The organism is Coriobacteriaceae bacterium (genome assembly GCA_025992855.1).
Lineage (GTDB): Bacteria > Actinomycetota > Coriobacteriia > Coriobacteriales > Coriobacteriaceae > Collinsella.
Genome location: DAJPGB010000001.1, coordinates 1 through 57,671 on the forward strand (window position 1 = coordinate 1; position 57,671 = coordinate 57,671).

Below are 57,671 nucleotides of genomic sequence, written 5' to 3' on the forward strand. Positions count from 1 at the left end.
AAACGGTCGCGCTCGCAACCGGAAACTATCAGCAATTGAATACGCGTCTGACCTGGGAAATTCAAGCGAACAATTGGCCTAACCCGCAATAAATCCCAGATCAGACGCGTACTCAATCAAAGAGGCGGGCACTCCGAAGTGGAGGCAACGGAGTGCCCAAAGAAAAACCCAGCCGACCAAGACATCAAGTAGCAGCCCATCAATGCCCCGAGATGGTCACGGTGCGATTCACCGACTGTCCGATTGATCGGCTGGGTTTCTGAGGTGCGGCAGATTCCCGTGAAAGAGGAGCGCCGCGTACTTTGGTACGCAAGCGACGAATGAACGGGAAGGTGCCGTGCCTCGGGAAGACAGACAGTTACGCAGACGGCTCCTGCTGCGTAATGCAGTGGATGTTGCCGCCGCCGAAGACGACCTGCTCGGACTGAACGCCGACGCACTTGTAGACGCCCTCGCCCCAGACCTCGTCGTAGATCTTCTGGAGCGTGTCAACGGCCAGCTGGTCGTTCTCGTCGCCGTACTGCGGGACGATAACGCCGTGGTTGGTGACCAGGTAGTTCATGTAAGAGGCGATCAGCGGCTCGTCGGGGACGCGCGGCTCGGCGTTCTCGTCGGCGTCGATGGTGTCGCAGGAAGCCTGGTCCATGAACAGCGGGTTCACGGGCATGCAGAGCTTGTAGACCTTCATCTTGCGGCCCTTGGCGTCAACGGCGTTGGAGAGGGTCTCGTAGGCAGCGTGGCACTGCTCGTAGAACGGATACTCGGGATCGTCGGTCCAGATGCAGGCCATGACGCCCGGGGCGATGAACGTGGCGACGTCGTCGATGTGGCCGTTGGTCTCCTCGGGGTCGATGCCCTCCTTGACCCAGATGACCTTCTCGACACCCAGGTAATCCTTGAGGTGCTCGTCCATGTAGGCGCGAAGCTCCTCGCTCCAGGGCTCAAACTTCTTGTGGTACTTGGGCCAGATGGACTCGGGATCCTCTTCCTCCTCGAGCACCGCAGAGCAGGTGCGGCCCGGGGAAAGCAGGCACTGGTCGGTCACGATAAGGGTGCCCTCGCCGTCGACGGTGATGGAGCCGCCCTCGAGGATCATGTCATCGGGACGATAGCGGCGGCAGCCGGAGAGCTCAGCCATCTTGAGGGCGATCTGCTCGTCCTTGTCCCACGGGAAGTACAGGCCGTCGACGAGGCCGCCGTAGGCGTTGAAGTGCCAGTGGTTGGCGCGCTTCTCGCCCTTGCCGTTGATGACGTAGGTGGCGGCGGTGTCGCGGAACCAAGCGTCGTCGGTGGTCATCTCGATGACGGTGACGTTCTCGTCGTTCTCGAAGACGGCCTTGCAGTTGGCGTAGTCGACCTGGTTGGCGCACATATAGACCGGGGTGAACTCGGAGATGGCGCGGGCGATGGCGGCATACTGCTTCTGGGCCGGCTTGGCGCCGTGGGCCCAGGTGTCGGTGCGGTGGGGCCAGCCCATCCACACGCGATCCTGCGGGGCGAACTCGGCGGGCATGAAGAAGCCGTCGGCCTTGGGGGTGGACTCGGACTCGGTGATCGTACGCATAAGATTTCCTCCAAATCGAACGATCGCTTGCTGCGGGCGGGTTACCCGCAGCCTAAAACCAAGAGATGGTAGGCGCCCGTTCCCCGGCAAAGGTCGGGGCGCCCGGTGCCGGTTTTCACGGAATCGCACCGGCAAGCGACGACGTAACCAAGTGCGCGGAGACAAAACGCACGAAAGATACGGAAGAGAGATTGGGGTGGGCGGTGGTTACCGGAGCTATCGCTCACACCCACCCCGGGGGAATGGTTAGCAAACCTGTCGCTTGGACACGCCTCCGAAGAGGCTAGAGTGCCCGGAGTCGGGAGCGACAAGCCCGACGAAGCGCGCGTTGGTACACGAGGAGGGTTGGAGCCCCAGAACCGGGTGCTCTAGTTCTCCTCGGCCTCGGCGGCCTCCTCAGCGAGACGCTGGGCTGCGAGCTCAGGGGTCAGACCCTTGTACTCGGTCTCGCGGCCCTTAGCGCTGACGACGCGGACGACCTCGCCGATGAGCACGAGCACGATGAAGATGACGATCATCGGGACCTTGTCGCCAATTTCAGCAGCGGAGAACGGGATCAGCGTGGCAACGATGGCAAGAACCAGCTCGATGCAGGGGATGGCCAGCATGACCTTCATCATGGCGCCCTTAAACGGGAACGTGAAGATGCGCTCACGGTTGGGGTCGTTCTTACGAAGGTTGAGGAACGCCGGGAACATCGGGATGTAGGTCAACAGCAGGAAGACGACAGAGGTGCCAAAGAGCATCCAGAAGACACCGTTGGAGATGGCGTCGATGGGAACGAGCTGCAGGCACAGCACCAGGGAGGCAACGACAGCGTTGACCAGGTTGGCGCCGTTGGGCATGTCGTCATCCGAGATCATCGAGGCGAAGACCTTGGGCATGTTGCCGTGCTCGGCAGCGTAGCGAGCAACGGAGTTAACGCCGAAGGACCAAGCGGCCATGTTGGCGAACAGGGTGATCAGGAAGGCGATGCAGATGACCTTAAAGATCATGGAGTCGCCCACCATGGTCTGGACTGCGACGATCATGCCGTAGTCGGGATCGATGGAGTCGGCCGGCACGGCGGCGCCGATGCCAAAGCCAGCGAACAGGTAGATCACGGCGATGGACAGGCCACCGACGATGATAGCCTTGGGGATATCGCGAGCGGGATCGGCCATGTCGTCGGTCATGGTGCAGATGACCTCGAAGCCCATGAAGTTAAAGATGATGATCGACAGGTAGCCGAGAGCGTTGGTGTTGGTGAGCTCGGGCAGGAAGGTGGCAGCGGACATGTCGTTCGCAAAACCGTTCTCCATGGCATACCAAATGCCCAAAGCGCCAACGATAACGGCAACGACGACCTTGATGATGGCGCCACCGTTAAGGACCCACTCGGAGTCGGCCGCCTTGGAGCGGCCCATGAGGTAGACGATCCACACAAAGGCAAGATCGATACCCATCTTGGCGATCAAGTTGAACTCGACGCCAAAGACCATGCCCAAAATGTCGGGGAACATGGTAGCCAGCGAGGCGATCCACAGCGGGTAGTTGACCCAGTAGTAGTACGAGATGCGGGCGCCCCATTTGTCGCCCAGGCCATCGCGTACCCAGTCGTAAATGCCGCCCTCGCCGTCATAGGTGGTACCGAGCTCGGCGACAACCATGCCGTAGGGAAGCAGGAAGGTCAGGATCAGGAAGATCCACCAGAAGAACTGCTGGTTGCCAATGGCAGCAGCAGGAGCGGCGGCCTCGCAAACGAAGACGACGCAGATGATGGTCGAAATGACCGTCAAGAAGGAAAGCTTTTTCTTTCCGTCGCTCATGATGAGCTCCTTCGCTCAGTCTTGGACAGATCCGAGGCCCTAAGGTATTAAGGCAATTGCTTGGGCCTCGGTGAGCGGGCGACAGGAGACGAGCATCCGCCGCCCGCAAACGTGCTTTTAGAAGCCTTGAGGCTTAGAGCTGCTCGAGAGCCTCGAGAGCGGCGTGGAGCTCAGCCTTGGCGGAGTACTCGACACCCTCGTCGTTGAGCGGGGTGCGCTTGCCCAGGGCGGCAAGGAGAGCACGGATGGAGTGCTTGCGGTTCTCGGCCTCGACCCAGCACAGGGAGCGCTCGGGATCGTCCATGACTTCGTCGACGACCTCCTCGTTGCGGGTGGCCGGCAGGCAGTGCATGAACTTGGAGTTGGGGCCGGCAAAGTTCATCATGTCCATGGTGACCTGATACTTGGGATAGAACACGTCCATGTAGTTCTCGCCCGAGACCTCCTCGTCGTACAGGCCATACCACACGTCGGTGTAGATGAAGTCGGCGCCCTTGATGCACTCGATGTCGTCGGAGATGACGACAGAGCCGCCGGAGACCTTGCAGTTCTCCTCGGCGATGGCCATCATCTGCTTGCCGAACTCGGCGCGCTCCTCGACGGTGCCAACGTGCAGGCCGCCGTCGGGAATCTGGTGGCCCTTAGGTCCAAACTGGACAAACTTCATGCCGACCTTGGAGGCGATGAACATGAGGGAGACGCAGACCTGGGTGGCGTCGCCGATGAAGGCCAGGGTGCAGTCCTCGATCTTCTTGCCCTCGGGGAGGTTCTCGAGCATGGTCATGAGGTCGCCCATCTCCTGCGTGGGATGGTTGAACTCGGACATGCCGTTGATGACGGGCACAGCGGAGCCCTCGGCGAGGCCGACGACGTCCTTGTGACGGTCAACGCGAGCCATCATGATGTCGAGCAGCGAGCCCATAACGCGAGCGGTGTCGCCCAGGGACTCGTGACCGCCGAGCTGGATGGTGCCAGGGCCATAGAACTGAGCATGGCCGCCGAGGTCGGTCATAGCGGTCTCGAAGGAAAGACGAGTGCGGGTGGAGACCTGCTGGAAGATCATGCCAAGGCTCTTGTTGCGGAGCAGGTGCGGATAATAACCGTCAACCTTGATGGCCTTCTTCATTGCCAGACCAAGATCCTCGATAGCCAGGATCTGCTCTTTGGTGAAGTCGTTGGTGTCGATGAAATCCTTAGGCAGTGCCATGTCGATTTCCTTTCCGCCGGTCTTGCCGACTATTACTATGAGGCGCTCGAACATCACGCCTCGTGTTGACAAGACCATCATTCACCCGTATGCAATTTTTACCTAGTTTATTCGGGATTAAAGACCGTTCATGGAGTTACACCCCCTCTAAACCAATATAAACCCGCAGGTCAAGAGTTTACAGGGGGTTTACCATCTAGAACCGCGAACGGTATACGGCTATGCTGTATCTCGGCGCCTAATCCGCAATGAAACGAAGGGTTGAGACGTCTATATCCCACAAGGTATACAGAGCTCGGCCATAGAATAAATGAGATGGGACGGTGACAGATGAACACCCTGATGTTCTTCTATACCCTAGCGATACTCGTGATCTGTATTGTGACGGCGGTGCTCTCGCTTGCCGCCTATGCCTCGTCTCGTCGACGCTTCTTTATCTATGGCAGCGGCGTATTTATCTGCTATGCCATCGAGATGACCGAGATTTTCTTTTTTGAATACACGCTGCAAAACCAGAGTTTTCCAGCCAGCGACTATTACTCAATTACCATGCCTGTGTTGCGGACCTTTGTGGCGACCGCTTCGCAGGCTTTTATTTGGCTCATTGCCATGGATTTGCTCGACAAGCATTCAAAAAAGCAGTTTGTCATTCCCGTCGCAACGTTCTTGCTGAGCGAGCTGCTGATTATCGTCGCTGTCCCCTACGGCCCCATTCATCAATGACTCTACTACACGATGCGTCAGGTATTCCTTGTTTTCGTGGGGCTATATATCTTTTGGACGGCACGCAAGAGCACGCAAGTCGAGCTGAAGGCACGCGTTAACAACCAACGAAAGCACCTGATTATCGGCGCTATTCTGGTCGGTTGCATCGTTGCCGAGGATTTCTACAACATTCTGATTGTCCCCATGAGTCTGGCGCCCTCTTGGCTGCAACTATATCTGTCCGAGCGCAACTTTAGCGAAAACGTCTTTGCCTGCTACTTTGCGATTCTGCTGATCATTTACTCCTACCACGTGCTTTCAATCCGCATGCAGGAGGCGCCCGAGGAAAAGAACGTCAGCGATCTTGATCGACACATCGAAGAGCAGATGCCCTTCTATCGCAACGCCTACAAGCTCTCCAACCGTGAGACCGAAGTTATGCGTCTGGTCGTACTGGGCAAATCGAACCAAGAGATCGCTGACGAGCTATTCCTTGCCGTGGGCACCGTCAAGACCCACATCCACAACATCCTGGTCAAAACCGAACAGCAAAACCGCACGACGCTCATCCTCCACTTTTGGAAGCGATAACCTGCCAAAAAGGGACAGGTTTATTTTGGCAGGTTTTATCTGGGCAAACGCCAAAAACCGCCGCGAGGGAGCTACTTTCCCTCGCGGCGGTTTTCTAGCAGTAAAACCAAGTGAGTAGGCTTTTGGCGGGATGCCGAGCACACCTCAAAACGCCACAGCCCTGACCTGCGATTTTATTGAGCACTTGCCGCGATGTGCTCGGCAGATCCAAAAAAGCCTACTCACTTGCATCTGAGATGCTCTAGATACGCAAAATACCGCCGCGAAGGGAGCTGGACTCCCTTCGCGGCGGTTATTCGCTCTGATTTTGCGACGGTTTTGCCCGCTTGTTACTCGCTGTAGCGGGTGGCGATGGCGGCTTGTACCATGCCGGTGCTCATGAGGTAGGTCACCAGGAAGTAACCACCATAGGCTGCCAGGAAGATCGCGCAGGTGAGGCCCACGGTGCCGCCTATGCTCATATTTCCGAAAATGCTCACCAGCTCGATGATCACCTTGAGCGCCACAAAGGAGTGCGCCAAGCCCACTGCCAGCGGGAACAGGAAGAATACCGCTTGCTGCGCCATCACCGAATGGCGAATCTGGCGGTCGTCACAGCCGATCTGTGCCAGCACACGATAGCTGCGGCTGCCGTCGGCCACATTGGAGAGCTGCTGGATCGATAGGATTGCCGCGCACGCAACGACCAGTACAAAGCCAATGTAGATGGCCAGATAGCTAATCATGCCGTTCATCTGCGCTGCTTGCGTGTACATCTCGGAACGCGTGATGAAGACTCCCCATGACCCCGGCTCCTTGCCGTCAACGAGCAGATTGTCGAGCAAGGTGTATTTAATGCTCTCGTCTGCCTCGGTCGTATCCATACCCTGTTTGTAATTAACGAGCAGATTACTGGAATACGGTTGCAGTTTAAGCTGGGACAGCAGCTCATCGGCTACGACCACGGTACCGGGATTGCTGCCCATCGCCGAGTTGGCGATGGCCGCCGTGTCCTCGTCCGACTTATCGGTTGCGGGCTTGAGCGTATGCCCGCCCAAGGTTAGGGCATGGCCGCCAGCCATATACTTGGTGTACAGGTCGCCCAGCTCACCGCCCATATCACACGTGAGCAGATACTGGTCGCGGCCAATGCTCACCGGCTCCTCGCCCATCATCTGGCGCAGTTTGTTGTACTGGCTCGCCGGCGTCACATACAGACCCATCGCATCGGCGTTGCTTCCCTCGAGCGCCTTGGGAAGCTTTTCGCCCATGGCCTTGCACATCTCACCCGCCACCACCGAGGGGCCCGAGCCGCCAAGCGGATAACTCAGATACGAATCGATCTGCACATGCTCACCGGCAACATCGGCGATATTGACCTTCTTGCCGGTCTCGTCGTTGTTGTCCGCCGACTTGCCCTTAATACCGTCTGCAACGTTATCGGGATCTTTACGATCGCCATGCCATGCAGCGTACAAATCGACCGTTGCATCGGCCAGCACCATGCGATCGGCCTCAGACGGATTGACATACTCCTTGTAGTAGTCGAGCGTTTCGGGCGTGTAATAGACATACGTCTGAGACACGTCAACAGGGTTATAGCGCTCCAGATTCTCGTTCATCACATTGGCAATCGACATACCGCAGGTCACCGAGGTAATGGCCAAAAACAGAATCATCGCGATGACGCCCATCGAAAAGCACACCGTATTGACCTTGGCCGAAAGCTGACGCACGGTAAACATATTGAGGCCGCGCCAATACACGCTGCGCAGGCTCTGCAACAGCTTGATAAGCATGCCCGAGAGTCCCCAGAACAGGGCAAAGGTGCCCACTGTAACCATAGCGGTCGTAATGCCAAACTGGTTCATAGCCTCTTGCAGCTTGCTGTCCGTCGCGGTTAGCGGGAACCCATCACGTAGCAGACGGTAATAGGCCACGCCCACAAGCACCACGCCCACGGCAAAGATGGCAATCGCGATCCAGGGGTTGCGTGTCTTGATGCTCTCGTTGCGACGCTCGGCACCCATAAGCTCGATGAGTTTGGTACGGCGCACGGCACGAAGGTTCAGCAGTAGCGTAAGCACAAACATTACGAGCATGCAGGCAAGGGTCAGGTTGAACGCATGCACCGAGAAAAAGAAGTGGAAATTGGCGATCTGTGTCTTAAAGAGCGAGGCCGTAAAGAATGTCATGAGCTGGGAGAGTCCCACACCCAGCACAATGCCGACGACAAAGGCCACAACCGATACTATCACGGTCTCGAGCGCCATGATCGTGGCGACGCGCCCGCGCCCCATGCCGAGCACCTGGTACAGGCCAAACTCCTTCTTGCGGCGTTTCATGATGAAGTTATTGGCATACACCATCAAAAAGGCCATGACACCGGCCAAAAAGTACGTCAGGTAGCCGAGCATGCTGCCCATAACCTGTGCCAAGCCCTCTTCATCGATTCCGGCGATGTCGACCTGCATCGAGATGGTGTTAAAGGCATAGAAGACCGTGACGCCCAGGGTGAGCGTCAAAAGGTAGACGAGGTAGTCGCGGCCGGCGCGGCGGACGTTGCCCCAAGCGAGTTTACAGAGCATCGGAGCCCTCACCGCCCATCATGGCAACGACCTCCATAATGCGGTCGAAGAACTCTCGGCGGTCGGTGTCGCCGCGGCGCAACTCGGTGAAGATCTTGCCGTCGCGAATAAACAGTACACGGCTCGTGTAGCTGGCGGCAAAACTGTCGTGCGTAACCATGAGCACGGTGGCGCGCAGGCGGCGGTTGAGGGCCTCTAGGCTCTCGAGCAGCAGGCGGGCGCTTTTGGAGTCGAGGGCGCCGGTGGGCTCGTCGGCCATAATCATAGTGGGATCGGTGACGAGCGCGCGAGCCGCGGCAACGCGCTGCTGCTGGCCGCCAGACATCTGGTAGGGGTACTTGTCGAGCACCTGGCTAATAGACAGACGCGCGGCCACATCCTGCACGCGGGTCGAGATTTCGGCCGAGTTTGTGCGCGCGATGGTGAGCGGCAGGGCGATGTTCTCGCGTGCCGTGAGCGTATCGAGCAGGTTGGAATCCTGGAAGATAAAGCCGAGCTCCTCGCGGCGGAACTGCGAGAGCTTGGCCTGCTTCATGCGCGTAACGTCCTGCCCGTTGATGCGGATGGTGCCGCTCGTGGCGCTATCGATGGTCGAGACGCAGTTGAGCAACGTCGACTTGCCCGAGCCCGAGGCGCCCATGATGCCAACAAATTCGCCGCGGTTGACAGTAAAGCTGACGTCGTTGAGCGCGCGGGTCACGTTGCCCAGCGCTCCATATACCTTTTCGAGATGCGCGACCTCCAGTACCGGGGTCGCCATGTGCGTGGTTTGCATACCGAGTCCTTTCTTGCGATTAGTCTACGGCATCTATAGTCGCAAGAAGACGAGTCGGCTACCATCGATATGGCTTACGCTTGCCTTACCGTTGTGTAAGGTAGGGGTAGCTACCCTGCCACGTGTTGATGTTGAGAGAGGACTCCTGTTGAAGACTGTTCATGTTGCCGCTGGGATCATTCGCAAGGAAGGATCTGACGAGCTGCTTGCCGTGCAGCGCGGCTACGGCGACATGCAGGGGCTTTGGGAGTTCCCGGGCGGCAAGCTCATGCGCGGCGAGACGCCCGAGGATGCCGTGCGCCGCGAGCTTATGGAAGAGCTGCAGGTAAAGGTCACCAACCTGCGCGATTTCTATACCGTTGAGTACGACTACCCCGATTTCCATCTCTCCATGGAGTGCTATTACTGCTCGCTGGCCGATGAGTCCGGCGAGCCCCAGAAACACGACCGCCAGCTCGATATCCGCTGGATTCCACGCACCTCGCTTGCCACCGTTGAGTGGATGCCCGCCGACAAGGGGCTGATCGATGCCCTGATTGAGCTGAAGGAAGACCGGTTTGAGGCAAGCGCCGCCGATGACGCCGCGCCCAACACGACCGACGAGCCCACCACCAAGCCCAAGCGCAAAACCAAGCGCCGCTCCAAAAAGCGCACCAAACCCGGCTTGCTCGACGGCATCGACACCTCGGACCTCTCCGCCGACGAGCGTGAACTAGTGCGCCGTCGCGCCGCCATCAAAAAGTCCATGAAGGGCAACAAGCGCGCCAACACCAAGCCCGAGCTGCTCGTACGCCAGCGCCTGCGCGCCGCGGGCCTTACGGGCTATCGCTTGGAATGGAAGGTTCCCGGCAAGCCCGACATCGCCTTCCCCGGACGCAAGATCGCCATCTTCGTCAACGGCTGCTTTTGGCACCGCTGCCCCAAGTGCAATCCGAGTCAGCCCAAGCGCAATGTTGAGTTTTGGGAAGCAAAGTTCCGCCGCAACGTCGAGCGTGACCACGCCGCTGTGGCAGCGCTCACCGAAATGGGCTGGACACCCATAACCATCTGGGAATGCGAGCTCAAAAAGGACCGCATCGACGCCACGATGGAAAAGGTTATCGAGCAGGTGCGCGCCGCAGAGCCGCAGCGCTAAAACGAGCCATTCACAGGCCCCGCACGCCCGCGCCACATCCGCGCCACAAACCTTAGAAAGCCCTTAAGCTCAAAACCTTTCAAAGGTGTTATCTGATAGCTCTGACCTGCGGTTTCATCATAATTGCAAACCTCATTAAGCCTTTCTTTAGCGCTTCTTTGCAACGACCGCGGCATAATACTGCCAACGCACGGGACCTAGCAGCACACCCCGTGCGCACCCTTTTGGTGGACATCGAGGAGGCCGCATAAGCATGCATTCTTCCAATGACGCAGCACAGCAGCCATCCCTAAAACATGCAAACCTTTTCTCCTTCCCCCCGACACAGAGAGACGGCCTCCTCGACTCCCCCACCACAAAAGCCAAACGCTCAACTAATCAGAGCCTCAACTTGCGAGCATCGTTCGAAAAGCTCCAAGCATCCCTAGACAAGGCGTTCCCCGAACAGGCAAGGGCAATCTAAGCCCATCGCGCTTTATGCTGATGCCATGCGAAACATGGATCACATAGAATTGCACCGCGGAGGACGCGAGGAAGCGTTTCCCGAGACCGCCGAAGACTGGCCCTATATTGCCGAACGCGCAGAATTCGCTCGCTATCCGGGCAATTCCGTCCCCTGGCACTGGCATTCCGAAGTCGAGCTTTTCTACATGGAGCAGGGGACAATTGACTATCGCACGCGTGCAGCACATGAGCACATGCGCTTTGAGGAAGGGTCCGCCGGCTTTATCAACGGCGGCGTTTTGCACAGCACCCTGCAATCACCCAATTCGGCGCCAGCAATTCAACTGTTGCATATTTTTCAGCCGTCAATGCTTGGCGATCCCGCGGGACGCCTTCAAAAGCGCTACATCAATCCTTTACTACAATGTCGAGGCGTCGATGTACTCAAATGGTCGCCCACCAACCCCGACGATATGCCCTTTATCGATTTGCTGAAGAGCTCCTTTAACCACGATCTTCAACAGCCGCAGAACGAGATGGCGCTTCGAAATAGCCTGTCCGAACTCTGGATTCAGATCTATGCCAAAGCTGAACCGCTCTTTTCCTCCGACGACGCCTCTTGGATGACCAGCCGTGAACTTCGGTTCAGGGAAATTCTGGACTACATCCGCACACACTATGCAGACAGCATAGATGTTCCCCAAATTGCGTCCGCGGTCGGCATCAGCGAAAGAGATTGTTATCGCACCATCAAAGCTTGCGCGGGAACAACCCCGGCCGCGTATCTACGCGCATACCGCATCACCCGCGCTTGCACGCTCTTGACGCACACCACGCGAACGGTACAGACGATCGCTCACCAATGCGGCTTTGCAACGGCGAGCCACCTTGGGCAGGTATTCAAGGAACAAATTGGTTGCACCCCTTCTGAGTATCGAGCCATGAGGCAGAATTTCGATACTACAGGGCAGAAATAACGCTAGCGCTTCCACCTCACCTGTCCCACACTATCAGACAGATGAGAGAAAGGAATGCCATGAAACAATTCGACCATGTCGTGTTTGACGTTGATGGAACATTGGCAGATACAGAAGAAAGCGTTCTGTCATCGCTTGCCCAGATAGTCCAAGAAGAGACCGGCAAAACGCTCCCCCGAAACGAGCTTGAATTTGCCCTCGGCATACCCGGCAAGGATGCTCTTGAGAAACTTGGAATCTACTCGCAAGCAACGTTGGATCGCTGGTGCCACGTTGCCGCCAGCTTTAAAAGCACCATCAGCGTTTTTCCAGGTTTGCTTGAAGTCATCGCAAAACTCGCCGATAACGGTTGCAATCTTGGCATCGTCTCCTCACGTGCGCGCGACGAATACGCAGAAGAAATAGCACCCCTTGGTTTCGATACGTATTTTGAGCACATCATCCTTGTCGAAGACACAACCGAACACAAACCCGCACCCGCTCCCATGCTCGAATATCTCCGGCGTACGGGCGCGAATCCTGGCAACGTCGTCTACGTTGGCGACACCGTCTACGACGAACAATGCGCAACTTCAGCAGGGGTCAGTTTTGCCCGAGCAGCATGGGGATCACACCAAGACATCCCAAACGCCACCTACAACCTCAAAACCCCCAACGATCTACTAACCCTAACAACCAAGTAACCTCCGCGCCCGACCCTATCAGCCCCCAACGCCACAAGGGCGATTGAGCAGGACGGTTTGGGCGGGTCCCGTACTTAGTTTCCAAAATCATTCCGCAGCGCGAATACTTCTTATTATTTTCCGCCCTAACGCCACAAGGGCGACGGCCTCGAGAAGATCAACTTGGGAGGGACGAGGGCTTAGTTCCCCAATCTTTCCGCAGGGGGCAAAAAGCCTCGCCGCACGAAGTGCGCAGCGAGGCTTTTTGCATGCCCGAGGACGATTGGGGAACTAAGCCCTCGTCCCTCCCCGGGAAATGTAGCGAGTAGGAGTACCCTTGCTGTTACTCTGCTTTGCCCACAGAGTTGAGGTTGGTCATGCGAATCTTAACCAGCTCGGTGATCTCGCGCATGCCCTCCTTGGCCGGCTTCTTGGGATCGAAGCAGGCGGGGTTCTCAGCCATGTAGGCCATGAAGCCCTTGGTGTAGGCCTGACGCAGCTCGGTGGCATAGTTGACCTTGCAGATGCCGTTCTTCACGGCCTCGGCAACCTGCTCATCGGGCACACCGGAGGTGCCGTGCAGGACCAGCGGCACGTCGACGGCGTCGCGGATGGCCTTGACCACGGACTGCTCGATGTGCGGATCGCTCGTGTACACGCCGTGGCTGGTGCCAACGCCAATAGCGAGGGAGGTGCAGCCAGTGCGCTCGACGAACTCCTTGGCCTCGGCGGGGTCGGTGTAGGGGCTCTCGCCCTCAACCGCGGGACCGTCGTCCTCCTTGCCGCCAACCTTGCCGAGCTCGGCCTCGACGGGCACGCCCATGGCGCGGCCAGCGTCGGCGACGGACTTGGTCAGGGCGATGTTGTCCTCGAAGGACTCGTGCGAACCGTCGATCATGACGGAGGTGTAGCCAGTGCGGAAGGCCTGCATGCAGCGGTCATAGCCATCGCCGTGATCGAGGTGCAGGGCGACGGGCACGGAAGCGCGCTCGGCGGCAGCCTTGACCATGCCGTAGAAGTAATCCAGGCCAGCAGTCTTGATGGTGCCCGGGGTGGTCTGCATGATGACGGGGGACTTGGTCTCCTCGGCAGCGGCCAGAACAGCCATAACAAACTCGAGGTTCTCGACGTTGAACGCGCCGACGGCGTAGTGGCCGGCCTGAGCGTCCTTGAGCATCTTTTCGGTGGTAACAAGTGCCATGAGCGTTTGCTCCTCTCCCTCGCCCGCATCTGGACATCGGGCGTACGTGTCCGCAAGGCGTTTTACCTTGCGTTTTACTGCGCTCATTGTATGAAATTCGGCGGGTGTGAATGTGCGAGATACCGTCGCTCCGCAGGGCAAGACCCTAAATTTTGAAAAGCAAACGGAAGGGTTTGTGCCGGGCGCACGTGTTCGATATTGAGTTTTGAGCCTTGATTGCCTTTCTTTTATAGAAAAGATAAGTATTCGAAAGGCGTTTTCTTACTCAAAAAGAAAATGAACGAAAATGGACTCAACACAATTCCTGCAAATTTTGCTGAGAATGGAGCTACCATGGCCCAAGTTGCAACCCGAGCTTTTGCCGACGAACGCCGTGCCGCCATCATGGAAATGCTCGAGCATAATGCCTCGGTGCAGGTGGCAGAAATCGCCCAGACCTTTGGCGTGTCCTCTGTCACCGCTCGCGCTGATCTGGACGCCCTCGCTGAGTCCGGCAAACTGCGCCGCACGCACGGTGGCGCCGTGTCGCTCCACAAACGCCTGACCGTCTCCACGCAGGATCGGCGCATCAACGTCAACGTTGCCGCCAAGCAGGCCATCGCCCAAAGCGCCATAGAACTCGTCAACGACGGCGACACGCTCCTCGTCGACTCGGGCACCACCGCGCTCGAATTTGTCCGCCTGCTCGACCAACGCGACGGCATCACCGTCATCACGGCAGACATTACGATCGCTGATTACATCGACGAGAGCATGCCCTCGGTCGACGTCGTCATGCTGGGCGGCGCGCTGCGCAAAGGGCACCGTTATCTGTACGGTCCGCTCACCATGCAGGCGCTGCAGATGATTCACGCCGACCTCGCCATCATGTGCCCTGGCGCCTTTGTCCCGGGTTGCGGCTTTACCACCGACTTTCCGCAGATGGCCGAAACCAAAACGGCTATGATCGCCGCCGCACGCCGAGGCGTCGCTCTGATGGACGCAAGCAAGGTCAACGGACGCGGCATGTACCGCTTCGCCGAACTTGCCGATGTCGACACCATCGTGATGGACCGTGACCCCGAAGGCGCCGTTGCCACCTCAATCGCCGAGGCCACCGATGCCGACGTCCCAGCCCTCTTCCTCGCCCGCGCCTAAATGTAAAAACCACCACAAAGGGCACCTTTGTGGTGGTTTATGTTGCAACTACTGCAAACGCATGGCCTCCTGGACTGCGCCAACCAAGTTAGCATCGTTGCCGAGCTGCGCGGCCTTAATCCGCGGCTCGGGAATACCGGCGAGGCCGCCCTCGTACCCCGCAAGCGCGACGGGCATCTGCTTGCGCAGGGCGTCGATAAGCTCCGGATGGCAGGAAATACCGCCCGCAATAACAAATACCTCGGGATCAATCACAGCCTGAAGATTAACAAGCTGCGCATCGAAGGTGCGCGCATAGCGGTCAAGCGCACGCTGAGCATCAGCATCGCCGGACTCAATCCATTCGAACACTCGACGCCCATCTACGGGAGAGTCCTCCGGCAGCCCCTTTTCGGCAACCGCCGCGTCGCGAAGCGCACGCCATCCGCCCGTACCGGCAAAGGTACTTTCCATGCTCGCCGGACGCGCCACATCGTTGCGCAAGAAGCTAAATTCGCCCGCAAAGCAATGCGCGCCGCGAAGCACCTTTCCGTCGATGACGATGCCGCCGCCGATACCAGTGCCGATAGCGAGCACGACGCCAAACCGCGCGCCGCGCAGCGCTCCCGCCGCGTATTCACCCAGAGCGCAGCACTTGCCGTCATTATTAACGGCGACGGGTACGCCCAAGCGCTCGCGCATGATTTTTCCAAGGGGACATCCATCCATATAGGTGAGCGATCCGCCACGATGAATCGTGCCGTCAAGATCGCCCTCATAGATGCCGCCCGGAGCGCTCACGCCCACGGCCGAAACACGGTTGAGGTACGGTTCAACGAGCCCAATCAGAGATTCGACCGTCTCTTCGGCTGTGGTAAAACCAGTCGGCAGGCTTCCACGCGCGTGGATAGAAAAATCCTCGCCCAACACAGCCCATTTGACCGCCGTACCGCCCACGTCGATACCAAAGTACTCTTTCAAGTCCTACTCCTCTTATCTGCATCCTCAAATGCCGAATGCCGGAACGGAAACCGTCTCGGCATTGGCTAGTCTCGTCTGAGATTGTCTCTACCGCTCGGTCTTTGCCTCGCGAATACGCAGCATCATGTACTGACGGCTCGGCAGATCGATACGGAACTTACCCTCGAAAGTGCCCTCGAGCGTCTCGGCGGCCATGTTCCACGTGTCAATCACGTCGACGGTATAACGCTTGCCCTCAGCGCCCTCGAACTCTCGATACGCCGGGCGATTAAAGCCAAAGTACATAACAACATCGGCAGTCCCGCGGCCATGGTCGTTGGACATGCAGGTAACGTCCCAGGTAAACGTACCATCGAGGACGCCGATCTCGTCGGGCACCCAATCAAAATCATCCGGCAGTGCCTCCATAAAGCGGCGGCAGAAACCGATGCGGTCGGGCGACTCACCAAAGAGCTCGCCGCCATGTGCCCACCAAAGCTTGGGACCGCGGTCGACGTAGGTCTCGCCATGCGTGACATAACCGCCGCGCAGACTGCCCTCCCAAAAACGACGGACGAGCTCCTGGGCCGTAAGGTTGCCCCAGCCCCAGTTGATATTGCCCTCATAGCCGACCTCGTCGATCAGAACCGGCTTGCTATACTGCGCGCGCAGCATGGTGACGTCCTCTGCTGTGTTTTTGAGGTCGCACCTCTGGTAGCTCACGTGCGTAATCCACGGATGGCTGTGGTCAAAGATCTCGCGGCAATTGTGGATGCTGCGCAAGTGTCCATACGGGTCGTTCGCCATGATGATGCGGGCATAGCGGTCCCAGTCCTCAGCCGGCTTCCACGGCATAAGGTCCCACTCATTGGCGAGGCTCCACCAGATGTTCTTGTATGCCGAGAAACGGCGAGCCACATACGCCAGGTAGAAGACATCCTCCTCGCGCGTCATGCGAGAGAAACCCCAGTCCTCGGGCTTATCATACGGGTGCAAAACGATAAGGTCCGCCTGGATGCCCAGCTCGTCAAGTTGTTCAATGCGGTGCTCGAGGTTCTCCCAAAACGGCTCGTAGAAGCGGTAATGGTCAAAGCCGCCCTTCTCGCCCTCGTAAGCATACATCGCCGGATCCTCGACGTTATAGTCGTAAAACTTGGGGAAGACACACATGCGGATTTTGTTAAAGGGCGCTGTGGCGAGCGTCTGAAGCGTCTGCTCCTGCAGCTCGGCATCTTGATTGGTCCACGCATAGCAAGTGGTGCCGAAGGGCAGGTAGCGTGTGCCGTCCTCGTACGCAAAATTGAAATCTTCGTCGGTAATGAACGGAACATTGTGGGCAAGCACATCTTTTGCCAGCAGAACACGACCATGGTTGTCGCCCGTGGCAGGCGTGGCCTCAAAGGAGCCGGCGGCACCATCGAGCGCGGGGTCATTGGAACTCACCACGTAGTTCCAGACGCCGGCACTCTCAGGCATAAAGTTGATTCCATAGTTGCCGTCACCCTTGTAGAAGCCACGGACCTCAAAGCTGTCCATGCCGTCCGCGCGATCGAAGTGTGCCGACAGCTCGACCTCGACATAGGGATTGCCGGCCGCAGTGCCTGCGAGCTCGAGCTTAAACACCTTGTACTGCTCGACGGTGGTCATAATAACGCCTCCAAGTTAAGCGATTGAATAGTCGGAGTCCGTCGGGCAACGTGAACGCTGCCCGACGGAAGGAAAGAGAGTGGCGGATTACTTGGCGCTCTTGATGAGCATGATGAACACATAGCCCACGGCGATGAGCACGATGGAGATCGGGAACGCCATGAAGTAGGAACCGGTGGCGACAACAATTGCCGAAGTCACGATGGGGCCGAGAATCTGGCCGATGGTGTTGGCGATGTTGAGGATACCCAGGTCCTTGCCGGCATTCTCCTTATCGGGCAGGACGTCGACATTGAGCGCCTGGTCCACGGAAGAATAGATGCCGTAGCCAAGACCGGCCAGCAGAGCGAAGCCGTACATGCCAGCAACGGACTTAAGCAGCCAGGGCAGGGCGATACCAGTGCACATCATGATCGTTGCAACGAGGATGATGGGCTTGCGACGGCCGATCTTGTCGGAGATGGCGCCCGAGGTGAGCGAGGCGACAAGCGACACGACCATGATCACGACGGACATACTCGAAAGGACCGCGCCGGCTTCTGCCACTGGAAGACCGATGTACTTCTCGAGGATGTATAGCTGATAGCCGTTGATACAGAAGTAACCAAAGATGAGGAGAAGGCGGCCAAAGAGTGCCAGGTAGAAGTCGCGGCAGTTCTTGGTGGGCGGAACGAACATGAGCAGCAGCGACTTGAGGTTGAGCTTCTCGGACTGCTCGCCCTCGGCAAGCGTGGCAGACTTCTCGCGCGGCCAAATAATGGTGGCAAGGATGCCGGTCAGGAACCAAGAAACTGTACCGATAATAAAGCCGGGCACCGGGTTGGAGAGGAACTGCGTACCGATGATGGTGCCGATAGACTGACCAGCCGTTGCACCGCCGCCATAGAAAGCGGAGAGCGTACCGCGCTTGTTAAGCGGAATACGGTCGGAAAGCACGGCAACAGCGGGAGCAAGCATGCAGTTAAGACCAATCTGCAGCACACACCAGGAGGCGACGATCATAGGAAGCGTGGTGGCAACCGAAGTGCTCCAGAAGGCGCAGCCGCAGATAAAGCCGCCGACAACGATAAACGGCGTGCGCTTGCCAAAGCGGCTGTGGCAGTGGTCGGAAAGTGCGCCAAAAACAAGATTCGAGAACAGGGCGAAGATCGAGCCGACCGAGTTCATCGCCGCGAGAATCGCCTCGGGCTGGCCGATGTTAAGGCCGTTAAAGCGCTCGGGGAACAAGACGTTGGAGCCGATCGTGCCCGACATCATCCACATGATTCCGAAGATGATAAAGCCGATCATGAAGCGCCATGTCTCGGTTTTGGTCATGGGCCTACCGGTGTCGGGGGCAATGGCGTTGGGATCAATCGCCGTTGACGTTTGGGTTGCCATTTTGACAGTTCTCCCTTCAAAGATGTTGCCTGTACAGTTCACGGAATCAGGGTGGCGTAAAAGGGGTCGAAACGCCACCCCTAACGGACGCGATATGGGGTACGCCGCCGTGAACTGCTCGAAGTTTACTTACTGAATAGTAAGTAACTTCTTCGATTTGCATAATAGCCCTCCACAACGGTTACTTAGTGGTTAGTAAGTGGTAATTGGGATGAACGGTCGATTTTGCCGTTTAAACGGTGTTTACTTTTGTTGACAGCTTCATTGCACCGTCTTATTCGAGGCAAGTTGGTCTAGCATCGAGTGAAGCAAGAGCAGTACGGGGCCGACGGGCGCCGATACATGAGATATGGATTTTCATGAACAACGATCAAGAGAAGAAATCGGTCCGAACGGCCTCGAGGCGCAGCAATGCCGCGCAGGAGCGCCTTGAGCAGATTGTGCTCGCCGCCGTCAAGATTATTAACGCACGCGGCTACAACGGCATGTCGCTCCAGGCCGTCGCAAACGAGGTGGGAATCACCCAAGCAGGCGTGCTTCACTATGTGGGCAATAAACAGGGCCTTTTGCTCGAAGTTATCCAGCATTATTACAAGCAAAGTTCTGATATCGATGACTACCTCACGCTGTTTGCGCCCGGCGGTGCCTTTGAGGGGCAGAAGCCGAAAATACCCGAGTATCTGCGATTGATCGTCGCAGAGAACGCCAACCAGCCCGAGCTCGTCATGCTGTTTCAAACCCTCAACACCGAGGCGATGTCACCCGAAAGTCCGATGCACGAGTATTTCAACAACTATTCACGCGAGGCAACCCACCCATCTTGGGTCCCGGCATGGTCGGTACCCAACGGCGTCGATGCCGAAGAGACGCTCTCGTGTGCCCTTGCCGCCATGTACGGTCTCGAAGGTCGTTGGCTCGCCCGTCCAGACGAAATCGATTACAAAGCAGAATGGGCCAAATTCGAGGACGTCCTCTTCCCTCTGCCGATGTGGGAAAACTATCGCTAGCGTAAATAACTGGGTCCCGAAATCTCAAACCACCACAAAGGGCACCTTTGTGGTGGTTTGAGCGGCACGGCGGTTCGCTCCGCCAGTTTGTCTCAATCTGTAACAACTGGACCCCTAAAAGCCGGCTAACTGTTACAGATTGAGATAGTCCCGCTCGACCCCCGCCCTTAATCTAAATCTGTAACAGATAGAGTCGATTTAGCCACCCAGATGCTACAGGTTGAGACAGTTGGATACGAAACGGTCTTCGCAGAAGCGACCTTCTAACAAAGAGACGCTACATATTGACCGAAGCCCGGCAGCGCAAACTCAAAACGTCCCTGTAGGGGTTCTTCAATCACTCCTGCCTCAATCAGACGTTTTTTATACGTCGAAATCGAACCGGAGCTTTTCTTAAGCCTCGCAGCCAATTCTTGCCTGGTCGTTGTCCCCTCCGGATTCATTGCACGAAGGAAATCCAAGTCCCCCTGTGAAAGTTCCGCCGCAGTCGAGGCAAAAACGCGCGATTCGAGCTCCTCTTGCGCAAGCTTCGCGCCGCGTTCGACGTCTTCAAGGGAAACCTCAGCCGCCTGGCGCGAAGCGTTCCACGCCCGATATCCCACCAACTGGAACATAAATGGAAAACCATCAATTGCCTCGGCAGCACGGTCGACCGCCTCATCGGAAATCGATTTGCCACCGTCTTCAATCGTCAGCCGGAACGCTTCTTTTACCTCAGTCGGCGAAATAGATCCCAGCGAATGCTGGGCAGCGCGACGAAGAAACGATGTCGATTTTCCCGTCAGCAACGCCAGCACGCGAAACGGCAGCCCCGCCATAAGCAAAGCTACCTTTTTGTTCTCGCTCACAAAATGTTGGTAGGTGGTAACGAGCTCCGTCATTTGAGCAAACGATGCATCAACTTCGTCAACGGCGATAAGTACCCCGGTGCCAGTCGCTTCAAGCTGAGCAAACAGAGCGTTCATCTTAGTACGCCAGTTGGCGCCCTCAAATTCAATATCAACGTTTTCCCAGCTCATACTTCCTATGGAGGCAATCCCAACACTGTTCACACGCCTAGAAGCGGGCTTTTCGATCAGATGGGCGGCCGATTCGTTGAGGCGCTGCAGAATGTCTTCGAGCATCCCGTCCGAAGCCGTCACATTCGCCGTAATCCAGCCTTCTTGCTGGGCGCGGTATGACAGATATGCCAAAAGGGCCGTTTTGCCCGTCCCGCGCGCGCCGTAGAAAATCGAGCATAGGTTGGGGTCGGAATCGGCGCTTTCAAACGCCAGCACCATATCATCAATGATTTGCTCACGGCCGGCCATGTATGCCGGTACACGTCCAAACATCGGCGTGAACGGATTTGCCTGCCTGTACGCTGTCGCCGCCGCCATAAAACCTCCTTTGAACTCACGTAATTCCATTATGCCCTACAGCCCTTGATTTCTTTGAGCCTCCTTGATTTTTTTGAGCATCTTTGAGTTCCTTGAGCATGCTTGAGTTCTTTGAGCGAACGGCCGACAGCAGAACCAACCGTCCTCTTCGACTAAAAGCAAAAACCACCACAAAGGGGACAGGCACCTTTGTGGTGGTTTTGGCGGTAGAAGCGAGCGCGTTGTTACTTGGACAGCTCGTCGGCGAGAGCTTCGATCTGGGCGCGCGATGCGTCGTTGAGCGAACCCAGGACGGTCACCTTGTTCTGCGTCAGGGTGATGTCCTTCATGCCTTCGAGCTCCTTGGTCATAACCTTGGCAGCTGCGGGTGCCCAGGAGCCGGCCTCGACGAGCGCAACGGTGCGGTTCTGGTAGGCATGCTCGGCGAGCGTGTGGATGAAGGTGCTCATGAACGGGAAGATCTCGCCCTGATAAGTGATGGAGGCGAGCACTAGACGGTCGTAGCGGAACGCGTCCTCAACGGCCTCGGCCATGTCGTCGCGAGCCAGGTCGAAGACGGAGACCTTCTGGCCGCGAGCCTCGAGTGCCGCGGCGAGCTCCTCGACGGCAGCCTTCAGATGGCCGTAGACGCTCGCGTAGGCAATCGTGATGCCCTCGTCCTCGGGCTGATAGCTCGACCAGGTGTTGTAGGTGTCGAGGTAGTAGCCCAGGTTCTCGGCCAGCACGGGGCCGTGGAGCGGGCAGATGATCTGGATGTCCAGATTGGCAGCCTTCTTGAGCACGGCCTGCACAAACTTGCCGAACTTGCCGACGATACCAAAGTAGTAACGGCGCGCCTCGCAGGCCCACCCTTCCGGATCCTCGATGTCGTTGGCGCCGAACTTGCCAAAGCCGTCAGCGCTAAAGAGCACCTTGTCGGTGGCCTCGTAGGAAAAGAGTACCTCGGGCCAGTGCACATTGGGGGCGCCGACGAAGGTCAGGCTGTGACCGCCCAGGTCGAGCACGTCGCCCTCTTTGACGACCATCTTGCGCTCGGGATAATCGGTGCCAAAGTAGTTGACCATCATGCGGAAGGCGCCCATGCTGGCCACAATCTGGGCCTGGGGATAGCGCTCCATAAAGGCGGAGATGCCAGCGGAGTGATCGGGCTCCATGTGGTGAACGACCAGGTAATCGGGCGTGCGGCCATCGAGCACGGTCTCGATGTTGCCGAGCCACTCGTCGACAAAACCGCCGTCGACCGAATCGGCGACAGCGATCTTCTCGCCCAAGATAACGTAGCTGTTGTATGCCATACCGTTCTCGGACACGTCGTACTGGCCCTCGAACAGGTCGATGTCGTGATCGTCGACACCAACGTAGCGGATATCCTTGGTGATCTCCATCAGGCAAAGCCTCCTAGATAGACAAAAGAACCCGTCTATCATAGCACTCGGCTGCACCCCAACAGCTATCTGCCGGCATCCTTACCATTTGTTATTGAAGCGCAGCAACGTGCCGTTTACCTGCACAAACTATGCACGCGGAGCCGCCGCGCTATGTCGGACGATGAGCTGGCCCGGAATACGGATCGCAACGGTTTTGCCCGGCGTCCCCTCCTTGGGAACTGCATGCTCAAACACCTCGCGTCCGCGCTGATGCAGATCGAACCGCACGGTCGTGAGCTCGTTGTGCGCGACAAAATCATCGAGCGAATCGTCGACACCCACCACGCTCACGTCCTCGGGCACGCGTAGGCCGCTATCGCGCAGCGCAGCGATGGCACCATTTGCCATCTGATCGTTTGCCGCATAGATCGCCGTCATGGTGCGGTCGTGCTCTGCCAGATACCTGCCGGCCTCGTAGCCGCTGTTGGCAGACCAGTCGCCCTCGAGCGGTTCTGCCGGCTCGATATGTCTGCGCTCGAGCGCGTCTTGCCAACCGGCGCGGCGGAACTGCTCGTCCACCGAGAATGACGGGCCGCCGATATAGCGAATCTGCTCGTGGCCAAGCTCAAACAGGTGATCCATAAGCAGCAGCGAGCAACCGTAATGGTCGGAATCGACCGTGGTCACGCGCGGATGCGCGTACATGGTAACGATGACCGTGCCAATGCCCGGCAGTGGATCAAACGTCTCAAAATCGGGTGCCATGCGACTCATGCCGATAATGATGCCGTCCACGGGCAGCGCAGCCATACGACGCGTGGCCTCGGCAAGCGAAAACTCCTCGGTCTTGGACATCTCGACCAGCGTGATGGCGCAATTATGCTCGCGAGCAGCGCTGGCGATGCCGTCGATCATTGAGAGGTTACCAAACTTGGTGACATCGTTGACGCACAGGCCGACCGAATGGTAACGGCCGTCGCGCAGCGAGCGACCGGCATAACTCGGACGAAAGCCGAGCTCTTGCATAGCGGCCTGCACGCGCTGGCGCGTCTGCTCGTTGACGTTGGGCAAGCCGTTGGCGACGCGCGAAACCGTCTGCTGCGAAACGCCAGCAGCGCGGGCGACGTCGGCCATGGAGACCGGACGCGAACTGGTATCGTTGGACGGGCGCCTTGCCACAGGATCACCTTCACCCTTGCGAGATCTGAATAGCGTGCATGCCAACCCGGGCAGAAATACACCCCGCGCCGAGGCCCGCTATCGTCGGACGCATGTTAACGTACTCTACTTTTTCTATCTGCATCTCTTCTGCTTTATAAGTCCATACGGCAGTACCGTTCACGGCTGTATTTCTACCGATTACCAGATTCTCAAAAAGTGACAATCGATGTGTTATGAGTACGTTAACATAGCCCGTAACGTGCGGCATCGTGAACACTTAGTTCATGCCGCTTCAAGTTGTTAACGTACTCATATCGACGCAAAACTCATCCGCGCGCGCCAAGGAAAGGACTCCCATGACCACCCCCGACGAAAAGACATTCGCCACGCTCACCAAGCTGTTTGAGGAGGAGTTTGGCCCCATCGGCGATCGCCAGGTGCTCTACGTGCACGCACCCGGCCGCTCCGAGATCAGCGGCAACCACACCGACCACGAGGGTGGCCATGTTATCGCCGGCTCGCTCGATGTCGCTGTCGACGGCATAGCCGTGGCGACCGACACCAACAAGATTCGCGTCGCCGACGAGGGCTATCCTACGTTTGAGATCACGCTCGACACGCTAGACATTCAGGAGTCCGAGAAGGGCACGTCCGCGAGCCTCGTCCGCGGCATGGCCCATGAAATCGCTGCTCTGGGCGTTGAGCCCCACGGCTTCGACTTCGCCTTCACCTGCTCCGTCCCCTCGGGCGGTGGCCTTTCCAGCTCTGCTGCCGTCGAGGCCGCGTACGGCCGTGCCATGGAGACGCTCTGGGGCGCGCCCGCCATTGAACCCGTCGCACTCGCCCAGATGAGCCAGCGCACCGAGAACAACTACTACGGCAAGCCCTGCGGTCTAATGGACCAAGCTGCCGTGTGCCTGGGCGGCCTCGCCTACATGGACTTTGAGGACCAGGCTCAGCCTAAGACCCAGAAGCTCGAGCTCAACTTTGAGGATCACGGCTATGCGCTCGTGCTCGTTAAAGTTGGCGCCGACCATGTGGCAGCCACCGACGACTACGCCGCTGTTCCGCGCGAGATGCAGGACGTCGCCGCCGAGTTTGGCAAGGCACGCCTGTGCGAGGTAAACGTGGCGGACTTTGACGCCAAGCTCCCCGAGCTGCGCGCCAAGCTGGGCGACCGCGCCTGCCTGCGCGCCGTTCATTACTGGTACGAGAACGGCCTGGTCGATAAGCGCTGGGCGGCCCTGAACGCCGGCGACATTGACCAGTTCCTGGTCCTGACGCGTGAGTCCGGCGCCAGCTCCGCCATGTACCTGCAGAATGTTGTTGCCAAACTGGGTGCCGAGCAGCCTTCCATGTACGCGCTTGCTCTTGCCGAGCATGTGCTCGACGGCCGTGGCGCCGTTCGTATCCACGGCGGCGGCTTTGGCGGTACCATCCAGGCCTTCGTGCCGCTCGAGCTGGTCGACACCTTCATTGCCAAGATGAACGGCTGGCTTGGCGAGGGCTCTGCCCGCCACTACGCGATTTCTGACAAGGGGGCTTACGCGGCATGGCTGTAATGACTGATGTGCGCGAGGCCGCGCAGGGCCTCATCGAATATGCCATCCACCGATCGATGATCGGCCAGGACGATCGCATCTGGGCATACAACACCGTTCTCGAGTGCATCGGCGCCACGGGGCCGGCACTCGACATGGCCTGGGCACTCCAGGTTGAGAAACTCTCGCTCTTGCACCCCGATACCCTGCCCGACTTTGACCTTGAAGGCACGCTTGCCGCGCTTGCCGAGACTGCCGTTGCCAACGGTGCTGCCGAGGACACGGCGTCGGGCCGCGATCGCATCGCCATGCGCATCATGGGCGCGCTCATGCCGAGGCCTTCGGTTGTAAACGAGGAATTCAATGGGCGTATGGGCGTCAACGAGCCCCGTGCCGCGACCGACTGGTTCTACGGCCTGTGCTGCGACGCCGGCTACGTGCGCCGTGCCGCCATCGCGCGCAACATCAAATGGAGCACCCCCACCAACTGGGGCGATCTTGAGATCACCATCAACCTGTCCAAGCCCGAGAAGGACCCGCGCGATATCGCCGCGGCAGGTGCAGCTAAGAACACGGACGAGAAGTATCCCGCCTGCCAGCTCTGCATCGAAAACGAGGGCTATCCCGGACGCTCCGCCGCAGCCGACGGCGGAGCTCACCCCGCCCGCCAGAATCTGCGCGTTATCCCCATCCAGCTCGACGGCGAGCGCTGGGGCTTCCAGTACAGCCCGTACGCGTACTTTAACGAGCACTGCATTGCCATGAGCTCCGAGCATCGTCCGATGCACGTCGACCGCAAGGGCCTGACCTGCCTGCTCGACTTTGTGGACCTGTTCCCGCATTACTTCATCGGCTCCAACGCCGACCTGCCCATCGTGGGCGGCTCGATCTTGTCGCACGACCACTTCCAGGGCGGCGCACACGAGTTCCCCATGATGCACGCCGCCGAGGTCTCGCAGTTTAGCGTGCCCGGTTTTGACCAGGTCAGCGGTAGCGTGCTGCAGTGGCCGCTCTCGGTGCTGCGCCTGCGCTCGCATGACCGCGCTCAGCTGCTCGATGCCGCCGAGAAGATTATCCTCGCCTGGCGCGAGTGGAGCGATGAGTCTGTTGGCGTCATCGCGCACACAGCCGATGGCGTGGCGCACAATACCGTGACGCCCGTCATTCGCCGCGTAGACTCCCGCGGCAACGCCGGCGGCGAAATCTACGAGGCCTACCTGGCGCTTCGCTGCAACATCACGACCGACGAGCATCCGCTGGGCGTTTTCCACCCGCATGCCGAGTATCACCACATTAAGAAGGAGAACATCGGCCTGATCGAGGTCATGGGCCTGGCGATTTTGCCGCCGCGCTTGGTTCCCGAGCTCGGCGCTGTCCGCGAGCACCTGCTGGCGGCCAAGGCCGATGCCAGCTACGATCTCGCCGGTGCGCTCGAGGGCGACGACCTTTGCCGCAGCCATGCCGCATGGGCCGAGGACGTCTTTGCTCGTCGTGCCGATGAGCTTACGGCGGATAACGCTATCGACATCCTGCACGAGGAGGTCGGTGTGGTGTTTGGCCACGTGCTCGACAACGCCGGCGTCTTTAAATGGGACGAAGCCGGCCGTGCCGCCCAACAGCGCTTCATCAACTCGCTGTAGCATACGAGTTCGAGCCTCATCAGCGGCCACGACATAACCGCCCACACGACAACGGCGCCCGCCGGCAACATCGCCGACGGGCGCCGTTTTTGAATGTAGTCGTTGGGGACGTTCTTAAACGACTAGTCAAACAAGAACGTCCCCAACGATTAATGACTCGAGCGTGGAAAATCTCCCACTTTGAGCTCGTATGGGCACCAAAAGCGGGAGATTATCCACGCTCATTCTATTAGGAGTCGCAACCGCTACAACTCTACGACCTCAACGTTGTTGTAGATCTCGTCCCAGCGGTCCATGACCAGGTGGCCGGTCTTGGGATCCATGGCGTTGAGCTTGCCGCAGGTATTGGCGGTCTTGAGCACCGTGACGTCGTCGGCACCGGCAGCGATGGCATGCGCAAAGCCGGCGATGGTCGAGTCGCCGGAACCCGTCGCGTTCACAGCCGCAATCGCGGGCGTCTTGGCGTGGAACGCGCGACCCTCATGGAAGCCCACCGAACCGGCAGCGCCCATCGAAACGACAACCCAGGGGATACCGGCAAAGCGGCCATCGGCGGCAAGCGCCTCGCGTAGGGCATCGACATCATCGGTCGTAAAGGACGTACCCAGCAGGCCGTTAATCTCGGTCAGATTGGGCTTTACGAGCTCAGGCTTAGCGTCGGACTCCAGCGCGGCCTCCAGCGATGCACCCGAGGTGTCGAGCAACACCTTGGCACCCGCCTCCTCGGCGATCTTGACGAGCTCGGCATAGTAGCCGGCATCGACGCCACGCGGCAGCGAGCCCGAAAGCGTCACAACGTCCGCCTTCGCTGCAAGCTCGGCGAACTTGGCCGTAAAGGCCTCGAGCTCGGCCGGGGCAATCTGCGGGCCGCTCTCTAACAGCTCGGTCTGATTACCCTCGTGCAGAATATTCAGGCAGATGCGCGTCTCGCCGGCAATGGGCACAAAGTCGTTCTTGACGCCATCAACATCCATAAGCTCGGCCATATAGGCGCCCATGTGGCCGCCGAGCAGACCGGTCGCGAGCACGTCGTCGCCCAGCTGCAGCAGCACACGGCTCACGTTGAGGCCCTTGCCGCCAGCAGTCTTTTCGGGCGTCACACGGTTCACGTCGTCGATGATCAACTTGTCGAGCTGATAGCGCGTATCAATCGACGGGTTCATGGTAACGGTCAGAATCATATTGAACTCCTGTTTCCGGGGCACGACACGCGCGGCCCCAAACATACGATAGCTCGTTAAAGGATCTCGATCTCAAAGCCGCGGGTGACGGTCTCCCCCGGCTTGGCAACCAGGCAGCCACGCTTGTGCTCCAGAATATCGTCCTCGTCGGAGCAGGTGGACAGACCACCCCACGGTTCAACAGCCACAAAGTCGCCCTCGGGCTTGCTCCACACAATCAGGTACGGCATATCGGGGAACGTCAGGCGCACGCCCTTGTCCTCGGTTTTCTTGGTCAGCGTAACCACGTGGCTCTCGAGCACATCAAAGATGGTCTCGGCGAAGTCGAAGAGCTCATGGGTAAGCGGCAGATCGTGGCCGACCATCGGGTTCTTGCTACGGTGCTCGACATCGATCAGGCCTGTGGAGGGAACAGCGGTGCAAAGCTCGGTCGCCTCACGCTGATCGAAACGAAGTTCATAGTCGTCGTAGGACTCACCCTCGTCGAGCGGGCACTTAAAGCCGGGGTGACCACCCACAAAGAATGGCATATCCTCGATGCCCTCATTGGTCACCTCGTACGACACGGCCACCTTTTCCGAATCGATCGTGTAACGAGCAACGATCTTAAACGGATACGGGTACTGCTCGAGCAACTCGGCATGGTCGGCAGAGCTTAGGCTCAGCGCGACCATGTTGTCGCCCTGCTCCTCGAGCTTCCACTCCTGTTTGCGAGCAAAGCCGTGACGGGCAAGCTTGACCTCGTGGCCGCCCATAGTCATTGCGTGACCATCTCGAAGGCCGCCGCAGATCGGGAAGCAAATGGGTGCCTGGCCCGACCAGACCGAAGGATCACCCTGCCACAGGTACTCACGGCCGTTAGCCGCAATAGAAGTGAACGACCCGCCCGCCGTGCTCAGTGCTACGCGGATAGAACCGTTATCAAGAACAAACTCCATAGGAGCCTTCCCTTTCTTACGACAGCCCGCCAAGTCAATAGGGCCGATAGAAAACCGGCCCGCGCCCCCTCACAGAAACGCGAGCCGTCAACGGGCTAGTTAATTACGCCGGATACCCGCTAATCATGGTATTCGCCGCGGTCCCACTTCTCCAGGAACTCGTCAAAGAAGTGCGGGTCAGCCTGAGCCTCGGCGTCGGCCTTGTTGCAGGCATCGATCTTGGCGATCAGGGCATCGTGCTCGGGAGTCTTCTCGTAGGGCTCCTCCAGGAAGGCAAGCATGATATCGGCCATCAGGAACTCGCCGGTGATCTTGCCGCCAAAGCCCACGATGTTGGCGTTGAGCTCGCGGCGGGCATACAGGGCAGAGGTCATGTCGCGAACCAGGGCGCAGCGAGCGCCGGGAACCTTGTTGACGGCGTTGGTGATGCCGATGCCGGTGCCGCACAGGGCCACGCCAAAGTCGGCCTTGCCGCTGGCAACAGCCTCGCCCACGGCCTTGCCGTAGATGGGATAGTGCGTGCGGCTGTGGCTGTAGGTGCCGCAGTCGAGCACCTTGTAGCCAGCCTGCTCCAGGCGGTCGGCCAGATAGATCTTCTCGTCCGTAACGATATGGTCGCAACCGATTGCGATGGTCTTCTTCATCAGAACGTCCTTTCGTCTGAATTCACAAGTTGAGATAGAAGTTCGAGTTCTCGGTGGCTCTCGTTAGGCCATCTTGTTGAGCATGTCGACACGGATCTGGTGACGACCGCCGGCGTACTGAGCGCGCAGGAACTCGCGGGCGATCTTCTTGGCGACCTCGGCACCAACGACACCCGGGCCCATGGTGACCATGCGCGAACCGTTGTGCTCGCGGGTCATGTAAGCGGAGCGCTCGTCGGAAATGTTGGCGACGACCATGCCCTTCATCTTGACGGCGGCCATATAGGAGCCGACGCCGTACTTATCGAACGCAAAACCCTGGGAATCCTTGTGCTCCAGCAGGTCCTTGGCGACGGCGGTCGCGGAATCGACAAAGTCCACGGCAGGGGTCTCGGAATAGTCGACGACCTCGTGACCGTCGGCGATGAGCATCTCCTTGATGGACTCCTTCATCGACATACCGTCGGCATCGGAAGCGATTACAACCCTCATGACATCCTCCTTGAGAGATACGCAGGTGCGTAGTTTCTGTTTGGAAGTGTTGAATCGCGTTCAGGTCCGGGCATCTGAATGTGCGGTTCTTCACTGTTCATGTTTATTTGAACACATTCGAACAGTAACTGCAACAACTATTTGTTTATCTTTGTTCTTTTTTGAACAAATACCGTTCAAAGATGATTGCTGACCGTTTGGGCACGGCACGGACGTAGCGACCATGCGTTCAGTAAACAAAAAGGGCGGCCGAGAACGTGTCTCAGCCGCCCTTCGGCGGTATTCCCCGGTATATACAGCTGTTTTAGCTACTCAGACCGTCCGCTCTTCTTGGCATGTTTGGACGGAGCACTCAAGAAGCGACCCGTCAAATAGTTCGCCGGGCCGGAAATATCAACCCCCAGTAGCACGTGCCCCAGCCACAAAAACGCCGCGAGCACCAGAAGTGGAATCACGCACGAGGTCACGATCATCACGATGACACCTTCGATGAGGTCAGTCACCTGCTGCACGATCTCGTCGGTCATCTGTTTGGCACCACTGGTTACCGACGTGACGAGACCCGAGGCGCCGTCGGCAAGCTGCTCAAGCACATTCTTGGACTCTGTGGACTCGGTCTTTTTCTTGCTTACTTTGGAGCTGTCGCTATCTGCCGCACCCGCAGCGTCGGCCGCCTTTTGCTCGGCCGCCTCGATGCTCACTCGATACGTTTCGTCGACCTTTTGCGACACCCACACGCTCGCAGGCACCAACGCCATGCCGATCATGGCAACCACCAGCACGCGCGTTGCCACACGACGCAGGACAGCGCTGGTGCTCCAGCGTCCGTGAATGCCAAGCGACACCGCAAAGAGTACGAGCGAGAACGGGATTAGGATGCCCAAGCCCACCGACCATAAGATAGTGAGCAAATATTTCTCGAGGTAGAGCACGGCGAGCACAATGCCCAGGTTGCCCGAAAGCTGGGCGAGCTGCTCGGCCACCGGCGTTCCCGTGTCGCCCGGCAGCGCGGTGATGCCCGCAGACAACGCCACGCACGACGTCGTGAGCGCCAACACGTTGCCCTTCTTTTGGTCGATGACCTCGATAGTTGAGTCCCAGGTCTTGGTGTCGGCAAAATGCGGGCGCGCGACAAAACCCGACAGAAGCGCCAGTACCACGAGCGCAACGATGAACCCGATCTGCAACTTTTTGTTTGCACACACGACATCGGACAGGCTGGGTTGCAGCTCCGTCACCGTCGTATGCTCGGTTATTTGGACGGGGCGCCCATGGGCCATCTCGTGTGCGTCCTTCTTTTGAATCGATCCGTTGTCCGGCATTTGGACCCCTCATTCCGGCCTGTATTGCGGATGGAAGTATACCCACGAAACAAAATATCCAACAGCGCCGAATGAGCTGCGGTGAAATAGGGACTGTTTTTGCTGTTAGAAGGCCCAATCAGTCCCTATTTCACCGCAACTTAGGCTGAGGGACAGAAAAGCCCTGCTGCAGCGTGCAACAGGGCTTTTGGAAGGGGACTTGGTTGTGAGCGCGCGTTAGGCGAGCTTGGCCTCGAGCTCGGCGATGCGCTTGTAGGCATCGATGGTAAAGCGGGTCTGCTTCTCCAGGATCATGGTCGTCATGAGGGTGTCCTGAGCATGGGCCATGATGAAGGTCATCTCCATCTCGCCGCCGCCGGCCTCCTGCGAAAGCAGCTTGGTCTGCGTGTCATGGGCACCGATGAGCGCCTCGCTGGCATCCTTGTGCAGCTGCTCGGCCTTCTCAAAATCACCCTCGCGGGCAGCATCGAGTGCAGCGAGCAGGTCGGTCTGGGCGTCACCCGCGTATGCGACGATCTCGAATCCAACCATCGAGATTTCTTCTTTGGTTGCCATATTGCGTTCCTTTCACATATGAACCAATGGAGAGCATCGCGTCCGGGCATACGCGCTGCGTTGTGTATGCCAGAAACATTAACATTCAAACAAAAAAGAACAATGCAAAACGCATTTTTGAGCTATGAACGGTCGATTTTTGCCCGCGAACGGTTTCTAAACCATTTCAAACAATATCGAACATAACGAGCTGCAACCCAAACAGGTCCGCACCCTAGCGCAAATCGCACACCGTATCGCCCTCGACGAGCACGCCGGGGATCAGCATGTGCTCCACGCCCGGTGCGACGTCCTCGGCGCCGGCAATCTTGTCGACCGCCCACATGCCAACGCGTTTGTTATCAAAACGCACCGTAGTCAGGCGACGATCGGGCACGATATCGCCCAGGCTATCGTCAACGCCCACCACGCTCACATCCTCGGGCACGCGCTTCCCGCGCGACTCGAGCCCGCGGATGCAGCCATAGGCCATGGCGTCGTTGGAGGCATAGATGGCCGTGCAGTTCGGATCGTCTGCCAACGCCTGCCCTGCGGCATATCCGCTCTGCGCCGTCCAGTCGCCACGAACAAGCCGCGGCGGCTCAATGCCATGCGCACGTAGCGTCTCGCGCCAGCCCTCCTCGCGCTGCATGCCCGAAAGCGAGCGCTCGGGGCATGAGATAAAGTGCACGGTCTTGTGCCCCTGCTCCAACAAGTACTCGACCACCTGGCGCGAGCAATCGAACTGGTCGTTATCGACCGTTGAACAGAGCGGGTGCTCCAGCATGGTAACGAGCACCGTCTGCATACCGGGCAGCGGCTCGAAGGTGCCAAAGTCCGCCGGCATGCGATTCATGATCACAACCATGCCATCCACCGGAAGTACGCTCATGCGCGACGATGCGCTCTCGAGGGTATAGGGATGTCCATCTACTTTAGTAAGGGTGATGGCATAGCCGTGCTTGTCGGCGGCGGCGGCAAAGCCCTCCATGCGGTCGAGATTGCCGGTACCGGTAATGTTGAACATGGCGACGCCGACGGTCTTGAACTTGCCGCGACGCAGCGAACGGCCGGCAAAGTTTGGACGATACCCCAGCTCGCGCATGGCGGCACGCACGCGCTCCTTGGTCTCGGGACGCACGCTGGGCGAATCGTGCACGGTGCGCGAGACCGTCTGCTCCGAGACGCCCGCGAGACGCGCCACGTCCTTAACGGAAACCGATTTTTTAACAGCGGCCATAGGTCGATCTTTCTATGTCAACGATGCCATCGCGGACATCCCAACAGACAAAATGAACGCCTCCAAGTATATCCAACGCCTCCCCGCAATACGCTTACCACCCAAAACCTACCGTTCACCGACAATCCCGCTTCCCCGGACGGCTTTTGTCGTCCAAATGTTAACGTTGCCATTGCGCAAACACAGGGCCACCGGGCGGCTCAAACGTTCACGCGTAAGGAATCGATGGTTCGCAGGCACAGGAACCACCGGTTCGCGTCTTTTTTTGTGTCGCAAAATGGCAACGTCAACATTTTGGCAACCGAACGCCAAGAGCTACCATCGTTGCTAACCCACCGACTCTTAGGAGCATTGTATGGAGCAACTCATCGCCATCATCGAAAAGGGCCAGCCCTTTTTCAACGCGATCGCCCGCAACAAGTACCTCAAGGCGATCCGCGACGGCTTTATCTCCGTCATCCCCATCATCATCTTCTCGTCCATCTTCTGTCTGGTAGCCTCGGTCCCCAACATCTGGGGTTTCTACTGGCCCGATGACATCAACAACGCCCTGTGGAAGTGCTACAACTACTCCATGGGCATCCTGGCCATCGCCTGTGCCGCCACCACGGCCAAGCACTTCGCCGACGCGCAGAACCGCGACCTGCCCAAGAATAACCAGATCAACTTTATCTCGTGCATGTGCGCGGCCATCATCGGCTTCCTGCTCCTTTCGAGCGACACGATCGCCACGGACGCCGCCAGCGGCTTCAACACCACCTACCTTGGTTCCAAGGGCCTGCTGACCGCCTTCATCGCTGCGTTTGTGACCGGCATCATCTACAAGTTCTTCATTAAGCGCAACATCACCGTCAAGATGCCCGAGCAGGTTCCGCCCAACATCTCGCAGACCTTTAAGGACATCATCCCCTTCTCCGTCTGCATCACCGTCTTTTGGGTCTTTGACATCGTCTTCCGCGCTGCCTTTGGCTTCTGCTTTGCCCAGGGCGTCATCCAGGTGTTCCAGCCCCTGTTCACCGCTGCCGACGGCTACATCGGCCTCGCTGTGATCTACGGCGCTATGAGCCTGTTCTGGTTCGTCGGCGTCCACGGCCCCTCGATCGTCGAGCCCGCCATCGCCGCCGCCCTCGTTGCCAACATGACCGACAACCTAGCTGCGTTCCAGGCTGGTCAGCACGCTTCCGCTGTCCTGACCCAGGGTGCCCAGTACTTCGTCGTCTGCATGGGCGGCACCGGCGCCACGCTCGTCCTGGTCTTTATGTTCTGCTTCCTGGCCAAATCCCAGGAGATGCGTGCCGTCGGTAAGGCAGCCATCGTCCCCGTGTGCTTTGCCGTCAACGAGCCGCTGCTGTTCGCCGCACCCATCGTGCTCAACCCCGTCTTCTTTGTCCCGTTTGTCTTTGCCCCGATCGCCAACATCTGGATCCTCAAGATCTTTATCGACTTCTTGGGCATGAACGGCTTTATGTACACCCTGCCTTGGACCGTCCCCGGCCCCATCGGCACCATCATGGGTCTGGGCTTCCAGCCGCTCGCCTTTGTGATGCTCGCCCTTATCCTGGTCGTCGACTTTGTTCTGTACTACCCGTTCTTCCGTGCCTATGACGCACAGAAGTGCGCCGAGGAGGCCGAGATCTCCCAGGAGGAGCTCGCCGCCAAGAACGCCGAGAAGGCCGCCAAGCTCAACGATGCCTTCCAGGGCAAGGCTGACGCCAAGAGCGTTGCCGCCGGCGCTGCTGCCGAGGCCGTGAAGGCCGACTCCCCCGCCGCTTCTGCAGCACCCGCTGCCGAGGCAACGACCGCCAGCGACCTCAACGGCAAGCGCGTGCTCGTGCTCTGCCAGGGTGGCGGTACCTCGGGCCTGCTCGCTAACGCGCTGGCCAAGGCCGCCAAGGAGCGCGGCATCAATCTTGAGACCGCTGCCGAGGCATATGGCAACCACGTCGACATGCTCCCCGACTTTGACCTAGTCGTCCTGGCCCCGCAGGCTGCCAGCTACCTGGCCGACCTGCAGAAAGACTGCGAGCGCGTGGGCAACAAGTGCGTCGCCTGCCGCGGCAAGCAATACATCGAGCTCTCCCAGAACGGCGATAAGTCTCTCGCCTTCGTCTCCGAACAACTTTCGAAGTAAGTAACGCCCAGGGCCAGCCGACCATCCAAGACCGGCTGGCCCTTCGATTTAGACGATTGGATCATCATGTCCGTTAACCCTGTTAGCGTCACCAACCCGCCCGCGCAGTTTCCCGAGGACTTTGTCTTTGGCGGCGCCACTGCTGCCTACCAGGTAGAGGGCGAGACCCGTACCCACGGTAAGGGCAAGGTCGCCTGGGACGACTTCCTGGAGGCCCAGGGGCGCTTCTCCCCCGATCCCGCTTCGGACTTCTACAACCAGTACCCCGTCGACCTGGAGCTGTGCGAGGAGTTCGGCATCAACGGCATTCGCCTCTCCATCGCCTGGAGCCGCATCTTCCCCAACGGCACCGGCGAAATCAACCCCGAGGGCGTCCAGTTCTACCACGATCTCTTCGCCGAGTGCCACAAGCACCACGTTGAGCCGTTCGTCACGCTGCATCACTTCGATACGCCGCTTCCCCTCTTTGAGAAGGGCGACTTCCTCAACCGCGAGACCATCGACGCCTTTGTGGACTTTGCCACCTTCTGCTTTAAGGAGTACGCCGACCAGGTGACCTACTGGTTCACCTTTAACGAGATCTGGGCCGACGCCTCCAACACCTACATCGAGGGCACCTTCCCCGGTGGCGTCAAGGCGCATCTGGCCGAGGCCTTCCAGTGCGAGCACAACATGATGCTCGCCCACGCCAAGGCCGTGCTGGCCTTCCACAACGGCGGCTTTAAGGGCAAAATCGGCGTCATCCAGTCGCTGGAGTTTAAGTACCCGCTCAACGAGAACGACCCCGCCGACATCAAAGCCGCCAACAACGAGCACGTGCTGCAAAACCAGTTTTTGCTCGACGCCACCTTCCGCGGCGACTACGCGCCCGACACCCTCGAGTGCGCCAACCGCCTGGCTGCCGTCTCGGGCGGCACCATCGAGATCTTGGACGAGGACCTCGAGATTATGCGCGAGGCAGCGCTCTACAACGACTACCTGGGCGTTAACAACTATCAGTGCCGTTTTTTGAAGGCTTACGATGGCGAGAACGACCTGCACCACAACGGTACGGGCGAGAAGGGCACCGGTCGCTGGCGCGTCAAGGGCATTGGCGAGCATGTGAACAAGCCCGGCATCCCCACCACCGACTGGGACTGGATCATCTATCCCGAGGGTCTGTTCGATCTGCTCGTCTACATTAAGCAGCACTACCCCAACTACAAGCAGATCTTCATCACCGAGAACGGCATGGGCTACAAAGACCCCTACAAGGACGGTTTTGTGGACGACCAGCCGCGCATCGACTACATCGAGCAGCACCTGCGCTGGTTGCTCAAGGCCATGGAGGTGGGCGTCAACGTGGGCGGCTACTTCCTGTGGAGCCTGCAGGATCAGTTCTCCTGGACCAATGGCTACAACAAGCGTTACGGCTTCTTTTACGTTGACTTTGAAACCCAGAAGCGCACGCCCAAGGCAAGCGCCTACTGGTACAAGCACGTGGCGCAGACCCGTCGTCTGGACTAGTGGCTGGCGGGGTTGCCCGCTCACACAACCTGTCCCCATTTCTCAGCCGGGGGCGGCACGTCACACGGCGCGCCGCCCCCGGTCTTTTTGTTTTTGGGCTGGTCGGGAGCCGTTTGTCTCGATCTGTAACATCTAGCCGAGTTTTTTGGTCCTAGCTGTTACAGATTGAGACGAACAGGATTACTCTTTCCGAAGAATCTAAATCTGTAACACGTAGCCCGCTTTTGACCGTCTACCTGTTACAAATCGAGACAAACGGAGTAGGACCTAACCCCGTATGTCCCTAACAGTCGAGCGTTCGACCAGCGTACTCGGCACATGAATCGCCTCGATAGACGAGCTCTCTCCAATCGCCGCCTCAAACGCAAGCTTACCGACACCGCGCAAATCAAATCGCAGCGTCGTCAGCCGATTGTGAGGAACAAGTCCCTCGAGTGCGTCGTCGATACCAACCACGCTCACGTCGTCGGGCACGGACAGGCCCGCGTTCTCGAGCGCGGCGATAACGCCCAGCGCCATCTGGTCATTTGCCGCAAGCACGGCAGTCGGCGCCTGCGACCCGCCGGCAAGCACCTCGGCCGCAATCCGCTCGCCCATGGCGTACCCACTGTCCGCACTCCAATCGCCACGCAGCATCGGAGCGGCATCGACATGAGCACGACCCAGCGTATCGCGCCAACCGGCCTCACGAAAACGCGAGGAAATCGAGTTTTCCGGACCCGCCACAAACCGCATATTCGAGTGACCATGTTCCAGCAGATAATTGGTCAACAGCTCGCACGAACCATACTGGTCGGAGTCGATCGTCGTGCAGCGCGGATGCGCATACATGGACAGGATGACCGTTCGCACTCCCGGCTGGGGAACAAACTCCTCAAAATCGGGAGCCATGCGGTTCATGTTGAGAATCATGCCGTCGACGGGTCGCTCGACCATGCGGCGCGAGGCATCGGCAAGTGTATAGGGCTTGTCGCCGCCCATCTCGATCATAGTGACGGCAAAATCGTGCTCGCGCGCCGCTTGCATGATACCCTCGAGCGTCGCCAGGTTACCGACACGTGTGATGTTGTACATGCACAGGCCAATAGAACGATACGACCCGCCGCGCAACGCCGCTCCAGCAAAATTGGGACGAAAGCCCAGCTCTTCCATGGCGGCCAGCACACGCTTGCGCGTCTTTTCCGTCACGTTAGGCATACCGTTGACCACGCGAGACACAGTCTGGCGGCTCACGCCAGCGAGCGCCGCAACCTCTGCCGCGCTCGCCGAATGACCATTCCTTGTCTGCTGAGCCATGCCTTCCACGCTAACCTGCTTCCCAACTATTCCCCGCGCCCATGGCGCATCGTACATACATTGATAACGTGCTCATGATACCCGAGCCATATACCACAACATGAAAACTTCTGTCAATCAAAACCGCTTACCGAACAAATACAACCGTTCGCGGCTGTTTGAAGTTGTTTTGTTTCTATACATCCCAGCCGGATGTTAACGTGCTCATTGTCAAATGTTCACGTGCTCATTTTGGTTCTAATCATTTTAAGATAGTGTTTATCGGGCTTTTTCACCGCTGAACGCTAACCAGGGAGCCTCCTGAGCGCAAACGCACAATATCGAACAGCGAGACGAGAGGGTGTATGCATATGTCTTTGCTAAACCGCGTACAGCAGCTGCCGAAGGGCTTTGTTTGGGGCGCCGCAACCGCCGCGTACCAAACGGAAGGTTCCACGAAGGTGGCAGGCAAGGGTAAGACCATGTGGGACGATTACCTTGTCGCCCAGGGTCGCTTTTTGCCCGACCCGGCCAGTGATTTCTACAACCGCTACGAGGAGGATATCCGCCTTTCTGCCGAGCATGGACTCAACGCCATCCGTGTGTCCATCGCCTGGACCCGCATCTTCCCCAACGGCGACGATGCCGAGCCCCTCGCCGAGGGCGTTAAGCACTACCACGAGCTGTTCGCCTGCTGCAAAAAGTATGGCGTCGAGCCCTATGTGTCCCTGCATCACTTTGACTCCCCCGCCGCCCTGTTCAACCAGGGCGACTGGCTCAACCGCAAGACCGTCGACGCCTATGTGCGCTATGCCGAGTTCTGCTTCCGCGAGTTCCGCGAGGTCAAGAATTGGTTCACCATCAACGAGCTCATCAGCCTCTCGCACTCCCAATACATCCAAGGCAACTTCCCGCCCAACCATCACTTTGATGTGACGAGCGGCATCCAGAGCCAGCACAACGAGCTCGTTGCCCACGCCCGCGCCGTCAACCTGTATAAGGATCTTGACGAGACCGAGCACCTGGGCGGACGCATTGGCATGGTCAACGTCCTGACGCCGGCATATCCTGCCACAGACTCGCCCGCCGACCAGCACGCCGCCGACCTGTACAACGCCTTCTACACCGACTTCATCATGGACGGCGCCTTCCTGGGTCACTACTCCGCGCGCACCCTCTCACTCATCAACGAGATTCTGCGTGCCAACAACGCCACGCTTACGGTTGAGGACAGCGACATGGAGGAGCTCGCCAAGGCGGCGCCCCGCAACGATATGTTCGGCCTCAACTACTATCAGTCGGCGTTTATCGCCGCCTACGATGGCGAGTCCACCAACAGCTTTAACGGCACCGGAGACAAGGGCACCTCGTGCTTTAAGTTTAAGGGCGTCGGGCAGCAGGTCGATATGCCGGGTATCCCCACCACCGACTGGGATTGGCTCATCTACCCGCAAGGCCTCTACGACACGCTCAAGCACATCAGCGCCACCTATCCCAACCTCCCCGTCATCTATATCACCGAAAACGGCCTGGGCCACAAGGACCCCGAGCCCGACGCAAACGGCATCGTCGCCGATCCCGAGCGCATCGACTTTGTCGACCAGCACATGGAGAAGGTGCTCCAGGCGCGCGCCGAGGGCGTCGACGTCCAGGGCTACTTTATCTGGAGCCTGCAGGACCAGTTCTCGTGGGCCAATGGCTATAACAAGCGCTACGGCCTGTTCTACATCGACTTCGACACGCAAAAACGCTACATCAAGCAGTCGGCACTCTGGTACAAGGAGCTCGCCGACACTATGGCGGACGCGCAGTAGCGCATCGCCTCGCTTTCCCCCGAGAAGGGAGCGGCCCTATGCGATACAAACCCAGCCGCTCCCCTCTCTCCCCCTGGGACCGACCCCGCCTGCACCCGGGCTTTTAGCAAGCGGGAGACCATATAGGTTTTCAACGTCCATGCCATTAAGATTTCATGCAAAGAGGAGCGTGAACTATGGAATCGATCGTTAAGTTCTTGGAGAAAGGTCAGCCGTACTTCGACAAGGTCTCTAAGAACATCTACCTTCAGGCCATTAAAGACGGCTTTTTGGCAGCAATGCCCATCATCCTGTCTTCTTCTGTCTTCCTGCTTATTTCGACCCTGCCGGGCGTTGTCGCCACGGTCGGCGGCTTTACGCTGCCCGACTGGTGGAACGTCGACGTCGTGAACTTCTGCAACAAGGTTTACAACTTCACGATGGGCGTCGTGGGCATCATGGTCGCCGGCACCACCGCAAGCGCGCTGACCGGCTCCAAGAACCGCCGCATGCCTGCCGGCAAGGCCATCAACGCCACGAGCACCATGGTCGCCGCCATGTGCGCTATGCTCATCTTGGCCGTTACCCAGACGAGTGCCAAGATCGACGGCGCCGATGTCTCGGTGTTCTTTACCGACAACATGGGCACCAAGGGCCTGCTGAGCTCCTTTGTCGCCGCATTTGCCACGGTCAACATCTATGCCTTCTGCATTAAGCGAGACATCACCATCAAGCTGCCCAAAGAAGTCCCCGGCGCCATCGCCCAGAACTTCCGCGACATCTTCGCCTTCAGCTTCTCCATCCTGTTTGTCGCCGTCATCGACGTTATCTGCCGCACCTGCTTGGCCGTCCCGTTTGCCAACGTCATCTCCACGCTGGTGAGCCCGCTGTTCGCCGCTGCCGATTCCTACGCCGGCCTCGCCCTCATCTGGTTCATGATCCCGCTGTTCTGGTTCATGGGCATCCACGGCCCCTCGGTCGTTAAGCCTGCCCTCAACGCCGCGCTGTTTGGCAACATCACCACCAACCTCGCCACGCTGCAGGCCGGCGGTCACCCCGCCCTCGCCCTGACCGAGAACTTCGGTAACTACATCGGCGAACTCGGCGGCACCGGCGCCACGTTCATTGTCCCGATCATCTTCCTGCTCTTTATGCGCTCCAAGCAGCTCAAGGCCGTCGGCAAAGCCTCTGTCGTACCCGTGATGTTCGCCGTCAACGAGCCGCTGCTGTTCGCCGCGCCCATCATCCTCAACCCGTACTTCCTGATCCCGTTCCTGTTTGCCCCCGTGGCCAACGTCCTCATTGGTAAGTTCTTCATCGACTTTTTGGGCATGAACGGCTTTATCTATGCCATGCCGTGGGCACTCCCCGGACCGATCGGCACCTTCATCGACACCAACTTCCAGCCGATCTCTCTGGTCCTGGTTGTCGTCCTGCTGGTCGTTGACTTCTTGATCTACTACCCGTTCTGCAAGGCCTACGACAACGTCCTGTGCAAGCAGGAGGCCGAGACCCTGGCCGAAGAAGAGGCCGAGGAGACCAAGACCGTCAAGACCGCTGACGCCCCCGCCGTTGAGGCTCCTGTTGTCGAGACCGCTTCTGCCACTGAGGCCTCCGCAGCTCCGTCCGCCCTTAAGGGCAAGGATCTGAGGGTTCTGGTTCTGTGCGCTGGCGCCGGCACCTCTGCACTGCTCGCCAACGCGCTTAAGGAAGGCGCCGACGAGCTGGGCATCGACATTACCGCCAACGCCGGTGCCTACGGCAGTCACTACGCCATCATGGACCAGTACAACGTCATCGTCCTGGCTCCGCAGGTTCGCACCTATTACAACGAGATGAAGGCCGACACCGACCGCCTGGGCATCACGCTGCTGTCGCCCAAGGGCAAACAGTACATCGACCTCACTAAGGATCCCAAGGGTGCCGTCGCCTGGATCGAGGAAAACCTCGAGGCATAAGACGCTGACACCACCTGCCGCTCGCAGACAATAAATGGCCCGTGCATCGATGTGTGATGCGCGGGCCATTTTGTTTAGATCGCACCCGTCCTCCTGTTCATCTCAATCTGTAACATCTAGCCGAGTTATTCGGTCCTAGCTGTTACAGATCGAGATGAACGCACAGGCCAAGCCGAAAATCTCAATCTGTAACATGTAGACCACTTTTGACCGTCTAGTTGTTACAGATCGAGACAAACGGAATAAGCCGGGCCAAAAATCTCGATCCGTAACATCTAGCCGAGTTTTTGGGTCCTAGCTGTTACAGATTGAGACAAACGGAATAGGCCGAGCACGTCTACACCCGCAGGTCCTTTACGCTGGAACGCTCGACCAGCACGCCCGAAACGAGCGTACGGCTTCTGGAGCTCGGGGCTTCCAGACCTGCGACGACCTCGTTAAGCGCACGGATGCCCAGCTCGCGGTGGCGAAACTTCACAGACGTCAGAATCGAGTTGGGAATCGTCTTGTAGAGCTCATCGTCGAAGCCGATCACGGACACGTCGTCGGGCACACTGAGCCCTTTGTCACGTAGAGCCATCATCACGCCGTTTGCCATGCAGTCGTTAGCAGCGAGGACCGCCGTGCAATCGGGTTTATCGGCAAGCACAAGGCCCGCGGCATAGCCACTATCCGCATTCCAATCGCCCTGCAGAGGCTCGGGCGGCTCAATGCCACGCGCCTCGAGTGCCGCACGCCAACCTTTCATACGACACTGGCTCGACAGCGATTCTTCTTTACCGGCAACGAAGTACACGTTTTTGTGACCGTGATCCAAAAAGTACTCGCACGCCATGCGCGCGCCGCCTTCTTGATCGTCACTGACCGTTGAGCAGGAAGGATGCTCCATCGGCGTGATAATCACCGTCTTAAGGTCCTTTGGCGCCTCAAAGGTATCAAAGTCATCGACCATCTGACGCAGGTTGAAAATCATGCCATCGACGGGCAGCTGCGACATCCTGCGCGCCGCATCGGCAAGGGTCATCTTCTCCCCTGCCCGTTTCTTGATCATCGTGAGCGCAAAGCCTCGTTCTTCGGCGGCATCGGCGATACCGTCGATCATGTCCACGGCACCGCCCGACAAGTGAAACAGCACCACGCCGATGCACCCGTAGCGTCCCAACTTGAGCGAGCGCGCGGCAAAGTTAGTTCGAAACCCAAGCGCCTCCATGGCAGCATGGACTTTATCGCGCGTCGACTCGCGCACGCTATCGGGCTCGTTGATAACACGAGACACCGTCTTAAGAGAAACGCCTGCAGCAACCGCCACGTCGTTCATCGACACGTTTTTCTTGTCCAACGTTGCCACTATTTCTCCCATCGGCCTCATGTCGCATGTTTTCTGCGTTCTAGCATACACTACCTGCTCAATTCTCGAATCAACCGTTTACCGGACAATATCGACCACTCACCCGTAAATCCTTGTTGCGCTTTCTAAAATGTCTTACGTTGTCATTAACGAAATGACAACGTTGTCATTTCACACATGCCTTCCTTACGCAGGAAGGTTTCCGGGCAGTCCTGACCATCCATCGACGACCAGTTCCATCCACATGCATCGCGCATCAAGCAGCAAAGGAGCTCTATGGACGCCATCGTAAAGATGCTCGAGAAGCATCAACCGTTCTTTGAGAAGATCTCGAGGAACATCTACCTCCAGGCCATTAAGGACGGATTCCTTGGGTGCATGCCCATCGTCCTCACCTCTTCGATTTTCCTGCTCATCGCCACGCTCCCCGGCGTCGTTGGCGTCACGCTGCCCCAGCCGCTCATCGACTGGTGCAACAAGCTCTACAACTTCACCATGGGTGTCATGGGCATCATGGTTGCCGGCACCACCGCCAAGAACTTTACGGCATCCATGAACCGTCGCATGCCCGCCGGCAAGGTGCTCAACGACGGCTCCACCATGGTGGCCGCCCAGTGCAGCATGCTTTTGCTCGCTGTTACGCAGTTCACCACCAAGTTCGACGGCTCCGAGCTTTCGGTCTTCGATTGCACCAGCATGGGCACGCGCGGTCTGTTCTCGGCCTATATCGCCGCGTTCATTACCGTGTGGGTCTATAAGTTCTGCGTCTCGCGCGATCTGACCATTAAGCTGCCCAAGGAGGTCCCGGGCGCCATCGCTCAGAACTTCCGCGACATCATCCCCTTTGGCGGCGCTGTCATCATCTGCGGCATCATCGATGTGGTCGTGCGCAACCTCATGGGCGTTCCGTTCTCCGAGCTGCTCATCAAGCTGCTCTCCCCGCTCTTCACTGCGGCAGAAACCTATCCTGGCCTTATCCTTATCCAGGCAGCAACCGCGTTCTTCTGGTTCATCGGCGTCCACGGCCCCTCGATCGTCCAGCCGGGCATCGACCCCATCCGTCTTGCCAACCAGGCCGAGAACCTGCAGGTTCTGCTTGCCGGTGGCCACCCCGCCCACTCCCTCACCTTTAACATGTCGCTCGTGGGTGAGTTCGGCGGCACCGGCGCCACGTTCATCGTGCCGCTTCTGCTGATTCTCTTTATGAAGTCCAAGCAGCTCAAAGCCGTCGGTAAGGCCTCGATTGTTCCTGTTGCCTTTGCTGTCAACGAGCCGCTGCTCTTTGGCGCTCCCATGATCCTCAACCCCTACATGCTCATCCCCTTTGTTGCCGCCGGCTGCGTCAACGTGAGTGTTGCCAAGTTCTTTATCGATAACGTGGGCATGAACGGCTTCTCCTTCGTGGTGCCTTGGGCCACCCCCGCCCCCATCGGTATCTTCATCACCACGAACTTCCAGCTCATCGCCCTGGTATTTGTCGCGATCATCATCTTGCTGGACGCCGTCATCTACCTGCCGTTCTTGAAGGCATACGATAAGCTGCTCTGCGACCAAGAGGCCGAGCGCGCTGCCGAGCTGGGTCTCGAGTCCGATGGTGCTGCCACCATCGCTGCCAGCACCTCTGCGCCCGTCATCGAGCCGACCGCCGCTGCCGTCGACAGCGAGCCTGTCGCCGATCAGCCCAAGCCCGCCGCCGACGCATCCGCTAAGAAGGACGTCGATGGCCTGAAGGTCCTCGTCCTGTGCGCCGGCGCCGGCACCTCCGCCATGCTTGCCAATGCCATCAAGGAAGGCGCCGCGCAGACCGGCGAGAACATCGCTTCCTCCGCAGGCGCTTATGGCCAGCACACCGCCATCATGGATCAGTACGACGTCATCGTGCTTGCCCCGCAGGTCCGTAGCTACTACAACGACATGAAGGCCGACACCGATCGCCTGGGCATTAAGCTGCTCGCCCCGCGCGGCAAGGAATACATCGACCTTACCCGCGACCCCGCCGGTGCCATCAAGTGGCTCCGCGAGAACCTCGACTAGTTTCCTCCCGCTGTTGGTGCCCGGACCCCAGTTCGGGCACCTCTCCCTATTCGTATCCCACAGAAAGGATGACTCATGACCAACCCCATGCAGTTCCCCGACGGCTTTGTGTTTGGCGGCGCCACCGCTGCTTACCAGGTTGAAGGCGAGACCCGCACGCACGGCAAGGGCAAAGTGCCCTGGGACGATTTCCTGGCAGCCCAAGGTCGCTTCTCCCCCGATCCCGCAAGCGATTTCTACAACAAGTACCCGGTCGATATCGACCTGTGCCAGCGCTTCGGCATCAACGGCATCCGTGTCTCCATCGCCTGGAGCCGCATCTTCCCCAACGGCACTGGTGAGATTAACCCCGAGGGCATTGCCTTCTATCACGAGCTCTTTGCCACCTGCAACAAAGCCGGCGTTATCCCCTATGTCACGCTCGATCACTTTGACACTCCCGAGGTTTTCTACCAGGACGGTGGCGAGGGCTTCCTGACGCGCACGACCATCGATGCCTTTGTCGAGTACGCCAAGTTCTGCTTTGCCGAGTTCACCGAGGTCAAGCACTGGTTTACCTTTAACGAGATTCCCGCAACCGCCGAGGGCAGCTTTATCGTCGGCAACTGGCCGCACGGCGAGAAGTATCGCCTGGACAAAGCCTTCCAGCTTATGCACAACATGATGGTGGCCCACGCCAAGGCTGTCGTCGCCTTCCATGAGGGCGGCTTTGAGGGCGAGATCGGCATCGTCCAGAACCTGGAGCCCAAGTATCCCCTCGACCCCAACAGCGCTGCCGACTGCGAGGCAGCTCGCATGGCCGACGTCATCAACAACCGCTGGGTACTCGACGCCACCTTCCGCGGCCACTATGCAGCCGACACCATGGAGGCTGCGACCAAGCTGGCCCATATCGCCGGCGGCGAGCTCGACGTCCGCGACGAGGACATCGCTGCGCTGACCGCCGCGCTCCCCTACAACGATTGCCTGGGTGTCAACACCTACAAGTGCCAGTTCCTGCGTGCCGCCGAGGGCGAAAACGACATCAACCACAATGGCACCGGCGACAAGGGCTCCTCGCGCTGGTTCCTCAAGGGCGTGGGCGAGTCATGCGTGCGCGAAGGCGTACCCACCACCGATTGGGACTGGATTATCTATCCCGAGGGCCTCTACGACCTGCTGCTCCGCATTAAGAACGATTACCCCAACTACAAGAAGATCTACATCACCGAGAACGGCATGGGCTATAAGGACGACTTCGAGGACGGCTTTATCGACGACGCCCCTCGCATCGACTATATGCGCCAGCATCTCGCGTGGATCCTCAAGGCAATCGACGGCGGCGTAAACGTCGACGGCTACTTTGTGTGGTCGCTGCAGGACCAGTTCTCCTGGACCAACGGCTATAACAAGCGCTACGGCCTGTTCTACATCGACTTTGAGACCCAGAAGCGCTATCCCAAGGCGAGCGCGTACTGGTACAAGAACGTCGCGGAGACCGGCCTGCTCATGGCCTAGTTTCCGCCGCATACCCCCTGTCGGCCGCATACGAATCCCTCCACGGGTTCGTATGCGGCCTTTTTGTTTTGGCTCGGCCCGAGCAGGCCGTCTGTCTCGATCTGTAACATCTAGCAGGGATTTTCAATCCTAACTGTTATAGATTTAGACGAACGGGCGACCAGGGCTGAAAGATCTCAATCTGTAACACGTAGCCCACTTTTAACCGTCTAACTGTTACAGATCGAGACAATAAGATAGTCAAATCCGAACTTTCCAAGCAGTTATGAACCATGGTTTCCAGTTTTCGGTATCACGAACATACTTTCGGTATCATTTAATGGTATTATGATATCGAAAGTATGTTCGTGATACCGAAAGGAGCCGCATGCGCCAGTTCGATTACACCACAGTCCCAGCGGAACTCGAAGCAACTCCAATCACCAACCTCCTCCTCTCGATACGCGAGCATAAAGGCCGTCAGCTTGCTCTGAGTCAAGTCAAACCCGAGCTTCTATCGTCCCTAATGGAGGAGGCTAAGATCCAAAGCACCCGATCCTCCAACGGACTTGAAGGAATTGTTACCACCCAAAAAAGACTCAAAGCGATCATGGCGTATTCCGCCAAGCCAAGCTCCCGCGCAGAGGAAGAAATCGCTGGATACCGAGATGTGCTGTCGCTTATTCACGAGCAACACGATTCCATTCCCGTAACGCCATCGGTCATTCTGCAGTTGCATCGTGACCTCATGGCGCACACGGCAATCTCGTATGGAGGCCATTGGAAAGATGGCGATAACGAAATCGTCTCCATTGACGATCAAGGTAATCGATTTGTGCGCTTTAGGCCCCCTTCGGCTCTAGCAACCCCGGGACTTATTAAAGAAGCCTGCCAGTCCCTCAACGATGCTTTATCTCGCCAAGTTTGCGATCCCCTCCTTATATCGCTCCGCTTTATCTTCGATTTTGTTAGCATTCATCCCTTCAACGATGGCAATGGCAGGATGAGCCGGCTCCTTACAACGCTGCTGCTCGAAAAGACTGGATACGATGTTGCGCGTTACATCAGCATCGAACGACTTATTGAAGACAACAAAGCGCTTTACTACAACGCCCTCGCTGCAAGCTCCACTGGATGGAATGAAAATCAAAACACCGAAGTACCCTTTATCCGTTTCATGCTCGGAACAACCCTGGCCGCCTACCGACAGCTCGAGCAGCGTACCTTAATTGAATCAAGCACTCGTCCCATGTCGAAGCAAGCGCGCATCGCTGTTCTATTTCAACAGAGACCCGGCGTCATTAAGAAATCCGACATCCGGTCCAGCTGCCCCGATATCAGCGAGGTAACCGTTAAACGAACCCTCGGCCAGCTTGTTAGTTGCAGCGCAATCGAAAAAACAGGAGCGGGTCGTTCGACGGGCTACATACTCAAAGACGTCCATGCTCTAGAACTATTCTTGCAAGCCACAATACCCGATGGCGAGGCCGCAATAACAAAAGAGGCTTCAAAGGATAAGCTCCTTGAACGTGTAAACCACGCCGAGGATGAAAGCAGAGAAGGGCTCTATGAAGACTACGATTCATTCTCAAGGGACATAAAGACGAGATACGGAGTCTAGTCATATCTCAGAATAGCCTCATCCTTGTTGCCCAAAATTATTTGCGCGTCATTTTAAAGCGGTACCCCTGCGCCGGCTGGGGGGCAGAAGTATCGTCCGCCGATCCTGCTGGAATCGGCGATCAGATAGCGTGAGTCCGCTTTGCTAAAAGCGAGCTGCTGGATACGGCCCTCGTCCATGTTGGACGTGGACACGTCGCCGTCCAGAATGCCGTTGGCACCGATAAACGCCGTGTCAATCCCTAGTGCGCGCAGGGTATCCTCGGCCATGGGGCCCACAAAGGCGTCGGTGCGGCGACGGTACATGCCGCCCACCGGGCACAGCTCGCAATCCTCGCGCGCCTCGAGCAGGCTAAAGGCCGAAAGCGAATTGGTCACATAGATGGAAGACAGTTTGTCGGTGACTCGGAGAGCGCCAATGCGATCTCACGACGGTTGCGCGCATTGTCTCAATTAGATACTCAACGAAATACGGCCCCGCAGCTCAATAAGCTGCGGGGCCGTACCATACACCGACGAATCAACGACGAAGTGCATCCACTATTTGGCCAGCTCCTGAACGATCCAGTCAATTGCACCTTCGGGATCGTTGGTAAGGTCGATATACTCCTTGCCCCTTGTGGTGAGCAGTTTAATTCCAAGGCGATCGGTATCGGCCTTCATAGCGTCATAGTACATGCGTGCCTGGGGCGCCAGAACAATCACGTTGTACTGATCCATCGTCTCATAGTGGCTTCCGTACGCACCGGACTGAGATACCAGATCGATACCCTTAGCAGCGGCACCTTCGCGAAGAGCATTTGCCAAGAGAGTCGAAGTGCCGGCACCCTGGCAAAGCACAAGCACGCGGATCTGCTCCGCCTTGTCCTTTACCGCCTCGAGAGCTTTTGCGACATTTTCCTGTGCGGCAATAGCATCTGCATCCGAGGTTCCTGCAGTCTCCTTTGCAGACTCTTCCAAACAAAGCTGATGGTCATACGCCTTGCAGAACGGATAGTAAATCACAAAGTCGACGACCAACAGCACTGCCATCAATACGAGAGAACGCAGATCGAGACCCGTGGTGAGGAACGCACCAATTGGGCCGGGAAGCGCCCACGGCATGGTATACATGGGGGCGTTCATTCCAATGACGTCAATGAAAAATTTACCGATAATGGCGTTGACCATAGGAGCCACTAGGAAGGGCACGAACATATAGGGATTGAGAACAATCGGCATACCGAAGATAACGGGCTCGTTAACTCCAAAAATCACCGGGATAATCGATGCCTTGCCCATGGCTTTAAGCTGCTTGGAGCGCATAAGCATGATCAGGATAATAGGAACGATGAACGTGCAGCCAGAACCGCCCAGACCGCCGATGAAGCTTGTAAAGTCCTGCGTGAGAGCAATTGACGGGTGTCCACCTGCTTGGAAAACCTCAAGATTGGTAACGGTATTGCCGTAGAGCGCAGCATTGATCGGACTCATGACAACCGAAGCACCGTGGATACCCATAAATTGGAAAAGCGCGACCGCGCCTTCGATAAGCGCCATGCCAGGATAGGTGTCGACCGCGGAGAACAGCGGCGAGATGAGAGCGGATACCAAATTGGCGAACGGCACAGCAAGCAGCTTGCGGCTCGCAAGATCGATAAAAGCGCACGCAAGGATCGAAAACCCAAATGCAAAGATATCGCGAAAACTCTGCGCAATAGAGCCAGGGACCTCTTTGGGAAGCTTGATCGTCACATTATGGCTAATGCACACCTTATAGATATTAACGGTCAAGAATGCGGCTACGAACGCAGCGAGAAAACCCTTGGTTCCCATATAGCCGGTTTCAAAAACAGATGTATCTGCTCCGCCAATCGAGACAACATCGTTCGTCACCGATAGCAAGAGCATGCCGCACATGGCACAAACCATGCACGAGGTGGGGTTGAGAGATTTACCCGAAGGCATGCGACGGTTCATCGACATGGCAAGTGAGCTCGCCGTGGTGCCGGCCACCATAATGCCAAGAAGTCCCATGGTATATGCATAGATTTTATTGAAGAAATCCAGCACCTCAGACGGAAGCGTGATGCCTACATAGGCAGGGAGCGTCGAAAGAAGAAGGAACAGGCTCGAGAACAGCACAATTGGCATATTCGAGAGAAAGCCATCCTTAATCGCCACCAGATAAATGTTCCTCGAGATTTTGTCGAAGAGGGGCTGGTGTTTTTCAAGGAATTTGACGATAGCGTCCATAACACATCCTTTCATGATTCCCGGGCACACAACGATTTATCCGGACTCAACCGTCGTCGTCCCCGTTTGTATCCACTTATGTAAGTGAATACGCTCTTGTGCGAAATGTAATATCATTTGCGCGATTTGTCATAACCAATTCTTTTTCCGCTTTGTCGATATGTCAAGAATTCAAATACTTATTCGGTGAACGGCAGTTGCGTAATTTTAGATTTGTCCAGCTAAAGGCTATTTTTTCCGCGCAGTACAATAAGTTTGCAACCGTTCACCGATTGGATATAACATATTGAATATATTGTTGTAACAATATTAGAGACAATGTCACAAGCCTGTCGTTCTAGTCAAAGGAAGTAACAATGCCCAAACGATTACTGAACATGTCCGCATCCGATTTTGCCGCCACGTCACCCATGGATCTAAAACAGGCAATTCTGGCTTCCGAGGGACGTACCATCATGGCGGAAAACGTACCCTCTTCCCAATTTCTCGGCGGCGTTACTAATGCAGAAATCGAACGTGCCGCAGGTGCCGACCTGCTTCTGTTTAACGCGCTCGATGTGTTCGATCCAGTTATTGCCGGTATTCCAGATGATCTCAATGAAAACCCGGTCACTTGGGTGAAGCGAGCATGCGGAAGGCCCATTGGCGTCAATCTGGAGCCAGTTGATAACGAGGCAGAGATGTCTGAATCCCGTACGGAAATCCCCATGGGTCGTCGCGTCTCTCCCAAGACCTTAGAAAAGGCTAACGAACTCGGATTTGATTTTATCTGCCTGACGGGCAACCCTGGAACCGGCGTCTCCAACGATGCAATCGCCCATTCGATTAAACTCTCCAAAGAACATTTCAATGGCCTGGTCATAGCCGGAAAAATGCATGGAGCGGGCGTTGCGGAACCTGTCATGACACTCGAAATAGCGCGCAAGTTTGTTGATCTCGGCGTCGATATCCTTCTCGTGCCAGCCCCCTACACTGTCCCTTGCTTCCAAGAAGCAGACCTGCGCGCCATCGTAGACTTTGTACGATCCCACAATGTAGGCAAGTCAATTGAAGAAAAGGTTCTCGTCATGGCGGCGAACGGGACCAGTCAAGACTCCTGCGACAGCGAGACCATTAAGAAAATAGGCCTTGCAGCAAAAGCCGCTGGCGCTGACCTCCAACATATCGGGGACTCCATGAACGGTATTTGTCTGCCCCAGAATATCTTCACGCTTGGACAAGCCCTTCGTGGTTACAGGCATCAGATCGTCATGCTGAGCCGCTCTGTGATACGTTAAGGTTGTTGCACTCAAGCTATATCCCGACCACGGCAATCATCAGATACCACCAACATGCAAACTGAGGCTCCAATGCTCGATACACACGAAAAACGGCCACTCTATTTACAGCTCACCGACGCGCTGCTCAAGCAAATCGTCGATGTATATCAAGCAGACGATAAACTTCCAACAGAAATGGAACTTTGCGACGAATACGCCGTAAGCAGAACAACCGTCCGACTTGCCATGAGTGAGCTGGAGCGTCGTGGAAGTATCTATCGAATCCAAGGTAAGGGATCGTTTGTTGCACCGAAACGCGTCAGTGAGCTCAATTCACTTTTAGACTTTGACTTTGCAAGCCATTGCGATGGTGTTGATCCGGATACCATCACCAAACATTTCGGCGGCCGCACATCAGGTCGTCCAATTTCCGTAATGATGCTCCAACAATTTGGATGCCAAAGTCGCGATGAGATTCAGCGTCTTGAATTGACCTACGAACTTGAAGGCAGCTTCATAGGCGCTGATACGTTCTTCATTTCAAAGTCGCGCGTTCCGAATAATCAGTTAGATTTTCAGGCATTTAGCAAAATCATGGACGAGTTGTCCATGTCTATCCAATCTGCTCGAGAAAGCTATAGAGCACGTCAGCTTAGCGATTCCGAAGCCAGCAATTATGGTGTTGCAAAACTTCCGGTCATCGAACTGACTCATTATGCTTACGACTCCGGAGGCAAACTAATCTCAATTGTCTGCCGCACCGTCTTAACTGGGCGAATCCCTTATCAAAACTTTATTTTCAAGTCCTAATGTTCTTTTTCTTTTGTCTCGATCTGTAACACGTAGCCGAGTTTTTAAGTCCTAACCGTTACAGATCGAGACAAACAAGGTAGGCCCCGCCGAATTGTCTCAATCTGTAACATCTGGTTGGTGGTTTCACCCCTACCTGTTACAGGTTGAGACGATTTGATAGTGGAGTCCTTATTTGCGCGTCATATCGCGTAGCGCTGACGCGCTGGTTTCCACAATGACAGGAGGTAAAAGTCCTCCCGCATCACCCGTTGGCAATCCCGTAGCGATAACTAGCAAATAACCTGCGTGTGTTCCTCGATGGCGGCACGATCCTCGGCGGCGATGCCCGGCTCGCACACCACGGCGTCCAAATTGTCCAGGCGGCAGAAGGTGTAGAAGTCGCGCTTGCCGATCTTGCTGGAGTCGGCGATCAGATAGCGCGAGTCGGCCTTGCTAAAGGCGAGCTGCTGGATGCGGCCCTCTTCCATATTGGATGTAGACACGTCGCCGTCCAGAATGCCGTTGGCACCGATAAACGCCGCGTCGATGCCCAGCGCACGCAGGGTATCCTCGGCCGTTGGTCCCACAAAAGCGGCGGTGCGGCGACGGTACATGCCGCCCACCAGGCACAGGTCGCAGTCTTCGCGCGCCTCGAGCAGGTTAAACACCGAAAGCGAATTGGTCACAATGCGCAGGCGAAACGCCGGCAGCATCGAGGCCATCTGCTCAACCGTGGTGCCCGTGCCCAAAAAGATGGTCGAGCCTTCCTCGATAAGCTCCACAGAACGGCGCGCAATCTGCAACTTTTCCTCGGCATGCTTCGTGCGCTTTTCGCTGTGCGAATACTCATGGCGCAGCATAGCGTGTGGACGGCCCTGCGCACTGCGGGCTCCGCCGTGCACGCGCTCGATCTCGCCCAGGCTCGCAAGCTCCTCAAGGTCACGGCGGATCGTCATATCCGAGACACCTAACGCATCCGAAATCTCCTTGACCGAGACCGTTCCCTGTTCCTCGAGCAGCTGCCGAACCTTATCCTGTCGCTCCGCTTTAATCACGATGAGTCCTCGCTGTTCCACGCTCACGTCAATTCAAACAGTAACGAACAAATTGTATCAGACTCGTGCGCGTCAAAAATCAACGCCAGCACAGCTCCAATCATCACTTTTTTGAGAAAAATACCCCCTGCTTTAGTGGGGTGTAGTGATAATCCCGCCTGTTCGCGCTACAGTTTGTCGGAAATACCTCGATGTTAGGAACCAAATGATCACTTCCGAGCTTTTCGGCACCGCGCCGTGCGGTACCCCCGTTCATCGTTACACCCTCAACGGGCCCGAGATCTGCGTTCGCATTATGGACTATGGCGCCACCGTGCTGGGCATCGATGTGCCCGACATTCCCGGCAACGTGCGCGATGTGGTGCTGGGCTTCGATAAGCTCGAGGATTACTTTGACAACCCCGCCTGCTTTGGCGCGACCATCGGTCCCGTGGCCAACCGCACCGCGGGCGCCACGATCACTATCGACGGCACGGACTGGCATATGCCGGCCAACGAGGGCGTCAACAACCTGCACAGCGATCTTGAGCACGGCCTGCACAAGCGCGTGTGGGACGCCGAGCTCGACGAGGCCCACAATGCCGTGCGTATGACTACCTCACTCGAGGATGGCGAGCTGGGTCTTCCCGGCAATCGCACGTTTACAGCCGTTTTTACCGTAACGCCGACGGGCCGCTTCCGCATCGAGTACAGCTGCGAGAGCGACCGCGCCACCTACGTGTCCATGACCAACCACACGTACTTTAACCTTGCCGGCCACAACGCCGGCATGGACTGTGAGCACTTCTTTGTTGCCAACGCCGCCCACTACCTGCCCATTAACGAGCAGAACATTCCCACCGGCGAGATCGCTTCGGTCGAGGGCACGCCGTTTGACTTCCGTGAGTTGCGCCCCGTTGCCCCCGGTATGGAGGCCGACGATCCGCAGATTAAGCAGGCCCGTGGTTACGATCACTGCCTGTGCATCGGCGGCTACCAGTACGGCCGCAACCTGCGTCACGCCCTGCATGTTGAGGAGATGTGGACTGGCCGCGAGATGGATTACTACACCACCGCCCCGGGCGTGCAGCTCTACACCGGCAACTGGCTGGGCGACGAGCACGCCAAGGACGACGCCAACTATGGCTGGGGCGCCGGCTTTGCCCTCGAGGCCGAGATGTATCCCGACACGCCGCACCACGCGCTGTTCCCCCAGGGCATCGTGGGCCCGGGTCACCCCTACAGCAATGTGATCGAGTACCACTTCATGAGGCACTAAGTCCACAACGCGACATATCGCACAGCAGCGCCCGCCGGCACCACCGCCGACGGGCGCTTTTTCATCCCTAGGTCTCAATTTCGCTGTCACCGTATGAGGGATCAGTTGAACAGATTGTCGATGGGGTCGGGGCTGGAGCTGGGGAGGTAGCGGATTTCTAGCTCTATGCCGCGTTCTTGTAGCTCCTTGAAGGCAGCGACGTCTGCGTCGCCTACGGCAACTGCGGGCGTTACAGGACGCTTGCCCTCCCCTGCTTGCATGTGACCGATGCTGATCTTGGTGATGGGCACGCCGCCCTTAACCAGCGCGAGCGCATCGACGGGTGAGGCCACCATGATCAGAATCCATTGACGCGGCGTTGCGGTATGAATGATGTCGATGGTCCTTTGCACCGAGAAAAACCGTGTCCACACGCCTTCTGGCGCCGCGACCCTCATAGGCGCCCACTTGCGCGAATCCGCCGCAATCTCGTCGTTAACGATTAGGACGAGGTTGGAACCAACCTCCTCATTCCACAGCACAACGTCTTGCCCGTAAATGAAACGGTCGTCGATGCGTGTGAGAAGAATCTTGGGTTGAGCCATCGCTGCCCCATTCTGTTTGAGACCCGTAAGAGCAAGACATCGCGTCTCCAATATTAGTGCATTTAAGGTTGATTTCCGATCTCAGCCGAACACATTGAGCGGATAGGCCGTTCCCGCAGCTAGCCGAACGCCCCCGAGGCCCCTCACGGGCCCCGGGGGCGCCGTTTTCCCAGTTGAAGGAACGGTGGAGATGTGTTTCGATGGGTCCGGTGGCCATGCTCCGCCCTCCGCCCGGCACCTCTTCCCAGACTCAGCCGGACGGTCGGTCCGTCTATTCCGTTTTGCCTTCAGACTAGGCCAGCGGGGCATCGCCCCTCTCGGCGCGCGCCCTCTCGATGAGGCCCGGCGTCAGGTCGAGTTCGCCGATGGGCACCTCCTCCACGCCGCAGGCGTCCAGCAGCGCCGCCGCGTCGCCGCCGAGCATCGCCCTGAAGGCGCGGGCGGGCGTCGAGAAGCCGAGCGCGCCGCGGGGCTCGGAGTTCACGTGCGACATGGCCAGCGCCAGGTCCGCCGGGGCGAGCCGGTCGAACCTGAGGCACGCGCCCTTGGGAAGCAGCTTCCTTATCTCGACGTGGTTTCGCTCGCAGGCGCCCTTCTGGTCGCTGCGCCTGGGGTCGCAGTAGAACAGCCTCGTCTCGCCCGGCCCCTCGCCGAGGAGCGCCGCGATCGCGCCCTCGTCGGAGAACTCCGCGCCGTTGTCGGTGAGCACGGCGCGGAAGACCCTCCCCATGCCGTCGGCGCCCAGCACCGAGCGCACGCCCTCCAGCGCCGCCTCCACGCTCGCCGAGTCCTTCGCCTCGAGCAGGAGCGCCAGCTGGAGCCTGCTGGGGCGGTGGAGCAGCGTGAGCAGGCAGGCCGAGTCCTCCCTGGCGCCCTCGACGGTGTCCATCTCCCAGGCCGCGGCGCACGCGTCCTCCCCGAGGGCGAGGAACGCGGCGTGCGACCTGCGGGCGGAGTGGCGCGTGGCCGCCCGGCCGGCGGCGCGCTTGCGCGGCCTGTAGCCGACCTTGCGCCTGAGCTCCATGTTGGTCATGCCGTCGTAGCCCGCCGCGACCCAGCGGTAGATGGTCGACGGCGACAGGTCCACCGGCCCGCCGTTGCACGCCGCCATCTGCTCGGGGGACAGCCCCCGGCGCAGGCAGCCCCTTATGGCCTCCAGCCTGGCCGCCGCGGCCGGCTCGTCGGCATCGATCCCGCGCCTGGACGAGACGAGCACCGAGTCGGCGCACAGCTGCGCGGCGCGGGCCTCGTAGAAGACGTGCGGGCGGCGCTTGCAGCCCACCGCGCGGTAGCGGCCGCAGCCGTTGCAGCAGCGCGGCCACGCGGCCAGGCGCGGGCAGGCCGCCGACAGGTCGGCCGAGCCGTCCACGCGCTCGCCGCGCCTGGCCTTCGGCGCCGTCACGAACCTGTGCGACGCCACCTCGGCGCTCACCGTCGAGGGCGACCTGCCCAGCTCCCTCGCGATCTCCCTGCACGAGGCCCCGCGTTCCAGCATCCTCTGGACCGTGTCCCGCTCGTGCCTGGTGAGCCTGCCGTAGGCCCTCGGGGCCGCCTTCTCGGGACCCTTCTTCCTCTTTCCGGACATGCCGTCCTCCGATCTCCCGGGGCCGGCCGGTCCGGCCCTCAGGGTATCGGGTTCCCACATTCATCCGCACATGTACGGATGAATGTGGGAGGTGTTCGGATGAAGTTGATAATCAAGGTTAGTGCATTTAAAGTGAGAAAAGCCGTCAGAACACTTGCGCGGATGTGCGATGTCCCGTATCATAGACAGCCGTTGACGCCTCACTTGCGTCACCACATGGCCGCCAGCGTAGCTCAGTTGGTAGAGCACCGCTCTCGTAAAGCGGGGGTCACCGGTTCGAGCCCGGTCGCTGGCTCCATTGCACAAGATAGCCGCCTACGGGCGGCTTTTTTGTTGCCGATTTTGAGTGCGTGCGCGCCAATCCAAGCATCGCCACGTCAACAGCGGCCCACTCGGTGGACTTCGGGTTTAATGCTTAGGGGCGGGGATTTACCAAAGTGAAATTTTAATGAAAAGAAACCCAGCTGCAACAATTGCCATGGTGAGGGCTCGAATTGGCCATATAGATCTAAAATGGTCACAATATACAAATGTCGAGAGACATTGGGGATATAGATGAAAAGAACTAAGGGTTTTC

Annotated in this window: 46 protein-coding genes and 1 tRNA gene (1 of these 47 running past the window's edge); 21 read left to right on the forward strand and 26 right to left on the reverse strand. The window is 58.1% G+C overall.

The features are described 5' to 3' along the window. Positions 1-358 precede the first annotated feature (358 nt). The 3 genes from OIL88_00005 to ptcA all read right to left on the reverse strand — a co-directional run bounded on the left by OIL88_00005 (position 359) and on the right by ptcA (position 4,579). Positions 359-1,564, reverse strand: a complete 1,206-nt coding sequence (locus tag OIL88_00005) for an agmatine deiminase family protein (GenBank protein ID HJI70773.1) — start codon at positions 1,562-1,564, stop codon at positions 359-361. 368 nt (positions 1,565-1,932) lie between these two features. Continuing rightward, positions 1,933-3,372: an APC family permease gene (locus OIL88_00010; protein ID HJI70774.1), complete on the reverse strand. Its 1,440-nt coding sequence runs from the start codon at positions 3,370-3,372 to the stop codon at positions 1,933-1,935. A 133-nt stretch (positions 3,373-3,505) separates the two neighbouring features. Beyond that, a complete protein-coding gene (gene ptcA, locus OIL88_00015; protein HJI70775.1) occupies positions 3,506-4,579 on the reverse strand; it encodes a putrescine carbamoyltransferase in 1,074 nt (357 codons plus the stop codon). Between the two features lie 330 nt (positions 4,580-4,909). Between ptcA and OIL88_00020 the strand changes: the two genes are divergently transcribed. Together OIL88_00020 and OIL88_00025 are read left to right on the forward strand one after the other, a co-directional pair. Further along, positions 4,910-5,302, forward strand: a complete 393-nt coding sequence (locus OIL88_00020; protein ID HJI70776.1) for a hypothetical protein — start codon at positions 4,910-4,912, stop codon at positions 5,300-5,302. A gap of 12 nt (positions 5,303-5,314) precedes the next feature. Continuing rightward, positions 5,315-5,875, forward strand: coding sequence for a LuxR C-terminal-related transcriptional regulator (locus OIL88_00025; GenBank protein HJI70777.1), 561 nt, complete (start codon positions 5,315-5,317; stop codon positions 5,873-5,875). Between the two features lie 329 nt (positions 5,876-6,204). Here OIL88_00025 and OIL88_00030 read toward each other — a convergent pair whose 3' ends face one another. After that, positions 6,205-8,442, reverse strand: a complete 2,238-nt coding sequence (locus tag OIL88_00030; GenBank protein ID HJI70778.1) for an ABC transporter permease — start codon at positions 8,440-8,442, stop codon at positions 6,205-6,207. After that, positions 8,432-9,202 carry an ABC transporter ATP-binding protein gene (locus OIL88_00035; protein ID HJI70779.1) on the reverse strand — a complete coding sequence of 257 codons (771 nt, stop codon included), beginning with the start codon at positions 9,200-9,202 and terminating at the stop codon, positions 8,432-8,434. The genes OIL88_00030 and OIL88_00035 overlap by 11 nt, the downstream gene beginning before the upstream one ends. Before the next feature lie 163 nt (positions 9,203-9,365). On the opposite strand from OIL88_00035, the gene vsr reads away from it, so the two are divergent. The 3 genes from vsr to OIL88_00050 all read left to right on the forward strand — a co-directional run bounded on the left by vsr (position 9,366) and on the right by OIL88_00050 (position 12,456). Further along, positions 9,366-10,352: a DNA mismatch endonuclease Vsr gene (vsr, locus tag OIL88_00040; GenBank protein ID HJI70780.1), complete on the forward strand. Its 987-nt coding sequence runs from the start codon at positions 9,366-9,368 to the stop codon at positions 10,350-10,352. Between the two features lie 488 nt (positions 10,353-10,840). Continuing rightward, on the forward strand, positions 10,841-11,773 hold the full coding sequence (locus tag OIL88_00045) for a helix-turn-helix domain-containing protein (protein ID HJI70781.1): 933 nt from the start codon (positions 10,841-10,843) through the stop codon (positions 11,771-11,773). A gap of 59 nt (positions 11,774-11,832) precedes the next feature. Next, positions 11,833-12,456: an HAD family hydrolase gene (locus OIL88_00050; GenBank protein HJI70782.1), complete on the forward strand. Its 624-nt coding sequence runs from the start codon at positions 11,833-11,835 to the stop codon at positions 12,454-12,456. A gap of 322 nt (positions 12,457-12,778) precedes the next feature. Here OIL88_00050 and OIL88_00055 read toward each other — a convergent pair whose 3' ends face one another. After that, on the reverse strand, positions 12,779-13,636 hold the full coding sequence (locus tag OIL88_00055; protein ID HJI70783.1) for a class II fructose-bisphosphate aldolase: 858 nt from the start codon (positions 13,634-13,636) through the stop codon (positions 12,779-12,781). Positions 13,637-13,969: 333 nt separating this feature from the next. Between OIL88_00055 and OIL88_00060 the strand changes: the two genes are divergently transcribed. Then, positions 13,970-14,773, forward strand: coding sequence for a DeoR/GlpR family DNA-binding transcription regulator (locus OIL88_00060; GenBank protein ID HJI70784.1), 804 nt, complete (start codon positions 13,970-13,972; stop codon positions 14,771-14,773). Positions 14,774-14,821: 48 nt separating this feature from the next. Here the strand turns inward: OIL88_00060 and OIL88_00065 are convergent, their stop codons facing one another. The 3 genes from OIL88_00065 to OIL88_00075 form a co-directional block, all read right to left on the reverse strand. After that, positions 14,822-15,733 carry an ROK family protein gene (locus tag OIL88_00065; protein HJI70785.1) on the reverse strand — a complete coding sequence of 304 codons (912 nt, stop codon included), beginning with the start codon at positions 15,731-15,733 and terminating at the stop codon, positions 14,822-14,824. 87 nt (positions 15,734-15,820) lie between these two features. After that, positions 15,821-17,359 (reverse strand): DUF5605 domain-containing protein, encoded by a 1,539-nt coding sequence (locus OIL88_00070; protein ID HJI70786.1) that lies wholly within the window; start codon positions 17,357-17,359, stop codon positions 15,821-15,823. A gap of 87 nt (positions 17,360-17,446) precedes the next feature. Further along, positions 17,447-18,739: an MFS transporter gene (locus OIL88_00075; protein ID HJI70787.1), complete on the reverse strand. Its 1,293-nt coding sequence runs from the start codon at positions 18,737-18,739 to the stop codon at positions 17,447-17,449. Between the two features lie 359 nt (positions 18,740-19,098). Between OIL88_00075 and OIL88_00080 the strand changes: the two genes are divergently transcribed. Then, positions 19,099-19,746, forward strand: coding sequence for a TetR/AcrR family transcriptional regulator (locus tag OIL88_00080; GenBank protein HJI70788.1), 648 nt, complete (start codon positions 19,099-19,101; stop codon positions 19,744-19,746). Between the two features lie 263 nt (positions 19,747-20,009). Here OIL88_00080 and OIL88_00085 read toward each other — a convergent pair whose 3' ends face one another. The 3 genes from OIL88_00085 to OIL88_00095 all read right to left on the reverse strand — a co-directional run bounded on the left by OIL88_00085 (position 20,010) and on the right by OIL88_00095 (position 23,626). Continuing rightward, positions 20,010-21,155 carry an AAA family ATPase gene (locus OIL88_00085; protein ID HJI70789.1) on the reverse strand — a complete coding sequence of 382 codons (1,146 nt, stop codon included), beginning with the start codon at positions 21,153-21,155 and terminating at the stop codon, positions 20,010-20,012. Positions 21,156-21,349: 194 nt separating this feature from the next. After that, positions 21,350-22,510 carry an FprA family A-type flavoprotein gene (locus OIL88_00090; GenBank protein ID HJI70790.1) on the reverse strand — a complete coding sequence of 387 codons (1,161 nt, stop codon included), beginning with the start codon at positions 22,508-22,510 and terminating at the stop codon, positions 21,350-21,352. Positions 22,511-22,639: 129 nt separating this feature from the next. Beyond that, entirely contained in the window at positions 22,640-23,626 is a 987-nt protein-coding gene (locus tag OIL88_00095) for a LacI family DNA-binding transcriptional regulator (protein ID HJI70791.1), read from the reverse strand. A gap of 383 nt (positions 23,627-24,009) precedes the next feature. On the opposite strand from OIL88_00095, the gene OIL88_00100 reads away from it, so the two are divergent. Together OIL88_00100 and OIL88_00105 are read left to right on the forward strand one after the other, a co-directional pair. Continuing rightward, positions 24,010-25,215: a galactokinase gene (locus OIL88_00100; protein HJI70792.1), complete on the forward strand. Its 1,206-nt coding sequence runs from the start codon at positions 24,010-24,012 to the stop codon at positions 25,213-25,215. Further along, positions 25,206-26,834, forward strand: a complete 1,629-nt coding sequence (locus tag OIL88_00105) for a UDP-glucose--hexose-1-phosphate uridylyltransferase (protein HJI70793.1) — start codon at positions 25,206-25,208, stop codon at positions 26,832-26,834. Before OIL88_00100 ends, OIL88_00105 begins: the two co-directional genes overlap by 10 nt. Positions 26,835-27,079: 245 nt before the next feature. Here the strand turns inward: OIL88_00105 and OIL88_00110 are convergent, their stop codons facing one another. From OIL88_00110 to OIL88_00140, 7 genes are all read right to left on the reverse strand, one after another. After that, positions 27,080-28,015, reverse strand: coding sequence for a hexose kinase (locus tag OIL88_00110; GenBank protein ID HJI70794.1), 936 nt, complete (start codon positions 28,013-28,015; stop codon positions 27,080-27,082). A gap of 56 nt (positions 28,016-28,071) precedes the next feature. After that, entirely contained in the window at positions 28,072-28,953 is an 882-nt protein-coding gene (locus OIL88_00115) for an aldose 1-epimerase family protein (GenBank protein HJI70795.1), read from the reverse strand. Positions 28,954-29,072: 119 nt separating this feature from the next. After that, positions 29,073-29,597, reverse strand: a complete 525-nt coding sequence (gene lacB / locus OIL88_00120) for a galactose-6-phosphate isomerase subunit LacB (GenBank protein HJI70796.1) — start codon at positions 29,595-29,597, stop codon at positions 29,073-29,075. A 63-nt stretch (positions 29,598-29,660) separates the two neighbouring features. Further along, positions 29,661-30,089 carry a galactose-6-phosphate isomerase subunit LacA gene (gene lacA / locus OIL88_00125; GenBank protein HJI70797.1) on the reverse strand — a complete coding sequence of 143 codons (429 nt, stop codon included), beginning with the start codon at positions 30,087-30,089 and terminating at the stop codon, positions 29,661-29,663. 308 nt (positions 30,090-30,397) lie between these two features. After that, positions 30,398-31,411 (reverse strand): hypothetical protein, encoded by a 1,014-nt coding sequence (locus tag OIL88_00130; protein ID HJI70798.1) that lies wholly within the window; start codon positions 31,409-31,411, stop codon positions 30,398-30,400. Between the two features lie 216 nt (positions 31,412-31,627). Next, positions 31,628-31,966: a PTS lactose/cellobiose transporter subunit IIA gene (locus OIL88_00135; protein HJI70799.1), complete on the reverse strand. Its 339-nt coding sequence runs from the start codon at positions 31,964-31,966 to the stop codon at positions 31,628-31,630. Between the two features lie 214 nt (positions 31,967-32,180). After that, entirely contained in the window at positions 32,181-33,185 is a 1,005-nt protein-coding gene (locus OIL88_00140) for a LacI family DNA-binding transcriptional regulator (protein ID HJI70800.1), read from the reverse strand. Positions 33,186-33,540: 355 nt separating this feature from the next. Here OIL88_00140 and OIL88_00145 point away from each other — a divergent pair, with 355 nt between their 5' ends. Beyond that, positions 33,541-35,316, forward strand: coding sequence for a lactose/cellobiose PTS transporter subunit IIB (locus OIL88_00145; protein ID HJI70801.1), 1,776 nt, complete (start codon positions 33,541-33,543; stop codon positions 35,314-35,316). A 66-nt stretch (positions 35,317-35,382) separates the two neighbouring features. Beyond that, entirely contained in the window at positions 35,383-36,822 is a 1,440-nt protein-coding gene (lacG, locus tag OIL88_00150) for a 6-phospho-beta-galactosidase (protein ID HJI70802.1), read from the forward strand. Between the two features lie 267 nt (positions 36,823-37,089). On the opposite strand, the gene OIL88_00155 is transcribed toward lacG (OIL88_00150), so the two are convergent. Next, positions 37,090-38,118, reverse strand: coding sequence for a substrate-binding domain-containing protein (locus OIL88_00155; GenBank protein HJI70803.1), 1,029 nt, complete (start codon positions 38,116-38,118; stop codon positions 37,090-37,092). 350 nt (positions 38,119-38,468) lie between these two features. Between OIL88_00155 and lacG (OIL88_00160) the strand changes: the two genes are divergently transcribed. Continuing rightward, complete coding sequence (lacG, locus tag OIL88_00160) at positions 38,469-39,911, forward strand: 6-phospho-beta-galactosidase (GenBank protein HJI70804.1); 1,443 nt, start codon at positions 38,469-38,471, stop codon at positions 39,909-39,911. Between the two features lie 176 nt (positions 39,912-40,087). Then, positions 40,088-41,848: a PTS lactose transporter subunit IIBC gene (locus OIL88_00165; GenBank protein HJI70805.1), complete on the forward strand. Its 1,761-nt coding sequence runs from the start codon at positions 40,088-40,090 to the stop codon at positions 41,846-41,848. Between the two features lie 337 nt (positions 41,849-42,185). Here OIL88_00165 and OIL88_00170 read toward each other — a convergent pair whose 3' ends face one another. Next, on the reverse strand, positions 42,186-43,196 hold the full coding sequence (locus OIL88_00170; GenBank protein HJI70806.1) for a LacI family DNA-binding transcriptional regulator: 1,011 nt from the start codon (positions 43,194-43,196) through the stop codon (positions 42,186-42,188). 276 nt (positions 43,197-43,472) lie between these two features. Between OIL88_00170 and OIL88_00175 the strand changes: the two genes are divergently transcribed. From OIL88_00175 to OIL88_00185, 3 genes are all read left to right on the forward strand, one after another. Then, positions 43,473-45,230, forward strand: a complete 1,758-nt coding sequence (locus OIL88_00175) for a PTS lactose transporter subunit IIBC (protein ID HJI70807.1) — start codon at positions 43,473-43,475, stop codon at positions 45,228-45,230. Positions 45,231-45,305: 75 nt separating this feature from the next. Next, a complete protein-coding gene (lacG, locus tag OIL88_00180) occupies positions 45,306-46,727 on the forward strand; it encodes a 6-phospho-beta-galactosidase (GenBank protein ID HJI70808.1) in 1,422 nt (473 codons plus the stop codon). Positions 46,728-47,094: 367 nt separating this feature from the next. Beyond that, a complete protein-coding gene (locus tag OIL88_00185) occupies positions 47,095-48,327 on the forward strand; it encodes a Fic family protein (GenBank protein HJI70809.1) in 1,233 nt (410 codons plus the stop codon). A 53-nt stretch (positions 48,328-48,380) separates the two neighbouring features. On the opposite strand, the gene OIL88_00190 is transcribed toward OIL88_00185, so the two are convergent. Then, the gene (locus OIL88_00190) at positions 48,381-48,704 is read right to left on the reverse strand and encodes a hypothetical protein (GenBank protein ID HJI70810.1); all 324 of its coding nucleotides are present in this window, start codon (positions 48,702-48,704) and stop codon (positions 48,381-48,383) included. Positions 48,705-48,866: 162 nt separating this feature from the next. After that, complete coding sequence (locus tag OIL88_00195) at positions 48,867-50,561, reverse strand: PTS lactose transporter subunit IIBC (GenBank protein ID HJI70811.1); 1,695 nt, start codon at positions 50,559-50,561, stop codon at positions 48,867-48,869. Positions 50,562-50,917: 356 nt separating this feature from the next. Here OIL88_00195 and OIL88_00200 point away from each other — a divergent pair, with 356 nt between their 5' ends. After that, complete coding sequence (locus OIL88_00200; protein ID HJI70812.1) at positions 50,918-51,838, forward strand: haloacid dehalogenase-like hydrolase; 921 nt, start codon at positions 50,918-50,920, stop codon at positions 51,836-51,838. Positions 51,839-51,910: 72 nt separating this feature from the next. Further along, positions 51,911-52,630 (forward strand): GntR family transcriptional regulator, encoded by a 720-nt coding sequence (locus OIL88_00205; GenBank protein ID HJI70813.1) that lies wholly within the window; start codon positions 51,911-51,913, stop codon positions 52,628-52,630. Between the two features lie 272 nt (positions 52,631-52,902). Here the strand turns inward: OIL88_00205 and OIL88_00210 are convergent, their stop codons facing one another. After that, complete coding sequence (locus OIL88_00210; protein HJI70814.1) at positions 52,903-53,667, reverse strand: DeoR/GlpR family DNA-binding transcription regulator; 765 nt, start codon at positions 53,665-53,667, stop codon at positions 52,903-52,905. A 205-nt stretch (positions 53,668-53,872) separates the two neighbouring features. On the opposite strand from OIL88_00210, the gene OIL88_00215 reads away from it, so the two are divergent. Further along, positions 53,873-54,925 (forward strand): galactose mutarotase, encoded by a 1,053-nt coding sequence (locus OIL88_00215; protein ID HJI70815.1) that lies wholly within the window; start codon positions 53,873-53,875, stop codon positions 54,923-54,925. 101 nt (positions 54,926-55,026) lie between these two features. Here the strand turns inward: OIL88_00215 and OIL88_00220 are convergent, their stop codons facing one another. Together OIL88_00220 and OIL88_00225 are read right to left on the reverse strand one after the other, a co-directional pair. Further along, positions 55,027-55,509, reverse strand: coding sequence for a PTS sugar transporter subunit IIB (locus tag OIL88_00220; GenBank protein HJI70816.1), 483 nt, complete (start codon positions 55,507-55,509; stop codon positions 55,027-55,029). Positions 55,510-55,801: 292 nt separating this feature from the next. After that, entirely contained in the window at positions 55,802-57,094 is a 1,293-nt protein-coding gene (locus tag OIL88_00225) for an IS30 family transposase (GenBank protein ID HJI70817.1), read from the reverse strand. Between the two features lie 222 nt (positions 57,095-57,316). Between OIL88_00225 and OIL88_00230 the strand changes: the two genes are divergently transcribed. Further along, positions 57,317-57,392 (forward strand) — tRNA-Thr (locus tag OIL88_00230). 257 nt (positions 57,393-57,649) lie between these two features. Further along, on the forward strand, positions 57,650-57,671 hold the beginning of the coding sequence (locus OIL88_00235) for a hypothetical protein (protein ID HJI70818.1). It continues 488 nt past the right edge of the window; only the first 22 of its 510 coding nucleotides appear in the window; its start codon is at positions 57,650-57,652; the stop codon falls past the right edge of the window.

What these genes read in the sequence shown, in the direction of transcription:
- OIL88_00055 (HJI70783.1), bottom strand. Translation starts at nt 13,636, where the DNA reads ATGGCACTTGTTACCACCGAAAAGATGCTCAAGGACGCTCAGGCCGGC.
- OIL88_00115 (HJI70795.1), bottom strand. Translation starts at nt 28,953, where the DNA reads ATGGAGTTTGTTCTTGATAACGGTTCTATCCGCGTAGCACTGAGCACG.
- OIL88_00205 (HJI70813.1), top strand. Translation starts at nt 51,911, where the DNA reads ATGCTCGATACACACGAAAAACGGCCACTCTATTTACAGCTCACCGAC.
- OIL88_00090 (HJI70790.1), bottom strand. Translation starts at nt 22,510, where the DNA reads ATGGAGATCACCAAGGATATCCGCTACGTTGGTGTCGACGATCACGAC.
- OIL88_00100 (HJI70792.1), top strand. Translation starts at nt 24,010, where the DNA reads ATGACCACCCCCGACGAAAAGACATTCGCCACGCTCACCAAGCTGTTT.
- OIL88_00060 (HJI70784.1), top strand. Translation starts at nt 13,970, where the DNA reads ATGGCCCAAGTTGCAACCCGAGCTTTTGCCGACGAACGCCGTGCCGCC.
- OIL88_00085 (HJI70789.1), bottom strand. Translation starts at nt 21,155, where the DNA reads ATGGAATTACGTGAGTTCAAAGGAGGTTTTATGGCGGCGGCGACAGCG.
- lacG (HJI70808.1), top strand. Translation starts at nt 45,306, where the DNA reads ATGACCAACCCCATGCAGTTCCCCGACGGCTTTGTGTTTGGCGGCGCC.
- ptcA (HJI70775.1), bottom strand. Translation starts at nt 4,579, where the DNA reads ATGGCACTGCCTAAGGATTTCATCGACACCAACGACTTCACCAAAGAG.
- OIL88_00070 (HJI70786.1), bottom strand. Translation starts at nt 17,359, where the DNA reads ATGACCACCGTCGAGCAGTACAAGGTGTTTAAGCTCGAGCTCGCAGGC.
- lacB (HJI70796.1), bottom strand. Translation starts at nt 29,597, where the DNA reads ATGAAGAAGACCATCGCAATCGGTTGCGACCATATCGTTACGGACGAG.
- OIL88_00110 (HJI70794.1), bottom strand. Translation starts at nt 28,015, where the DNA reads ATGATTCTGACCGTTACCATGAACCCGTCGATTGATACGCGCTATCAG.
- OIL88_00045 (HJI70781.1), top strand. Translation starts at nt 10,841, where the DNA reads ATGCGAAACATGGATCACATAGAATTGCACCGCGGAGGACGCGAGGAA.
- OIL88_00140 (HJI70800.1), bottom strand. Translation starts at nt 33,185, where the DNA reads ATGGCCGCTGTTAAAAAATCGGTTTCCGTTAAGGACGTGGCGCGTCTC.
- OIL88_00105 (HJI70793.1), top strand. Translation starts at nt 25,206, where the DNA reads ATGGCTGTAATGACTGATGTGCGCGAGGCCGCGCAGGGCCTCATCGAA.
- OIL88_00130 (HJI70798.1), bottom strand. Translation starts at nt 31,411, where the DNA reads ATGCCGGACAACGGATCGATTCAAAAGAAGGACGCACACGAGATGGCC.
- OIL88_00030 (HJI70778.1), bottom strand. Translation starts at nt 8,442, where the DNA reads ATGCTCTGTAAACTCGCTTGGGGCAACGTCCGCCGCGCCGGCCGCGAC.
- OIL88_00025 (HJI70777.1), top strand. Translation starts at nt 5,315, where the DNA reads ATGCGTCAGGTATTCCTTGTTTTCGTGGGGCTATATATCTTTTGGACG.
- OIL88_00010 (HJI70774.1), bottom strand. Translation starts at nt 3,372, where the DNA reads ATGAGCGACGGAAAGAAAAAGCTTTCCTTCTTGACGGTCATTTCGACC.
- OIL88_00080 (HJI70788.1), top strand. Translation starts at nt 19,099, where the DNA reads ATGAACAACGATCAAGAGAAGAAATCGGTCCGAACGGCCTCGAGGCGC.
- OIL88_00155 (HJI70803.1), bottom strand. Translation starts at nt 38,118, where the DNA reads ATGGCTCAGCAGACAAGGAATGGTCATTCGGCGAGCGCGGCAGAGGTT.
- OIL88_00215 (HJI70815.1), top strand. Translation starts at nt 53,873, where the DNA reads ATGATCACTTCCGAGCTTTTCGGCACCGCGCCGTGCGGTACCCCCGTT.
- OIL88_00050 (HJI70782.1), top strand. Translation starts at nt 11,833, where the DNA reads ATGAAACAATTCGACCATGTCGTGTTTGACGTTGATGGAACATTGGCA.
- OIL88_00095 (HJI70791.1), bottom strand. Translation starts at nt 23,626, where the DNA reads ATGGCCGACGTCGCCCGCGCTGCTGGCGTTTCGCAGCAGACGGTTTCG.
- OIL88_00035 (HJI70779.1), bottom strand. Translation starts at nt 9,202, where the DNA reads ATGGCGACCCCGGTACTGGAGGTCGCGCATCTCGAAAAGGTATATGGA.
- OIL88_00075 (HJI70787.1), bottom strand. Translation starts at nt 18,739, where the DNA reads ATGGCAACCCAAACGTCAACGGCGATTGATCCCAACGCCATTGCCCCC.
- OIL88_00005 (HJI70773.1), bottom strand. Translation starts at nt 1,564, where the DNA reads ATGCGTACGATCACCGAGTCCGAGTCCACCCCCAAGGCCGACGGCTTC.
- OIL88_00185 (HJI70809.1), top strand. Translation starts at nt 47,095, where the DNA reads ATGCGCCAGTTCGATTACACCACAGTCCCAGCGGAACTCGAAGCAACT.
- OIL88_00165 (HJI70805.1), top strand. Translation starts at nt 40,088, where the DNA reads ATGGAATCGATCGTTAAGTTCTTGGAGAAAGGTCAGCCGTACTTCGAC.
- OIL88_00175 (HJI70807.1), top strand. Translation starts at nt 43,473, where the DNA reads ATGGACGCCATCGTAAAGATGCTCGAGAAGCATCAACCGTTCTTTGAG.
- OIL88_00145 (HJI70801.1), top strand. Translation starts at nt 33,541, where the DNA reads ATGGAGCAACTCATCGCCATCATCGAAAAGGGCCAGCCCTTTTTCAAC.
- OIL88_00200 (HJI70812.1), top strand. Translation starts at nt 50,918, where the DNA reads ATGCCCAAACGATTACTGAACATGTCCGCATCCGATTTTGCCGCCACG.
- OIL88_00020 (HJI70776.1), top strand. Translation starts at nt 4,910, where the DNA reads ATGAACACCCTGATGTTCTTCTATACCCTAGCGATACTCGTGATCTGT.
- lacA (HJI70797.1), bottom strand. Translation starts at nt 30,089, where the DNA reads ATGAGGGTTGTAATCGCTTCCGATGCCGACGGTATGTCGATGAAGGAG.
- OIL88_00225 (HJI70817.1), bottom strand. Translation starts at nt 57,094, where the DNA reads ATGTCCGGAAAGAGGAAGAAGGGTCCCGAGAAGGCGGCCCCGAGGGCC.
- OIL88_00135 (HJI70799.1), bottom strand. Translation starts at nt 31,966, where the DNA reads ATGGCAACCAAAGAAGAAATCTCGATGGTTGGATTCGAGATCGTCGCA.
- lacG (HJI70802.1), top strand. Translation starts at nt 35,383, where the DNA reads ATGTCCGTTAACCCTGTTAGCGTCACCAACCCGCCCGCGCAGTTTCCC.
- lacG (HJI70804.1), top strand. Translation starts at nt 38,469, where the DNA reads ATGTCTTTGCTAAACCGCGTACAGCAGCTGCCGAAGGGCTTTGTTTGG.
- OIL88_00220 (HJI70816.1), bottom strand. Translation starts at nt 55,509, where the DNA reads ATGGCTCAACCCAAGATTCTTCTCACACGCATCGACGACCGTTTCATT.
- OIL88_00195 (HJI70811.1), bottom strand. Translation starts at nt 50,561, where the DNA reads ATGGACGCTATCGTCAAATTCCTTGAAAAACACCAGCCCCTCTTCGAC.